The sequence below is a fragment of the Weissella uvarum genome (assembly GCF_016908785.1).
Taxonomy (GTDB): domain Bacteria; phylum Bacillota; class Bacilli; order Lactobacillales; family Lactobacillaceae; genus Weissella; species Weissella uvarum.
In genome coordinates, this window is sequence record NZ_JAFBEO010000003.1 from 173,015 (window position 1) to 230,685 (window position 57,671).

Annotated in this window: 61 protein-coding genes (2 of these 61 running past the window's edge); 5 read left to right on the top strand and 56 right to left on the bottom strand. The window is 40.0% G+C overall.

Going from position 1 to position 57,671, the window contains the following annotated elements; translation table 11 throughout:
- From JOC36_RS05220 to JOC36_RS05310, 19 genes are all read right to left on the bottom strand, one after another.
- Window positions 1-70, bottom strand: the 5' portion of a protein-coding gene (locus tag JOC36_RS05220; protein ID WP_205145457.1) for a hypothetical protein. It extends 476 nt beyond the left edge of the window; the window shows 70 of its 546 coding nt (coding positions 1-70); the start codon lies at window positions 68-70; the stop codon falls past the left edge of the window.
- 21 nt (window positions 71-91) lie between these two features.
- Window positions 92-733 (bottom strand): YtpR family tRNA-binding protein, encoded by a 642-nt coding sequence (ytpR, locus tag JOC36_RS05225; protein ID WP_205145458.1) that lies wholly within the window; start codon window positions 731-733, stop codon window positions 92-94.
- Between the two features lie 10 nt (window positions 734-743).
- Window positions 744-1,382, bottom strand: a complete 639-nt coding sequence (gene udk, locus JOC36_RS05230; RefSeq protein ID WP_205145459.1) for a uridine kinase — start codon at window positions 1,380-1,382, stop codon at window positions 744-746.
- Between the two features lie 19 nt (window positions 1,383-1,401).
- Window positions 1,402-2,808 (bottom strand): sensor histidine kinase, encoded by a 1,407-nt coding sequence (locus JOC36_RS05235; protein WP_205145460.1) that lies wholly within the window; start codon window positions 2,806-2,808, stop codon window positions 1,402-1,404.
- 2 nt (window positions 2,809-2,810) lie between these two features.
- A complete protein-coding gene (locus JOC36_RS05240; RefSeq protein ID WP_205145461.1) occupies window positions 2,811-3,524 on the bottom strand; it encodes a response regulator transcription factor in 714 nt (237 codons plus the stop codon).
- 198 nt (window positions 3,525-3,722) lie between these two features.
- Window positions 3,723-4,940 (bottom strand): MFS transporter, encoded by a 1,218-nt coding sequence (locus JOC36_RS05245; RefSeq protein WP_205145462.1) that lies wholly within the window; start codon window positions 4,938-4,940, stop codon window positions 3,723-3,725.
- A gap of 94 nt (window positions 4,941-5,034) precedes the next feature.
- Window positions 5,035-6,171: an RNA polymerase sigma factor RpoD gene (gene rpoD, locus JOC36_RS05250; protein WP_420825618.1), complete on the bottom strand. Its 1,137-nt coding sequence runs from the start codon at window positions 6,169-6,171 to the stop codon at window positions 5,035-5,037.
- Entirely contained in the window at window positions 6,168-8,039 is a 1,872-nt protein-coding gene (gene dnaG, locus JOC36_RS05255; protein WP_205145464.1) for a DNA primase, read from the bottom strand. Before dnaG ends, rpoD begins: the two co-directional genes overlap by 4 nt.
- Before the next feature lie 77 nt (window positions 8,040-8,116).
- Window positions 8,117-9,463, bottom strand: a complete 1,347-nt coding sequence (locus JOC36_RS05260) for an MFS transporter (protein WP_205145465.1) — start codon at window positions 9,461-9,463, stop codon at window positions 8,117-8,119.
- A 151-nt stretch (window positions 9,464-9,614) separates the two neighbouring features.
- Window positions 9,615-10,673 carry a SepM family pheromone-processing serine protease gene (locus JOC36_RS05265; RefSeq protein ID WP_205145466.1) on the bottom strand — a complete coding sequence of 353 codons (1,059 nt, stop codon included), beginning with the start codon at window positions 10,671-10,673 and terminating at the stop codon, window positions 9,615-9,617.
- A 4-nt stretch (window positions 10,674-10,677) separates the two neighbouring features.
- Window positions 10,678-11,154: a pantetheine-phosphate adenylyltransferase gene (gene coaD, locus JOC36_RS05270; protein ID WP_205145467.1), complete on the bottom strand. Its 477-nt coding sequence runs from the start codon at window positions 11,152-11,154 to the stop codon at window positions 10,678-10,680.
- A gap of 2 nt (window positions 11,155-11,156) precedes the next feature.
- On the bottom strand, window positions 11,157-11,708 hold the full coding sequence (gene rsmD / locus JOC36_RS05275; protein ID WP_205145468.1) for a 16S rRNA (guanine(966)-N(2))-methyltransferase RsmD: 552 nt from the start codon (window positions 11,706-11,708) through the stop codon (window positions 11,157-11,159).
- Window positions 11,708-12,022: a YlbG family protein gene (locus JOC36_RS05280; RefSeq protein ID WP_205145469.1), complete on the bottom strand. Its 315-nt coding sequence runs from the start codon at window positions 12,020-12,022 to the stop codon at window positions 11,708-11,710. The genes rsmD and JOC36_RS05280 overlap by 1 nt, the downstream gene beginning before the upstream one ends.
- A 13-nt stretch (window positions 12,023-12,035) precedes the next feature.
- Window positions 12,036-13,259, bottom strand: a complete 1,224-nt coding sequence (locus tag JOC36_RS05285; protein WP_205145470.1) for an FtsW/RodA/SpoVE family cell cycle protein — start codon at window positions 13,257-13,259, stop codon at window positions 12,036-12,038.
- A gap of 146 nt (window positions 13,260-13,405) precedes the next feature.
- Window positions 13,406-15,250 (bottom strand): translational GTPase TypA, encoded by a 1,845-nt coding sequence (typA, locus tag JOC36_RS05290; protein WP_205145471.1) that lies wholly within the window; start codon window positions 15,248-15,250, stop codon window positions 13,406-13,408.
- A 101-nt stretch (window positions 15,251-15,351) separates the two neighbouring features.
- Window positions 15,352-16,140, bottom strand: a complete 789-nt coding sequence (locus JOC36_RS05295; protein ID WP_420825619.1) for an inositol monophosphatase family protein — start codon at window positions 16,138-16,140, stop codon at window positions 15,352-15,354.
- Window positions 16,141-16,155: 15 nt separating this feature from the next.
- The gene (locus JOC36_RS05300) at window positions 16,156-16,437 is read right to left on the bottom strand and encodes a UPF0223 family protein (RefSeq protein ID WP_205145472.1); all 282 of its coding nucleotides are present in this window, start codon (window positions 16,435-16,437) and stop codon (window positions 16,156-16,158) included.
- Window positions 16,438-16,446: 9 nt separating this feature from the next.
- Window positions 16,447-17,022 carry a peptide deformylase gene (def, locus tag JOC36_RS05305; protein ID WP_205145473.1) on the bottom strand — a complete coding sequence of 192 codons (576 nt, stop codon included), beginning with the start codon at window positions 17,020-17,022 and terminating at the stop codon, window positions 16,447-16,449.
- Window positions 17,023-17,068: 46 nt separating this feature from the next.
- Window positions 17,069-17,554, bottom strand: a complete 486-nt coding sequence (locus tag JOC36_RS05310) for a hypothetical protein (protein ID WP_205145474.1) — start codon at window positions 17,552-17,554, stop codon at window positions 17,069-17,071.
- A gap of 200 nt (window positions 17,555-17,754) precedes the next feature.
- Between JOC36_RS05310 and JOC36_RS05315 the strand changes: the two genes are divergently transcribed.
- Both JOC36_RS05315 and rnjA read left to right on the top strand, forming a co-directional pair.
- Entirely contained in the window at window positions 17,755-17,967 is a 213-nt protein-coding gene (locus JOC36_RS05315) for a DNA-directed RNA polymerase subunit epsilon (protein ID WP_205145475.1), read from the top strand.
- 3 nt (window positions 17,968-17,970) lie between these two features.
- Window positions 17,971-19,653 carry a ribonuclease J1 gene (rnjA, locus tag JOC36_RS05320; protein WP_205145476.1) on the top strand — a complete coding sequence of 561 codons (1,683 nt, stop codon included), beginning with the start codon at window positions 17,971-17,973 and terminating at the stop codon, window positions 19,651-19,653.
- 47 nt (window positions 19,654-19,700) lie between these two features.
- Here rnjA and JOC36_RS05325 read toward each other — a convergent pair whose 3' ends face one another.
- The 4 genes from JOC36_RS05325 to JOC36_RS05340 all read right to left on the bottom strand — a co-directional run bounded on the left by JOC36_RS05325 (window position 19,701) and on the right by JOC36_RS05340 (window position 21,856).
- Window positions 19,701-20,393: a YjjG family noncanonical pyrimidine nucleotidase gene (locus JOC36_RS05325; protein WP_205145477.1), complete on the bottom strand. Its 693-nt coding sequence runs from the start codon at window positions 20,391-20,393 to the stop codon at window positions 19,701-19,703.
- A gap of 91 nt (window positions 20,394-20,484) precedes the next feature.
- On the bottom strand, window positions 20,485-20,634 hold the full coding sequence (locus JOC36_RS05330; RefSeq protein WP_205145478.1) for a hypothetical protein: 150 nt from the start codon (window positions 20,632-20,634) through the stop codon (window positions 20,485-20,487).
- A 92-nt stretch (window positions 20,635-20,726) separates the two neighbouring features.
- Complete coding sequence (gene pnuC, locus JOC36_RS05335; RefSeq protein ID WP_205145479.1) at window positions 20,727-21,491, bottom strand: nicotinamide riboside transporter PnuC; 765 nt, start codon at window positions 21,489-21,491, stop codon at window positions 20,727-20,729.
- 176 nt (window positions 21,492-21,667) lie between these two features.
- Window positions 21,668-21,856 (bottom strand): hypothetical protein, encoded by a 189-nt coding sequence (locus JOC36_RS05340; protein WP_205145480.1) that lies wholly within the window; start codon window positions 21,854-21,856, stop codon window positions 21,668-21,670.
- A gap of 357 nt (window positions 21,857-22,213) precedes the next feature.
- Between JOC36_RS05340 and JOC36_RS05345 the strand changes: the two genes are divergently transcribed.
- A complete protein-coding gene (locus tag JOC36_RS05345) occupies window positions 22,214-22,606 on the top strand; it encodes a hypothetical protein (RefSeq protein ID WP_205145481.1) in 393 nt (130 codons plus the stop codon).
- A 35-nt stretch (window positions 22,607-22,641) separates the two neighbouring features.
- Here the strand turns inward: JOC36_RS05345 and JOC36_RS05350 are convergent, their stop codons facing one another.
- From JOC36_RS05350 to JOC36_RS05405, 13 genes are all read right to left on the bottom strand, one after another.
- Window positions 22,642-23,277: a TetR/AcrR family transcriptional regulator gene (locus JOC36_RS05350; RefSeq protein WP_205145482.1), complete on the bottom strand. Its 636-nt coding sequence runs from the start codon at window positions 23,275-23,277 to the stop codon at window positions 22,642-22,644.
- A 3-nt stretch (window positions 23,278-23,280) separates the two neighbouring features.
- A complete protein-coding gene (locus tag JOC36_RS08880) occupies window positions 23,281-23,967 on the bottom strand; it encodes an ABC transporter permease (protein ID WP_420825620.1) in 687 nt (228 codons plus the stop codon).
- On the bottom strand, window positions 23,967-24,386 hold the full coding sequence (locus tag JOC36_RS08885) for an ABC transporter permease (protein ID WP_420825621.1): 420 nt from the start codon (window positions 24,384-24,386) through the stop codon (window positions 23,967-23,969). The genes JOC36_RS08880 and JOC36_RS08885 overlap by 1 nt, the downstream gene beginning before the upstream one ends.
- Window positions 24,379-25,107, bottom strand: a complete 729-nt coding sequence (locus JOC36_RS05360) for an ABC transporter ATP-binding protein (RefSeq protein WP_205145483.1) — start codon at window positions 25,105-25,107, stop codon at window positions 24,379-24,381. Before JOC36_RS05360 ends, JOC36_RS08885 begins: the two co-directional genes overlap by 8 nt.
- Before the next feature lie 126 nt (window positions 25,108-25,233).
- Window positions 25,234-25,947 carry a B3/B4 domain-containing protein gene (locus JOC36_RS05365; RefSeq protein ID WP_205145484.1) on the bottom strand — a complete coding sequence of 238 codons (714 nt, stop codon included), beginning with the start codon at window positions 25,945-25,947 and terminating at the stop codon, window positions 25,234-25,236.
- Between the two features lie 16 nt (window positions 25,948-25,963).
- The gene (locus JOC36_RS05370) at window positions 25,964-26,419 is read right to left on the bottom strand and encodes a MarR family winged helix-turn-helix transcriptional regulator (RefSeq protein ID WP_205145485.1); all 456 of its coding nucleotides are present in this window, start codon (window positions 26,417-26,419) and stop codon (window positions 25,964-25,966) included.
- A 285-nt stretch (window positions 26,420-26,704) separates the two neighbouring features.
- Window positions 26,705-27,361 (bottom strand): ABC transporter ATP-binding protein, encoded by a 657-nt coding sequence (locus tag JOC36_RS05375; protein ID WP_205145486.1) that lies wholly within the window; start codon window positions 27,359-27,361, stop codon window positions 26,705-26,707.
- A gap of 3 nt (window positions 27,362-27,364) precedes the next feature.
- Complete coding sequence (locus JOC36_RS05380) at window positions 27,365-29,524, bottom strand: hypothetical protein (protein WP_205145487.1); 2,160 nt, start codon at window positions 29,522-29,524, stop codon at window positions 27,365-27,367.
- Between the two features lie 11 nt (window positions 29,525-29,535).
- Window positions 29,536-29,856: a hypothetical protein gene (locus JOC36_RS05385; RefSeq protein WP_205145488.1), complete on the bottom strand. Its 321-nt coding sequence runs from the start codon at window positions 29,854-29,856 to the stop codon at window positions 29,536-29,538.
- Between the two features lie 465 nt (window positions 29,857-30,321).
- On the bottom strand, window positions 30,322-30,849 hold the full coding sequence (gene msrA / locus JOC36_RS05390; RefSeq protein WP_420825622.1) for a peptide-methionine (S)-S-oxide reductase MsrA: 528 nt from the start codon (window positions 30,847-30,849) through the stop codon (window positions 30,322-30,324).
- A 24-nt stretch (window positions 30,850-30,873) separates the two neighbouring features.
- Window positions 30,874-31,713 (bottom strand): MetQ/NlpA family ABC transporter substrate-binding protein, encoded by an 840-nt coding sequence (locus JOC36_RS05395; protein ID WP_205145490.1) that lies wholly within the window; start codon window positions 31,711-31,713, stop codon window positions 30,874-30,876.
- 410 nt (window positions 31,714-32,123) lie between these two features.
- Entirely contained in the window at window positions 32,124-33,851 is a 1,728-nt protein-coding gene (locus JOC36_RS05400; RefSeq protein ID WP_205145491.1) for an ABC transporter permease/substrate binding protein, read from the bottom strand.
- Between the two features lie 2 nt (window positions 33,852-33,853).
- Complete coding sequence (locus JOC36_RS05405) at window positions 33,854-35,044, bottom strand: quaternary amine ABC transporter ATP-binding protein (RefSeq protein WP_205145492.1); 1,191 nt, start codon at window positions 35,042-35,044, stop codon at window positions 33,854-33,856.
- Window positions 35,045-35,206: 162 nt separating this feature from the next.
- Here JOC36_RS05405 and JOC36_RS05410 point away from each other — a divergent pair, with 162 nt between their 5' ends.
- Window positions 35,207-35,833 carry a GntR family transcriptional regulator gene (locus JOC36_RS05410; RefSeq protein ID WP_205145493.1) on the top strand — a complete coding sequence of 209 codons (627 nt, stop codon included), beginning with the start codon at window positions 35,207-35,209 and terminating at the stop codon, window positions 35,831-35,833.
- Window positions 35,834-35,936: 103 nt separating this feature from the next.
- Here JOC36_RS05410 and JOC36_RS05415 read toward each other — a convergent pair whose 3' ends face one another.
- The 4 genes from JOC36_RS05415 to parE all read right to left on the bottom strand — a co-directional run bounded on the left by JOC36_RS05415 (window position 35,937) and on the right by parE (window position 42,519).
- Window positions 35,937-36,857, bottom strand: coding sequence for a manganese-dependent inorganic pyrophosphatase (locus JOC36_RS05415; RefSeq protein ID WP_205145494.1), 921 nt, complete (start codon window positions 36,855-36,857; stop codon window positions 35,937-35,939).
- A gap of 99 nt (window positions 36,858-36,956) precedes the next feature.
- Window positions 36,957-37,832 (bottom strand): ROK family protein, encoded by an 876-nt coding sequence (locus JOC36_RS05420; protein ID WP_205145495.1) that lies wholly within the window; start codon window positions 37,830-37,832, stop codon window positions 36,957-36,959.
- A 161-nt stretch (window positions 37,833-37,993) separates the two neighbouring features.
- Entirely contained in the window at window positions 37,994-40,477 is a 2,484-nt protein-coding gene (gene parC, locus JOC36_RS05425; RefSeq protein ID WP_205145496.1) for a DNA topoisomerase IV subunit A, read from the bottom strand.
- Window positions 40,478-40,482: 5 nt separating this feature from the next.
- Complete coding sequence (gene parE, locus JOC36_RS05430; protein ID WP_205145497.1) at window positions 40,483-42,519, bottom strand: DNA topoisomerase IV subunit B; 2,037 nt, start codon at window positions 42,517-42,519, stop codon at window positions 40,483-40,485.
- A gap of 211 nt (window positions 42,520-42,730) precedes the next feature.
- Between parE and plsY the strand changes: the two genes are divergently transcribed.
- On the top strand, window positions 42,731-43,354 hold the full coding sequence (gene plsY / locus JOC36_RS05435) for a glycerol-3-phosphate 1-O-acyltransferase PlsY (RefSeq protein ID WP_205145538.1): 624 nt from the start codon (window positions 42,731-42,733) through the stop codon (window positions 43,352-43,354).
- Window positions 43,355-43,424: 70 nt separating this feature from the next.
- Here plsY and JOC36_RS05440 read toward each other — a convergent pair whose 3' ends face one another.
- The 16 genes from JOC36_RS05440 to truB form a co-directional block, all read right to left on the bottom strand.
- Window positions 43,425-44,297, bottom strand: coding sequence for an aldose 1-epimerase family protein (locus JOC36_RS05440; RefSeq protein WP_205145498.1), 873 nt, complete (start codon window positions 44,295-44,297; stop codon window positions 43,425-43,427).
- An 86-nt stretch (window positions 44,298-44,383) separates the two neighbouring features.
- Window positions 44,384-45,295 carry a tyrosine recombinase XerC gene (gene xerC, locus JOC36_RS05445; RefSeq protein ID WP_205145499.1) on the bottom strand — a complete coding sequence of 304 codons (912 nt, stop codon included), beginning with the start codon at window positions 45,293-45,295 and terminating at the stop codon, window positions 44,384-44,386.
- A gap of 2 nt (window positions 45,296-45,297) precedes the next feature.
- Window positions 45,298-47,448: a type I DNA topoisomerase gene (gene topA, locus JOC36_RS05450; protein WP_205145500.1), complete on the bottom strand. Its 2,151-nt coding sequence runs from the start codon at window positions 47,446-47,448 to the stop codon at window positions 45,298-45,300.
- A gap of 383 nt (window positions 47,449-47,831) precedes the next feature.
- Window positions 47,832-48,209, bottom strand: a complete 378-nt coding sequence (locus tag JOC36_RS05455; protein ID WP_205145501.1) for a nuclear transport factor 2 family protein — start codon at window positions 48,207-48,209, stop codon at window positions 47,832-47,834.
- A 13-nt stretch (window positions 48,210-48,222) separates the two neighbouring features.
- Window positions 48,223-48,744, bottom strand: coding sequence for an SA1002 family membrane protein (locus tag JOC36_RS05460; protein ID WP_205145502.1), 522 nt, complete (start codon window positions 48,742-48,744; stop codon window positions 48,223-48,225).
- Between the two features lie 54 nt (window positions 48,745-48,798).
- Window positions 48,799-49,209 (bottom strand): phosphate-starvation-inducible PsiE family protein, encoded by a 411-nt coding sequence (locus tag JOC36_RS05465; protein ID WP_205145503.1) that lies wholly within the window; start codon window positions 49,207-49,209, stop codon window positions 48,799-48,801.
- Window positions 49,210-49,281: 72 nt separating this feature from the next.
- Window positions 49,282-50,133 (bottom strand): DNA-processing protein DprA, encoded by an 852-nt coding sequence (dprA, locus tag JOC36_RS05470; RefSeq protein WP_205145504.1) that lies wholly within the window; start codon window positions 50,131-50,133, stop codon window positions 49,282-49,284.
- Between the two features lie 46 nt (window positions 50,134-50,179).
- Window positions 50,180-50,944 carry a ribonuclease HII gene (locus JOC36_RS05475; RefSeq protein WP_205145505.1) on the bottom strand — a complete coding sequence of 255 codons (765 nt, stop codon included), beginning with the start codon at window positions 50,942-50,944 and terminating at the stop codon, window positions 50,180-50,182.
- Window positions 50,934-51,812, bottom strand: coding sequence for a ribosome biogenesis GTPase YlqF (ylqF, locus tag JOC36_RS05480; protein ID WP_205145506.1), 879 nt, complete (start codon window positions 51,810-51,812; stop codon window positions 50,934-50,936). The genes JOC36_RS05475 and ylqF overlap by 11 nt, the downstream gene beginning before the upstream one ends.
- Before the next feature lie 12 nt (window positions 51,813-51,824).
- Window positions 51,825-52,049: a YozE family protein gene (locus JOC36_RS05485; RefSeq protein WP_205145507.1), complete on the bottom strand. Its 225-nt coding sequence runs from the start codon at window positions 52,047-52,049 to the stop codon at window positions 51,825-51,827.
- Between the two features lie 119 nt (window positions 52,050-52,168).
- Window positions 52,169-53,017, bottom strand: coding sequence for a DegV family protein (locus tag JOC36_RS05490; protein WP_205145508.1), 849 nt, complete (start codon window positions 53,015-53,017; stop codon window positions 52,169-52,171).
- Between the two features lie 72 nt (window positions 53,018-53,089).
- Window positions 53,090-53,956 carry a DegV family protein gene (locus JOC36_RS05495; RefSeq protein WP_205145509.1) on the bottom strand — a complete coding sequence of 289 codons (867 nt, stop codon included), beginning with the start codon at window positions 53,954-53,956 and terminating at the stop codon, window positions 53,090-53,092.
- 202 nt (window positions 53,957-54,158) lie between these two features.
- Window positions 54,159-54,626 carry a MarR family winged helix-turn-helix transcriptional regulator gene (locus JOC36_RS05500; RefSeq protein WP_239517546.1) on the bottom strand — a complete coding sequence of 156 codons (468 nt, stop codon included), beginning with the start codon at window positions 54,624-54,626 and terminating at the stop codon, window positions 54,159-54,161.
- Window positions 54,627-54,764: 138 nt separating this feature from the next.
- Window positions 54,765-56,465, bottom strand: coding sequence for an NFACT RNA binding domain-containing protein (locus JOC36_RS05505; protein ID WP_205145510.1), 1,701 nt, complete (start codon window positions 56,463-56,465; stop codon window positions 54,765-54,767).
- Window positions 56,466-56,483: 18 nt separating this feature from the next.
- Complete coding sequence (ribF, locus tag JOC36_RS05510) at window positions 56,484-57,428, bottom strand: riboflavin biosynthesis protein RibF (RefSeq protein ID WP_205145511.1); 945 nt, start codon at window positions 57,426-57,428, stop codon at window positions 56,484-56,486.
- Window positions 57,429-57,450: 22 nt separating this feature from the next.
- Window positions 57,451-57,671, bottom strand: partial view of a tRNA pseudouridine(55) synthase TruB gene (gene truB / locus JOC36_RS05515; RefSeq protein ID WP_205145512.1) — the 3' end only. The gene runs 691 nt beyond the window's last position; 221 of the gene's 912 nt are visible here — the last part of the coding sequence; its start codon lies beyond the right edge, outside the window; it ends in the stop codon at window positions 57,451-57,453.

Here is a 57,671-nt window from a genome sequence, read left to right on the forward strand (position 1 = left end):
CAACTTGTTGATCATATCGCTTCCGACGCAGTGCTTCGTAATAAACAATCGGCCGTCGATTTAATGCCATTCCAACTCATCTCCTCTTAGCTTATTTAAATAGATTTTGAGCTGCTGGTGCTTGAGCATCGAAAGGCGTACCAACTTCAGCAAAATCATCAGGCAAAATTAATGCACCTGGTTGTTGTGGTGCATTAGGTAATCCTAATTCACGACCAGAAACAATCATGCCATCTGATTCAACCCCACGTAATGCACCTGGCCAAATAATTAACCCTGAAGGCATCATGGCGCCGACTTTAGCGACAACAACCTTAATGCCAGCTTGCATATTTGGTGATCCAGAAACAATTTGTAAAGTGTTCCCGCCATCAATCTTGGTTTGAGTCACTTGTAAATGATCAGAATCAGGATGTGGTTCAGCTGTTTCAACATATCCCACCACAAACTTTGGATCTAAGTCAATGGCTAATGCAGTCGCGAAACCAGCCTTAGCAATCACTTGATTGAGTTGATCCACTTGCTCAGCGCTTAAGACCACAGGACCATTAACACCTGTCAAATCAACATATTGACTAGCATTTAAAATATTGTAACCAATCGTTTCATTGTCAGCATTCATAATATGAACGACGTCACCGTTTTGCTCATATTGATTTGCACCAGACTGTGGTCCGGTAATAACAACCAACACGTCTTGCATGCCAGCTGGATTATAACTTGAAATTAACATTTTGGTCTCCTTAATTTTCTTTTTTACTGTCTAGAATCATCCGTAGTTGCGCTTCAATCATGTTAATCCCCACTAGGTTTTCACCACCCTCAGGCAAAATCATATCCGCATAGCGCTTGGTTGGTTCAATGAATTGATGATACATTGGCTTAGCCGATTCCAAATATTGGTTGACGATGGAATCAATACTACGTCCCCGCTCCTCAACATCGCGTTGCATGCGACGAATAAAACGAATATCGTCATCAGTATCTACATAAATCTTAATGTCGAGTAAATCGCGCAATTCTTTATCAGTAAACAACAAAATTCCTTCAACAATAATTACATCAGCTGGTTCAATCGTAATTGTCTCCGCCGCACGGTTATATTGTGTGTAATCATACGTTGGACGCTCAATTGCTTCACCAGCAATCAACTGCTTGAGTTGCTTTACGAGTAAAGGTGTATCAAAAGCATCAGGGTGGTCATAGTTTACGCGCTTACGTTCCTCCATGGTCATATCTGATTGATCATTATAGTATGCATCTTGCGGAATCATGGCCATTGATTCACCAGCTAATCGATTAAAAATTTCATTGCTGACCGTGGTCTTTCCAGAACCAGATCCGCCAGTAACACCAATAATAACAGGTCGTTTAATATCCATCATATTTCTCTCTTATCTTCTATTTATTATTCAAATTATCCCGGCGTGTTTCATTTGGTAGTGCAACGGTAATTTGCGTACCTACGCCCACTTGGCTCTCGACTTGGATAGTTCCATGCATGCTTTCAATTAAGTCATGCACAATGGCCAAGCCCAAGCCAGTTCCGGGAATCTTTTTATTATGTGATTTATCTAACCGATAAAATCGTTCAAAAATACGATCTTGTTGATCACTGGGAATGCCTAAACCAGTATCGCTTACCGTGATAAAGCATTGACGTTGATCAACATGTGCAGTCACAGTCACTTGGCCCTGCGGCTTATTATATTTAATCGCATTTGCAATTAAATTATTTAAAATCGTTTGCACGTCATCCTTACACTGCTGAACCACTGTTGTAGCACTCACCTGATTAAGCAACTGAATCTGCTGTACCTGGGCAGCTGGTTCTTGCGCACGATAAATTGAGGCGACTAACGGATTAAGTTCAATCGACTCAATCTGCTTTTCAGCACGTGGGGTCTTGGCTAGCGTTAGAATATCATTCGTTAAATCAAGCAAGTGTTCCGCTTCATCATGAATAATTTTGATAAATTCCGGTCGCACTTCAGGATCATCTTGGGCTCCATCCAGAAGCGTATCTGAAAAACCAATAATTGATGCTAAAGGTGTTCGTAATTCGTGGGAAGCATTCGCTGCAAAATCAGCTTGCATCGCTTGCAAACGATTGATTTCCGTCATGTCATATAACAAAATTAATGCTTCGTTTTCGTTTTCGCCTAATTGATAATAGGTTACAAACACATCAACTTCAAGTTGATCTAACGTCACCTGCCCCCGCACATCTTGCTGTGTTGCAAAGGCCTCGTTCACCAACATCAGTAATTGATGATTTTTGAAAACATTCTCATAAGACTTGCCCAAAACATCATCAGGCAATCGTAACATATGCCTAGCCTGATCATTCGTTTGTACAATCTCATGATTTGGCTTAATTCTGAGCACACCTAGTGGCATATTCTCCAACAAAGCATTCAAAATACTGGCCTGTTGTTGTAGCAAATGCATCCGCCTTTGATTGAGACTTTGCACATCATTCACCGCATTAGCTAAAGGCGCTAACGGATCATCCGGGCGCAATAAAACCTTGCCCCCAGTATCACTCTCTTCAGCTTGCATGGCACGCATTTTTTCAATGAATAAATTGATATGATTGCGTTCACGTCGTCGGGTCACTTCTAAAACAATCGAAACGATTAACGCCAGCCCCACCGATACTAATAACAATATTTCCCAGAGTTTACCAAAATTTGGTGTCTTCGGATTAAAGGCATCGCTTATAAATAGTGCGCCACTTGTCGCTGCAAAGAACAACAAAGCAAATAACAAAAATGACTTCCAAAAAGTCGATAACTTTTTTTGCAACACTAATCCTCCGCTTTTTCTGGGTTTTCAAAACGATAACCCATCCCACGGACCGTCTTGAGCATTACTGGATGCTTAGGATCATTTTCCACTTTATCACGCAAATGCGAGAGATGCATATCCACCATGCGTGTATCCGGACCACCATAATCGTAACCCCAAACCCCATGCAGAATCGTTTCACGATCCAAAACACGTCCTTCGCGTTGCGCCATATATGTTAACAATTCGTATTCTTTCGGTGTTAACTTAACATTTTCACCATTCAATTGGACTGCCATCTTGTCGTAATCAATCGCCAGGTTCCCATACGTTTGGATGTTATCACTTTCTTCTTGCCGTTTTTGCCCATGTTCAAAGCGCCGTAAAACCGCCTTAATCCGCGCAATCACTTCTCGGGGACTGAAAGGCTTTGTAATATAATCATCGGCCCCAATTTCAAGTCCAACAATTTTATCAACTTCCTCATCCAAAGCGGTCACCATAATAATTGGGACATCTATTTTAGCCGCCCGAATATCACGCGTAATTTCAACTCCATTTTGGTCGGGTAACATGACATCTAACAAAATCAAATCAATTTGTTTATCTTTAATTGTTTCAATAATGTTGTGCCCATCATTTTGTGAATATACCTCATATCCAGACTTTTTCAAATTATAAGTCAATAAGGTTACCAGTGATGGTTCATCATCAACAATCAATATTCGTGCCATATCTACACCTCAAGCTTGTTTTATAAGAAAACGATTCTTTTTTTATTTTACCACAAATGCGCACAACGCATAGCGCGACCTGGCTTATAATCTAAGAATTAATCCTTGCATTTTAGATAGCCTTGCATGCTCAATTTAAATATATTGCATCAAAAAACGATAAACATTATTAATATGTTTATCGTTAGTATTTGTTATTTAATTTTGAATTCGCTTTTGCATTAAAAACTTAATGCATAGCATACCAACAATCAGCATTACGCCAATTACTAGCATTGACCATACACCAAGGTATGAAACGCTATATCCAAAAGTTACACTCACTATCGGTGCAAATAAATCGGTTGCAAAGAACGAGATGCCAAAGACCCGACCAAGATAAGCAGATGAACTTTCTTCTTGTCGAACCGTATTGACCTTGATAACAAATGAAGAACGTACAAATCCATTCAAAATAATTACAAAGACCAGGGCCCATAAATTGTTAATGAATGTCGCAACAATCAAGGCCACTCCCAATACAAAGAAATCAACATACAACGTCTTTAAATTGTTGTATTGAGTATAGCGTGCCAAGATAAATCCTGCCAAAATTCCAGAAATTGCAGCGGCTGTTAACGCCAAAGAATATTCATTGGCAGTACCTTGATACGTCCGTTGAACCAAAAAAGGCATCGATATAATAAAAGCTTCAAAACAAAAGTTTGACCAAAGCGTAATCAACATCGACTCAAATAGTTTTGGCATCTGCCAAACATATTTAAAGCCATTTTTCATACTTGAAATAAATGATTCTGAGCTTTGCTCAATTTGCTCAGGATATGTACGAATGGCAAAATTAATGCCTGCTGTCACTAACAATAACATGCCGTACATAAACATGAAACTACGTAGATCAATCCAATCTAAGCGTAGTAAAATACCACCAATCAGTGGTCCTAGAGCTTGGCCGGCTGAGAATGCAGCACTCACATAGGCATTAAATCGTGCTAATGCTGACTTTTTTATAACGTCCGGTAAAATTGACCGGGCAGCTGGATAGGCATACGAAATATCAACATACATCACAAATGTAATGGCGAATAATAACCACGTTTGTGGATGGGCTGGATTCAGCATCAGCGATAGAATCAACATGCCAATTGCTCCAAATAAATCTGAAAATACCAAGACCCATTTTCGACTGAATCGATCCAATACTGCTCCAACATACATATCATTTAAGAGATACACAATAAAGCCAAATCCAGTTAACCAACCAAGCAATTTAGCATTTCCATATGTCGAAACTAAAAACCAATTTAACCCAAACCGGTAGACCCCTTCACCAAACACAGATGCGAAATTCGATGATAAGAGCGGAAAACTGAACTTTGCCAATTTATCTTGACGCTTTTGCTCAATCGTACTATCCATATAACCTCCCTTTCTAATCACATAAAAAAGTCGGAGAACAATGTGAATTATCCTCCGACTTTTCGTCATCTTTTCAATTTAAGCGATATTAGGCTTAATCCATGAAATCACGCAATTGCTTTGAACGTGATGGATGGCGCAACTTACGCAAAGCCTTTGCTTCAATTTGACGAATTCGCTCACGCGTTACGCCAAATTCCTTACCAACTTCTTCCAATGTACGAGTACGACCATCATCAAGTCCGAACCGCAAACGCAGAACCTGTTCTTCACGGTCAGTTAGCGTATCCAAAACTGATTCAAGTTGAACCTTAAGCATTTCGTAGGCAGCGGAATCTGCAGGCGAAACCGCCTCATTGTCTTCGATGAAGTCACCCAAGTGTGAATCATCCTCTTCACCAATTGGTGTTTCTAGTGAAACTGGTTCTTGAGCAATCTTTAGTATATCACGCACCTTATCAGTGTTGATATCCATTTCAGCACCAATTTCTTCAGGCGTTGGTTCACGGCCTAAATCTTGTAACAAGTTACGTTGAATACGTATCAACTTGTTAATTGTTTCAACCATGTGAACTGGAATACGAATTGTACGAGCTTGATCCGCAATCGCACGTGTAATCGCTTGACGAATCCACCAAGTGGCATACGTTGAAAACTTGAACCCTTTACGGTAATCAAACTTTTCAACGGCCTTCATCAAGCCCATGTTACCTTCTTGAATCAAGTCCAAGAATTGCATACCACGACCAACATAACGCTTCGCAATTGACACAACCAAACGTAGGTTAGCTTCAGCTAATTCTTGTTTAGCTTCTTCATCACCTTGCTCAATCCGTTCGGCCAATTCAACTTCTTGGTCTCCCGTCAACAATGGTACTCGACCAATTTCCTTTAGATACATCCGAACAGGATCATTAATTTTCATACCTGTTGGTGCATCAGCAGCTTGCTTCAATTCTTTTTCAGTCAAAGCTGTCTTACGGTTCTTAAGCGCGCGCTCGGTTGGTTCCCCATCTTCATCAACAATTGAAATACCAGCTGATTCAATTTCATCATAGGCTTCATCAATTTGTTCTGAATTTAAGGCCAATGGCTTAATGAGTTCGTCTTGCAACTTATCTTCTTGAATTTGCTTTTCAGCCTTGTGGTTCTTGATAACCTTTTTGATAGCTTTGTCTAAATCTGCTTGTGACAAATCTTTTGCCGTTGTCTTGGTTTCTTTTGCCATCATTGGCCTCCTTTATTTCTCATCGCTTGTTGCGCTTTTAAAGCATTAATTAATTCCACACTTAGCTGAGCGACTTGCGCATCATTATGCATCTCTTTTGCCTGGGCTAGTTGTTGTTTTAAACTTGCAATCTTAGCTTCTAACGGCTCAACTTCCATAATGACCTGTACATAATCCTGCACCGCTTGACGATCTTCGAATAAATCATCTGATATGTTTTCAATATCAGTTAAAATTCTAATCAATTCTGGCTTTTGGACATAATCCATAAAAGCACTCAAATCATCAATCTCCGTCAAATTGTGCATCTGACGATACCCCGCTGCCAACATATATAACGTCTCATACGGAACATCCGAAAATGCAAAGTCAGGTTGTTGGGTCACCTCCAACCAAACATCATTATCACGTAACATCCAAGCTAATAAAATTTGCTCAGCTTTTTCAACGCGTCCTACCGCTTGAACCCCATTCTGGGTCGGTGGTAAATCTTGAAGCGGCGCTGATTTTGCTGGCACATCTTGCGCCTGTTGCGGCGTCTGACGTCGCGCTGCACGTTGCATTAGTAATGGTCGAATTTGATCATTCAAAGCATCTAAACTAATCTGGTATTCTTCAGATAAACGTCGTAAATAGCTGTCTCGAACAACTGGCTCATCAACCGTTGCAATTAATGCCAAAGCCTGTTCAATATAAGCAAACACATCATTTTGATTTGAAAAATCCCGACCTTGCTTTAAGAATCTTAAATTAAAGGTAATTGGATTTTCGTTATGATGTTCTAAGACATCTGTAAGTGCTGCAGCATCATGACTTCGCAAATATTCATCAGGATCCTGATTATCCGGAATGTGGGCAACCAAGACCTTTAATTGACTATTTTGCTGGATTAAATCCAAAGCACGCTTGGTCGCATTTTGCCCGGCTGAATCAGCATCGTATGCGATGATAACTGTGTCAGCATAACGATTTAACTGATGAACTTGATCAACCGTTAATGAAGTTCCCATGGAAGCAACCCCATTTTTAATGCCCGCTTGAAAAGCCGCAATAACATCCATAAATCCTTCAAACAAAATCACTTGTTTTGATTTTTTTATACTGTCACGGGCCAAATCTAAATTAAATAATTCATTAGACTTATCAAATAATGGGCTTTCAGGGCTGTTCACATATTTAGGTTGACTATCATCAGGTACTAGTCGCCGACCGGAAAAGGCAATTGGATGCCCGTTTTGATCACGAATCGTGAACAAAACCCGCTGCGAAAAACGATCATGCAGACTACCGTCATCATAGGCGACAAATAGTTCTGATGCACGTAATAATTGATAATCTACTTGCTTATTTTTAAAATAATCAAGCAAAAAATCATCACCAGGGGCATATCCTAACATAAACGCATCAATCGTGGCATCATCTAAACCACGTTCGTGTAAATAGGCCAAAGCCATCTCACCCTCTTGGGTATTCACCAAAATATGATGATATAACTTCGTCGCTTCTTGGTACAAATCACGTAACGCTTGGGTCTTTTCATCGACGACCTGCGATTTTTCATCACTCAAGTAACGATCATCTAAATCGACACCAGCCAATGGTGCCACCTTAGCCACAGCCTGTGGAAATGGAACCTGATCAATATCCATAATAAAACTATAGACGTTACCCCCGCGTCCGCAAGAAAAGCAATGAAAAATTTGTTTATCTTCATTTACAGAAAAAGAAGGCGTCCGTTCCTCATGGAATGGACACACTCCAAATAAATTTCGACCTTGCTTTTTCAATTGAACATAGGGTGAAATGACGTCAACAATATTGACACGTTCTCTAATCTCAGTAACCACTTCTTCTGGGATTCGTGTTGGCATCAAAATCACCTCCATTCCCGAGTGGGTAAACTTCACTCCATATTATTATACTGCCTTTTGACCAGATTGCAAATCAATTAAGCACGTTGTTGCATCCCCTTTTTTGCAATTACAAATAGGACTAATGAAATTAACATCAAGGTCGCCAACAAGATAACTCCGTAACGTGATCCTAACATGACCCCATTATTTGGTGCGGTCTTAACTGTAGTAGCAAAAATCTGCGCAACAATTGCCGTCGCACTAGCTCCAATAAACTGTTGCAAAGTATTTAGAATACTATTTCCATCAGCAGATTCGTGTTCTGGCAATGTTCCCAATGTCACTGTCATTAGGTTACTATAGGCCAACCCATTACCAATCATTAGTAGCACGTGAGTTGCCATTAAGAACCAAAAGTTTAATACTGGGAAGAACAATGCCATCAAGAGTAGCCCCGTAGCTGAAGCGACAATTCCAGTTAGAATTGGCTTCACAGCCCCGATTCGATCAAAGAGGCGGCCTGAGATCGGTGCCAAGATAGCACCAATCACGGCCCCAGGAAACATAAACAAACCGGCTTCAGTAGCACTCGTATGCATGCCAATTTGGAGATAATTAGGTAGGATAAACGAAAGCCCCAACAGCATTGCTTGATAAATCAAAAAGCTATACGTCAACATATCAAATTCCATGTTCTTGAAAACATGTAAATTAAGTAATGGTAAGCGACGATTAAAGAAATAAAAACCAATTAGGAAAATAACACTAATGACGAATAGTGGTAATGATAACTTTTCAACAGCAATCAATAATGTACTCAAACCAACCATTAAGGTTAAGAAAGCCCCCCAATTAAACCGGTCTTCTCGTACGACAGTTTCACTTGGAATGCTACGCAACCCAAGCACTAATGATAGCAGTAAGAGTGGAACTAGGAACCAAAAAATACTTCGCCATCCTAGCGTACTAAGTAAAAGACCACCATAGGTAGGTCCAATGGCTGGTGCAATGGCTGTTGTCATCGTACCAATCCCCATCATCGCACCACGCTTTTCCATTGGTGACTTCATTAAAATAATTTGAAACATCAGTGGCAAGGCAATCCCTGTTCCAATCCCCTGTAAGACACGACCAAATAACAAGATTGTTAAGTTCATGGCGATCGAGTCTAAGCCGACTCCAGCCAAGAAAAACAAATTTGCGATAATAAATAATTTTTTAATCGAGAAATTTTTTAACAAATAGGCTGAAATGGGTACAATCACCGCAATCGCCAAGAGATAACCCGTGGTTACCCATTGAATCCCACTTGCATTCGTATTAAATTCCGACATTAAATGTGGAAAAGTAACATTCATTGAAGTTTCAATCAATACCCCACTGAAACTCATTAAACCAGCCGCAATTACGGCCGTTAGCACATGCCATTCCTTCGTTTTCATGTTAAATACCTCGCTTTATTTTTTGACATAAGAAAAGACGAAATACTACAAAAGTAGTATTTCGCCTCTATTATCGGTATGTGTTACCACATACTATCTGTACGAATTTACTGAATAAATGTTAGCAAAAAAGTGAACCCTAGTCAATCCCCTATTTCTGTAACTTGTCAATGGCTTCATTAAATGTAGAGACCGGAATTACCTTCATATCAGGAGCATACTTTTTAGCTGTTTTCTTAGCTAATTGATAGTTGGTTTGTCCATCCTCTTCATATTTCAAATTTTCTTTAGTAGGTTTCACGTATGGCGCTAAGAAAATTTTAACACCGGCTTCGTGGGCGGCAATTACTTTCTTATCAATACCACCTATTTCACCAACCCGACCATTTTTATCAATTGATCCCGTTCCTGCAATTTGGCGTCCATTCGCCAAATCAACTGGTGACAAAGCATCATACATTTCCAAAGCAAACATTAAGCCACCCGAAGGACCACCAATATCTCCTAAGTCAGCCGATACAGGCCGCTTAGATTTAACATCAACATCATCAGTTAAAATAATACCAATTCCTGAGACATCTTTAGTACCAGCAAGTGCAACTGTTTTAGCCGTTGCTTCTTTTTGCTTTTGATTATGCCGATAGCCAACTGTCAGATTTGTACCCACTTTTTGCTTACGAATCGTTTTCTGGAAAGCTTGCGCGCTCTGATAATGTTTTTGATTAATGCTTTCAATCGTATCCCCCACCTGTAACTTCTTCTTAAAGTGTGAATTAGGTTGGATGGCCATGACATAGATACCATGAAAATCACGTTGATAAGGCACCTTAGCAGCTTTATAAGCGTTAGCCTTGGCTTCATTAATCGAGGTTTTCATATATATTTTATTGATTTTCTGATCATCTTGCTCAGATGCACTGCCACCCAAGGCCGCTGATTTGGTTTCAATCGTTGCATGCGGATCAAATAAATTCCAAATCAGTGTTACTCCGTTCAAAGGCATAATTGCCACTGAAGTTAGCATGAAATCACCATTCAATTTTGGCTTCTTCTTATCAACTTTAATATAGTTAGCTAAATCGGCTGCGGTTCCAGGCCGCTCAGCATAAAGCGGTAGTGGCCATACCATCCCAACGACAAATAGCACCACGGCCATTGAAATTACAACGACCCGATGTCGCTTTATAAAAGACCAAAAACGTTTCAGCATGGAGCTACTCCTTAATTTTTTGTATCAATAACTCATTCACATTTGTTGGCACAAAAGCACTAACATCGCCCCCAGCATGGGCGATTTCTTTAATCACTGAACTAGAAATCATGACATCATCTGGATCTGCCAGCATGAACAATGTTTCGATTTGTCCAATCTTTGCATTCATTGCTGCAATGGGTTGTTCATAATTGAAGTCTTGCGCATTTCGTAAACCACGAATAATAGCGGTAACTGAATTTTTGTGCGCGAAATCTACAGTCAATCCATCAATCGTCGCCACATGTACATTAGGTACCGCTTGAACGGCTTCTTGTGCTAACTGTGTCCGTTCATCTAATGTGAACAAACCATTTTTCCCTGTATTTTGAGCTACGCCAACAATAACTTCATCAAACAAATTGGTTGCTCGTTGAATTAGATGGAGATGTCCGTTCGTAATTGGATCAAAGCTCCCTGGAAATAATGCTTTTTTCATGATTAACCTTCGTATTCATAAATAGTGATTACCGTGATCCCATAATCACGCTGTTTAACTTGTTTAAAATTCCCAATTTGCTCAGGCAATTGTGCATTTTGATCAGTTTCAGCCATCACAAGCGCGTGTGGTGCCACTAATTCACGTGATACTAGACGCTCAAGATCTTTGATAATGGTTTGCTTTGCATATGGTGGATCAAAATACAAAATATCAAATGGTGCTGAGCCAGCTAATTTATCAATTGCTGATTCGGCATTACTTTTCATAACTTTGAAGGCTTCCGGCTTCTTAGTTACCTCAATATTACTCTTAATTGTCTTGATAGCTGCAAATTGACGGTCTACTAGCACCGCTTCATCGATACCTCGTGACACCCCTTCAATTGAAAGACCGCCAGAACCTGCGTATAAGTCTAATGAACGACCGCCATCAAAATAAGGGCCGAGCATATTGAAAACTGCTTCCTTGACTTTATCTGTAGTTGGCCGTGTTGCATCACCTGGGACCGCTTTTAGCGGCCGGCCACCAAATTCACCACTAACAATTCGCATTATAATTCCTTTTCTTGCGCTTCATCATCAAACACATCATCGTTATCTAATGTGAAGTCAATTTCTTCATTTTGTTGTCCGCCCACAGTTGTATCAACCTCCGGCCAATGTGACTCTTCCACATGATCAACAAACCCTAGCCGTTCAATTAACCGCTTCTTTTCATCCACGTCGGCTTCATCAACATAAACTGATGCATATTTTAGTTTATTTGAAATATAATTAACAATTCCAAACCGTCGTAGCTGACGAGCTTGGCGCATGTTCTTCATATAAACAATTAATGCACGCCTTTTTTTTATTTCAAAGCTCATCTTCTAAGCCACCTCACTTTTGTTTTTCATTTTGTAGCCTTAAGCGTCCAATAATATTGAGCACAAAGCCCATCATGATTCCCCATGCAAGCAATGACGAACCACCGTATGAAATCCATGGGAATGTCACCCCAGTAATTGGCAAAACTCCTGTAACCCCACCGAGGTTAACAAGCACTTGTACCATAATAAACATGGCCGTAGCATAAAGAATCAAACGGAATTCCATATTTTTGGTGCGTGTACCATATAGCATAATTCGCCAAACAATAATACCAATCACAATTAATACTAGAATAATTGAAATGGCACCAAGTTCTTCACCGACAACTGCCATAATAAAATCAGTATTTGGTTCCGGCAAATATCCAAGTTTTTGAATACTATTTCCGAGTCCGCGACCAAAGAAACCACCATTACTAATCGCATAATATGAATTTATCAATTGGTGCCCAGCATAGCCCACGTTCCAAGGATCTATATAAGCTTCAAAACGTTGCAATTGATAATGCATAAAACCGACTTTTTCCAATAATGGAATCAAAATTGGCATACAGAATAAGAGCAAAGCAATTACTACAATAAATGATAGCAACCAGATTGCTGGTACCCCTGCCGTTAATAACATTACTCCGGCAATTGCTAGTAAAATACCAAAACCTCCGAAATCAGGCATTGAGAAATCAAGTAGCATCCCGATTGCAGGTAACGCCGTCGTTTTATAGTTTAATAACATTGGCAAATATTGCTTACCAGGCGCCATCTTATTTCTAAAAACATCAGAGAAACGCATCGCTAACCACAAAATCATCGCAATTTTAAAATACTCAACTGGCTGAAAACCAAAGCCAAACAAATATAGCCAGCCATGCGCGCCACTTGTTACCGGGCCGAAGAATCTCGTAATGGCGAGCAAACCAACTAAAATAATCATCGCCCATTTCAAAAATTGTTTGTAAGCTTTACTTTGCCAACGAATTCCAATCGTAAAAAGGAATAACATAATGCCAGTTGATAGAATGGCAAAAAAGACTTGTTTAATAAAAAAACTTGTTGCAGAACCAGTCGCCATGTTTGTACTTGAGGTGAATACCATTAACGTCCCAAATACCATTAAGGCCATGATTGATCCGAAAATCCAACCATCCAAATAACGAAATTTTAATTTTAACGCTTGCCAGAATGCTTTAAATCCAGCCGCGATTTGAGGTTGACGCTTTGAATTATTTGCTTGCATAAAAGCATCACTCCTTTTCTTGTAATCATAACTTCTATTTTAGCATATTTAGAGCCTACCACCCCAATTATCGTGCGACATTTTTAATGCAAACAAAAAGGCATGTCCTTATTTCTAAGAACATACCTTAAATGGATAAATTAATATTAGCCTTGCGTTGAAATCTTACGACGCTTAGCAGCCTTTTCACGTTCACTTGTATTCAAAATTTGCTTACGGATACGAACGTGTTCTGGTGTTACTTCGGCAAGTTCATCTTCAGCCAAGAACTCCAATGATTCTTCAAGCGTCATATCACGTGGCGTCTTGATTGATGCAGTTTGGTCCTTGTTAGAAGTACGCACGTTAGTTTGGTTCTTTGCCTTTGTCACGTTAACTGAAATATCGTTATCACGTGAGTTTTGTCCAACAACCATACCTTCATAGACTTCATCACCAGGATGCACGAACATTGTTCCACGATCTTCAACACCCATCATGGCATATGTTGTAACAGGTCCTTGGTTAATTGAAACCAAAGTACCGTTATGGCGACCTGGGTTCCAGTTCTTAACAATTGGCTTGTATTCTGAGAATGTGTGGTTATAGATACCATATCCACGTGTCAATGACATGAATTCAGTTGCGTATCCAATCAATCCACGTGAAGGCACTGAGAATTCCAAACGAGTTGTACCAGTTCCGGTTTGTTCCATGTTCAACATGTCACCCTTACGGTTTGACAATGATTCGATAACTGAACCAGAGTACTCGTCAGGAGTATCAATTTGCACGTTTTCGTATGGTTCTGAATCAACACCATCAACGTTCTTGAAGATAACTTCAGGACGAGAAACTTGTAGTTCGTAACCTTCACGACGCATTGTTTCAATCAAGATTGACAAGTGCAATTCACCACGACCTGAAACTAACCATGCACCAGCTTCATCTGTGTCTTCAACACGCAATGAAACGTCAGTGTGTAGTTCACGATGCAAACGATCTTCAACTTGACGCGCAGTAACAAACTTACCTTCGCGACCAGCAAATGGTGAATCATTCGTACGGAATGTCATTTGCAAAGTTGGTTCGTCGATACGTAGCACTGGCAAAGCTTCTTGATGCTCTGGGCTAACAACAGTTTCACCAACAGAAATTTCTTCCATACCTGAAACGGCAATCAAATCACCAGCCTTGGCTGTTTCAATTTCAACACGGTCCAAACCGTTGAAACCAAACAACTTCGTAACGCGGAAGTTACTCTTTGAGCCATCAAGTTTCATAACCGTAACGTTGTCACCCAATGAAATTGTTCCATTGAAGACACGTCCAATACCGATACGACCCAAGAAGTCGTTATAGTCAAGCAAAGCCACTTGGAATTGTAATGGCTTATCTGAAGTATCTTCAGGGGCTGGAACATATTCAAAGACATCTTCAAAGATAGGATCCATTGTATGCTCTTGTGTTGACAAGTCAGGATCCTTTGATGATGTTCCGTTCATAGCTGAAGCGTAAACTACAGGGAAATCAAGTTGGTCTTCGTTGGCACCCAATTCGATAAACAAATCAAGCACTTCATCAACAACTTCTTCAGGACGAGCACCTGGACGGTCAACCTTGTTAACCACCACGATTGGTGTCAAGTTTTGTTCAAAGGCCTTCTTCAACACGAAACGTGTTTGTGGCATAGTACCTTCGAAGGCATCCACAACCAAAAGTACACCGTCAACCATTCCCATGATACGCTCAACTTCGCCACCGAAGTCCGCGTGTCCTGGTGTATCCAAGATATTAATCTTCTTGTCACCCACTTCAACAGCGGTATTCTTTGACAAGATTGTGATTCCACGTTCCTTTTCAATATCGTTGGTGTCCATTGCACGGTCACCCAACTCAGTACGTGCATCAAGTGTATCTGATTGCTTCAACATCTCATTAACCAAAGTTGTCTTACCATGGTCAACGTGGGCGATGATCGCAATATTACGTAAGTTTTCACGTTTTGCCAAAATTCTAATCTCCTTAACTCTGTTCCAACATATAAATTGTTGTGTATCTAACTCTCAACGGTCCTAGTATTTATATGTAAATACAAGACCTCCAATTTCACTTAGAGGCCCTTTGCTTGCTTTTCAATTCCCATGATATCAGCATGGGCACGCGGAGTTGAAACGACTACTGCCCCTGATAATAACATATTTAGTGGTTGGCCGTCAACATCACTAACTTTTAACCCTAAGCCTTGTCCTAAAGCAGCACCTGCTGCAAAGTCCCATGGCTTCATTTCACTAACATACGCCACAGCTTTACCTAAGAGCACATGCATATAGGCAATCCCAGCTGAGCCATAGATTCGAAAACCAATTGAACTCTTAGCAATTTCTTGAAAAGCATGTTGATCAAGTAACAAACGTACCCCTGAAAGGACAACTAATCCATCAGTTAATCCGTAATCAGGCCCCATTGTTAATCGAGTTTGGTTACAGTACACCCCATAATCAGGACCACCATGTACAACTTGATCGTTCATAACATCCATAATCCAAGCGAGCACCGGTTGCCCATCACGATATAACGCTAACATAGACGCAAATTCATCATGCTGTTTGACAAAATTAAGGGTGCCGTCAATCGGATCCACAAACCAAACATCCCCATCCATAGTTTGGACGTCATCGCCATAACCTTCTTCACTAATAATCCGGGCTTGTGGCATTAAGGCATGAATTTGTTGGACGTAATATTGTTCAATTTCTTTATCGACATTAGTTACTAAATCACGCTGACTTGATTTTTCATCAACGTCAAGTGGTTGCTTAATACTCTCCAAAATTTGTTGTCGCGCATTGGCTAACCATCCTAATACCGTTTGATCGATTTGTTCAATTGTCATTTCCATAGGTATGTCTTTCTTTTAGTCTGGCATTTTCACACGTGCACTTTGACTGGATTGAGCTTGTTTCATCGTTTGGTAAATTGAATAGCCACTTTCTGCTTGAAAACTACGGTCAAGTTGCTTTTCTTCAGCTTTGCTTGGCACAACCTCTTTAAAACCACGATAAGCATCTAATAAATCTTGCCGCTCAATCCCCGTTTCATAGGCAGTTGCAACCGCATCATACAAACGACTCACGGCCACGATATCTTGTGTTGACCAGCCATCTAAAAAAGGCAATGTAAAATTCTTATCCGCCATATGCGCTCCTTAAATGTAACGTGTCCGATCATGCTCTTCCCATGGATTTGCTTCGTTAATGTGATCATAGTAAAGCGTACCATGTAAATGATCAATTTCATGTTGGAAAACGTCAGCAGGATAACCTTGCAACTTTAATTCTTGTTCGGCACCAGTTTCATCTTGGTAGCGCACTGTAATCCGGTAAGAACGCTCAACAAATCCTGGTTGATCAGCATCAACTGATAGGCAGCCTTCTCCACCAGCTAAAGCTTGTTGCTTAACAGATTGGCGAGTAATGACTGGATTATAAATGGTCCCCTTGAAGTAGTATGGCTCATCTTGATCTTCTTGTCCGTCAACATCGGCATTTGGAATTAAAATTGATGCATATTGCTTTGATACACCAACTTGTGGTGCTGCCAAACCAACGCCTGGTCGAAGGCCATATTTTTCATTAGCTTTTTCATCTTGACTAATAATCAAGTATTCCATCATATCCTTTGACACTTGTTGGTCTTCATCAGATAGCGGAAAAGCCACTTTTTCTGCTTGTTTTCTTAGTACTGGATCCCCATCCCGTACAACTTGGTCCATTCGATACATAATTGTAAATACCCTCCAATATAAAATCTTTATTACAAGTATAGCATTAAACTGATTGATTGAGCCGTCTTAAATCATGTAGATAAGCTAATGTTTCTTCATTATCCACATGTGCCACGTCAACATGTAACACCGTTTGCTCTTGATTAAACCATAAATCCGTCACTAATAATGCTGGCTCATCATCTGAAATTTTTGAAACAGCATGTGCCTGCGCGTAATTCTCTAATGCAGCATTTAACTGTGTGCGAATCAATTCACGATTCATCACGCGTTCAATCGGCAAGATAAATTCAAATGCCATCACTTCATGGCCCCAGATGTTCGCCACTAGTGTTGAACGCAATTGACTTTGCGGTTGCTTAATTCCAATCGAATCATTGAGTTGGTTACAAGCCTGCGTCATGGCAGCATTAACAATTTGTTGTGATTGAATAATTTGACGTTCCGTTAAACGTCGCCCTGTGCGTCGAAAAATTGTCAAAAAACAAAGAATGGCGATTAGGGTTCCAATTAAAATTACAATTTTCATAAAGTCACCTTTACCGAGATTTAGTGGACTCACTTTGTGTGTTTAAGTATGCCATAAATAAGGCATCATTTGGATAATTTTCGTATAAAATCGTGACTTTAGCAGACGCAAAACCATAACACTAGTTTTTTAGCCAAATTTCTGGTAATATAACCAATAAGACTATACGGAAAAATTGAATTATTTAAAGGAGTTTAGACATGGTTTTTAAAGTATATTATCAAGAGTCAAAGAAGCGGAATCCAAAGCGTGAAGATACACATTCACTTTATATGGATGTTCCAGATCTTCCAACTGCTCGTAAGTTGGTTGAATCAAACACAGAATACAATGTTGAACAAATCGAAGAGCTCTCAGAAAAAGCCCTTGCTTATGAACAACAAAGTCCTGATTTCAAATTGACGGAGTTTTAATTTATGAGCAATATGGAGCTAAATATTAACCCCGAAGAAGTGGCGGTATATGCTCTAGGTGGTCTTGGTGAAATTGGAAAAAACACATATGGTATTCAATATGGTGATGAAATCATTATTATCGATGCTGGTGTGAAGTTCCCTGAAGATGATTTGCTCGGGATTGACTATGTCATTCCTGATTACACTTATCTAAAAGAAAATCGTGACAAGATTAAAGCCCTAGTGATTACCCATGGTCACGAAGACCATATTGGTGCCATTCACTTCTTTTTGGATGCCGTCAACGTGCCAGTTTATGCTGGTCCGCTTGCGATGGCCCTCATCAAGAACAAATTGGAAGAACACAATCAACTTGATACAACTGAGTTGCATGAAATTGACGAAGATACCGTGCTAACGTATGACAACATGAGTGTCGAATTCTTCCGGACAACCCATTCAATTCCTGACACCTATGGGGTCGCCGTACACACCCCTGTTGGAACAATTGTTGAAACTGGTGACTTTAAGTTTGACTTCACCCCAACAACCAAGCAACCACCTAATCTACAAAAGATGGCCCGCATTGGTTCTGAAGGTGTGCTGCTATTGATGTCAGATTCAACTAACGCGGAACGAGATGAATTTACTAAGTCAGAACGCTGGGTCGGTAAAACCATCCACAAGTTATTTGACGAGATTGAAGGTCGCATTATCTTTGCAACTTTCGCATCAAATATGTCACGTGTCCAAATGGCAACTGAAGCAGCGCTGGAACATGGTCGTAAGATTGCTGTGTTTGGCCGTTCGATGGAAAGTGCCGTCAAAAACGGGCTTGAACTTGGTTACTTAGATATTCCAGAGGATATGCTTGTTGATGCCCATGAAGCAAATAAGCTTCCCCCTGAAAAAGTATTAATTCTATGTACTGGATCACAGGGTGAACCAATGGCGGCCCTAGCCCGCATTGCAAATGGAACACATAAGCAAATTAAGATTCAACCTAATGACACTGTCATTTTCTCTAGTTCACCAATCCCCGGAAACAGCGCTTCTGTTGACCGTGTCATTAACGAACTAGAAGAAGCTGGGGCTCGCGTGATTCATGGTAAGGTCAATAATATTCACGCTTCCGGTCACGGTGGTCAAGAAGAACAAAAATTGATGTTATCATTGATTAAGCCAAAGTACTTCATGCCTGTCCACGGTGAGTATCGCATGTTGAAGGTGCACGAAGGCCTTGCACATGATGTTGGCGTTCCAGAAGATAACACCTTTATCTTGGATAATGGTGATGTATTAGCTTTGACGGCTGATTCAGCTCGCTTAGCTGATCACTTCCCTGCTGAAGACACTTATGTCGATGGTAATGGTATTGGTGATGTTGGTGCTGCTGTGCTACGCGATCGTAAATTACTTTCAGAGGACGGACTTGTCGTTGTCGTTGCGACGATTGACTTAGCCAACAAAGAAATTACCGCTGGACCAGATATTCTATCACGTGGCTTTATCTACATGCGTGAATCAGAAGATCTCATCAATGAAGGTCGTAAGGAAATCTTCCACACGATTCTAATGGCAATGCGCGAACCAAATGCAAGCGAACATAGTATTCGAAATGCTGTCGTTTCTCATTTGCAACGTTTCTTATATGATAAGACAAAGCGTCGCCCATTGATTCTACCAATTTTCATTATGGTATAAATTAAAAGGACTAACCCATTTAGGTTAGTCCTTTTTTTGTTGCTTAATTATTGCACAGCCTGTTTCAATTCATCATAGTCAGTCACAACCTGAGTGGGATGTATAGTTTCAGGCAACTCGTTTTGGTTAAGATTGACCCAAATCGTGTCTAACCCAGCTGCCGCTCCCCCACGAATATCTGAAGCTAAACCATCACCAATCATGACCGCATTCTCATGTGTCATATCTGGAAAGTCAGCGAAAATTCGTGTATAAAAGGCTGGATTAGGCTTAGCCACGCCCATTTCATCAGAAATATAAACACCTTCAAAATATGGTAATAAGCCTGTATGTTCTAAGCGTAGATGTTGCGTTTGGGCTTCACCATTCGTTCCAGCTATTAAATGGTAACCAGCTGCCTGCAATTCCACCAATAATTCTTTAGCACCAGGCAATAAACGATAATTGGTGTTTAACTGTTGTCGATAAGCCCGTTCCAATGCTTGTCCGTCTCCAGAGATGCCTAGTACTTCGAGTAACTTATCAAAACGCGTTTGATGAATGGTTGCTTTCTCAATCTCTCCATTTTCAAAAGCTGCCCAAAGCCCCCGGTTAATTTTGAGGTAAGTTTTAATTGCTTGTTCTAAGTGTTCACCTGACAAACCAACATCATGCAACACTTGACGTAACCCAGCCATCTCACCACCTTTAAAATCAAACAAGGTATCATCTAAATCAAAAATCAAATACTTATATTTCATGATTGCATCACCATCTTCTTCATTCTCTTAATGGTTGATATTAGCACAAAAAAACAGGCTAAACTAGCCTGTTTACGTCTGATTATTTAAATTACTTAAGACCTAAACGAAAGATCTCGCTATATAAGGCTTGTGCTTTGGCATTCGCTAGACGAACCGGGCGCTTATTAATCATAATTTGCTTGTGTCCGTTTTCCTTTAGGAGCTGCTTTGCCCATGCTTTAGTTCCAATAAGACTCATTGTCGTTACCTCCTCAGATTCCATCTTCAACTAATAAACATTTCAGCAATTTCAATCATTGCTTACAAGCATTATAACACACTAATTTAAAACTAACTGTTTTGATTATGGCGATTGAACAAACGCCAAGGACTAAAGAATAATCCTAGAATATCATTCCCAATATATAGCATGTACGTGGCAAAGAGCACCCAATTAGCATCCCCTTGTTGCGCCGTCATAAACCACAAGATCAATGATGTTACTCCTTGAATTGTCCAAAGTACGTACTGGGTTGAATACTTTCCCAACATTAAAGCGGCTCCGGTAAACCCAACGGCAGCTGAGAAAGCATCAATCCATGGTCGTGGTGAAATAAAGACATGCGTATCAATCCAGAAAAGAAATCCAAACATCACGACAAAGGTTCCAATCAGGATCAACCAACCCATTTTATCCATATCATGAATTTTTCGTTCATTCCAAGCATTACCGAACAAAATCACGGGAATATCCAAAGCTAGCACATAACCCATTTGCATAAAGATATCCGCATTATTATTGGCATGCCAAGCCACATAAGAAATTAAAAACGCTGAAACAAATCCTAAAACACCATTCAACCGTTTGGCATTAGTAATAGCCAGGGTACAAGTGAAACCAATCGCACCCCCAAGAACTGAAATTAAGGTCATGGTTGAAAAACCATGCATAAATCCAGTCCCAATAATCACAGTTAAGCCAACCGCCAACCAAATATATGATTGAGTTGACCAGCCTGAAAAACCTTCTTTATAATATTGCCAAGTAAATACGTCATGAATATTTTGTTTAATGTTCTTCCAACTTAACCAATGTTCTTGTGATGATGTCGTCATCCTAAAGCCCCCACTTATTGCATAAAATTTTCAAACAATGTCCTTCATTCTACATGTTTTAAAACGTTTTAACATGATGATTTTTCTCATTCTTGTCCAAAAATTCTAACAAAAAAGACCGAAGCCTAAATCTTTAGGCATTCGATCTTTTTATTTAAAAACTAACTTGATTGCTGTTAAAAACCACTCGCTTGATAAGTTAAACCAACGGCGATGATAATGCCGCATATCAACAAAGCATAGCATAACGTTGAATACAGATTTTTCTCTTTGGCACCTTGGTAAACGCCAATGCCACAAATCACTAAAAAGAGCAGGTTAAAAACAATGACAGCTTTATAAATCGTATAAATATCGATACTCACTGGTTTAGCCTCTCTTCTTGCACTAGTCAAAATGCATTGCTAATAGTATTGTACCATTTTTAACCCCATTTACCAATGTCGATTTAAAAAAATCCACTCCCCGTTAACAATGACACTTGAAAATATGACATCAATCCGTAGATTAGTAATAAAATCAGCCCCACTGGCAAGACAACGTGAAATAAAAAGCGAAAGCTAAAGCGAATCACTGTGAAAATCAAAAACAACACCAGCAAGGACAACAAAATAAATACTAGCATTAAGAGTCCCCTTCCCCCAGCCAAAAGCTGACTTATAGTATAATAATTGAAAATACCATACCTCACTTATAACAGTTCAAGCTTAGGAGAAAGATAAATGACACAATCAATCACGCAGAACTCTGTCATTTCGAATATGCTCACGATGTTAACGACTTGGGATACAGTCACTAGCATTGACTTCAACACACAACAAGCCAATATCCGTATTCATATGGCTCCAGACGCCAATTATCGTTTCGTTAAAGAAATTGGTGGTCGTCCACAAACCAGTCAATTAACTGAAGCAGGCCTAATGGAACAACTAAACACGTTACTCCCCACGACAAACTTCATCACGCTCACCTATCAAGGTCTCCCAATTGCCCGTTTCTCAAAAGATACGCAAAATTCTACATGGCGCTGTGTGCTAGAAAAGAATAAACAAGGTGATCCAATTACTTTAGCTGAAGCTAAGACCCTATTAAATTCGGCCAAAGGTCATTGCTAAAAAAAAGGCACCACGCATAGTGGTGTCTTTTTCTTTTATACTTTTTTGATTGCCCGCAATGAACTCTGCACAATTTCATCTAGATCATGTTCAACATCAAATTTAGCCTCGGGCATCAATTTAAATTGTTGCATCAAATACATCACCAATTGTCCACCAACAATTCGAATAACTTCAACTGGTGTAACAGCTAGCTCATCGCCACCAATTTTTTCAACTTGTGCTAGCAAATTCTCAAAATATGGACTAATCTTTGTTTTCGCTTTCTCAACAAAATCTTTGTTGGTCAAGAATTCTGTCAATAGAATCATAATCACATGCTGATTTTCAGCAAAGAAAGCATAGCGATCATGCACAATGAAATTAATAAAATCATCGAGTGACATTTGGTGCGCTTGGACTGAACTAACAAAATCTTGAGCAATTGATGGCACAAGGTGCTCAACCATTGGTTCCAGAATGCTCTCGAGTAATTCATGTTTTGTTTTAAAATACTTAAAAACCGTCGCTTCACTCATGCCGGATAGCTTAGCAATTTCAGAGGTACTCGTTCCTGCGTAGCCCTTTTCAGAAAAAAGTTCAACGGCAGCTTGGAGTACTTTCCGCTTACCATTCGGCATGTCGGTTGTATTCACCCAATCAGTAAAGTTATTAAAAATTTTATCCGCCATTTTTTAGACCTTTCGATAACGCTTCAACCCAAATATGTTTAACCCTAATAATACTACCAAGAATACACCCAGAATCAAAACATTACCCATAATCCCTGACCAACCAGAGCCATAAAATACAATATCATTCATCGCATTGGCCGCATATTTCATTGGCAAAATATCACTTAACCATTGTGCCCATGTCGCCATATTTGCTAATGGAATAATCCCAGAGAAGAAAATCTGTGGAATCACAATGACTGGAATAAACTGCATCATCTGGAATTCTGACTTGGCAAAAGTTGACATCAATAAGCCAAAGGCTAATGCAACCATGGCTAATAGCACACTCACTGCAATTAACAGCATCACTGATCCCGTTACTTCAATATTTAAGACATATACACTAAACAACACAATAATCGTTGATTGAATAAGAGCCAATACCCCATATCCAATTGTATAACCAAAAACAATTTCAGAACGTCGTACTGGGGTTGCTAGCAGACGTGTTAAGGTTCCTGATGTCCGCTCTTTAAGCAACGCCATTCCAGAAATTAGGAAAACGAAGAAGAAGACGAAGAATCCCATCATCGTTGGCATCATGTTCGTAAAGAACGTTGTTGAGCCATCCCCATATACATAACTATTTTTAATCGTTGGCGTCTTAGTCTGCTCAGTTCTTTGCTGTCCAGGCATATTTGCCATTAATTGTTAAATGAGCCTTGTAACTTTTGCGCACTCATCTGACTAATTGTACCTGGTAGTAATTGTTTTAACATCCCCGTCTTATTTGCATCGGTATTGGCATAAGTCACATCATATTGATTCTTATCTTCGTTATACACCACCACAGCATCAGTATCATGCTGCTTGAGCACTTGCTTTGCTTTTTGCTTTGAATCACTTTGCTTAACAGTGACATTATCCTTTTTATCGAGCGTTTTAACCATTTGACTAGGTAGATTAACGCCTGTTACTTGTACATCTGGCGTCATGTTGACCCCAAACACATAGCTTACCAAAGCTAAGACTACCATTGGTGCGATAAAAATCAATGCTAACGTGCGCTTGTCACGAAATAGTTCTTTTAAGACTCGTGTTGCAATTGCAAAAGTTTTAGTCATCTTGTTCACCTTCTGCTTTCAAAAATACTTGTTCAACCGTATCAACACCATAACTTGCCTCAAGATTCTTTGGTGTATCATTGGCAATTAACTTTCCATCTAGTAATAATGAAACGCGATCAACTAGCTCGGCTTCATCCATCACATGAGTCGTTACTAAAATGGCATGCCCATCATCCCGCATAGCATGAAGCACATGCCAAATTTTCTTACGTAATGCCGGATCAATTCCCACTGTGGGCTCATCCAAAATCAAAAGCTTGGGATTCCCTAATAATGAAATTGCCAACGACAGACGCCGCTTCATCCCACCTGAATAACCAGAAACATTTGCATCTAGGCTATCGGTTAATTCAACGACTTTTGCCACCCGTTCAATTTCAGTAGCTAAGTCATTATTTGGAATATCTTTCATGGCTGCGAAAAACTTCAAATTTTCGCGACCACTTAATTGATCATATAAAGCATCCGATTGAGCCATATACCCCATCTCTTTTAAAACAAGCCGGTTTGGCATCTGACGATCAAAAACTGTCGCTTCACCACCATCGGTTTTTTCCATCCCAAGCGCCAGTTTAATTAAAGTGGATTTTCCAGCTCCAGATGGTCCAATCAAACCGACAATTTCACCAGTGGTCACTGTAAATGAAATATTATTCAAAATTGTTTTTTTACCAAAAGACTTTGATACACCGTTAAGTTGAATCACATTATCTACCATAATGATTACCTCTTTCAATTCGGTGAGTGATTACTCACTCACTTGATGTTTTATATATTATGCTTGGTCCTAATCAATGTCAATATGTATTTCGATTTTTCTCAAAAAAAAAGCAGCCTCATTCGGCTACTTTTCATCAAATGTGATTATTGGCGCATTTTGTACCACTTGGTACATTGTCCCTTCAACTCCCATTTCTGTGTTAATTAATGTCTTTAACGCTTGCGTTGCATCATCTAAACGCTCTTTTTGAATATCATTCGTTGCTTCCATAAACATAATGACATCTGAACTATCTTCAGTTAACATCGTTCGCTTACCATCACGCCAATTAAGACAACGACAAATGGCTCCTTCATCATCATAATAAATAATTTCTTCAGGAAGAGCTGGCTCATTTTCATCATCCCCCAAAGGATAGAACGCTTCGCCACCTTTAGCCTTACCTAAATGAATATCACCTTTAATCGTTGATAAATCTTCAGCGCCAACGGGCACGCCATATTGGAGTGAAATACTATTATATAAATCGACAAGTGGGTTAATAGCACCAACGCCCTTGCCCTGATCAACCCGCTTTAGCAATGCTTCAATCGAAGCACGTGCTCCCTTTTTCTTTTTAAATTGTTGATAGGTTTGGCGCCAACTTTGAACTATAGGATTGTCACTAAAATTATCTTCAGTTAAAAACTGCGCTGCTTTAGTCTCAGCTTGCTTCAATACTGCTTCGGAATGTTGCGTATTCTTAATATGGTTATCCACGTCATGTAAAACTAAAACATTTACTTGCGCTTCAGGGAATAGCTCCCAAAAGCTTTGATCAATTTGAAATTTTTTCATTTTCAAAGTCCTCCTACTATCGATACGGTCTAATGTAGCCTTGCTTTACTTTTTTCCATTCTTCGTCACTATTTTTATCAACAACCGCCAATAATTTTTTCAAAGTCCCAATTTCCTCTTCAGATAATCCTGCTAATAATTGACGCTCGGAATAGATATGTTCAGCATTAACCACTCGGTAACTTGCTTGCCCCTGCTCAGTGACATATAAGTGCTTTCGTTTTTTGTCATTTTCTTCATAAACGGTATAAACCAGGCCCCGTTCAACCAACTTTTTAATACCACGTGAAACCGTTGTTTTATCTGTCCGTAACTCTCTTGCTAAATCATCGGCAATAATCCCAGGATTTTCATCAATTCTAACTAAGTATGCGTACAAATTATTCGCAAGCCCCATTGTTTTAAATTCTTGGTTACTAATAGACTCCAAACTTCGATAGATATGCCCAATCGCTTTCGTTATTTCTTCCATGAACATATCTTACTTCATAATAGTTGCAAATGCAACAATTATGAAGCAACAAAATTGCTTGCCCATGTTATAGCTTTGCTTCAATCTATTTAAAATTAGGCCATAACACTCTGGATATTCACGATTCGCTATGCGTAACGCTTGATTATCCTTAACCCACCTCATAAATTCACAATTTTATGAACTTCGTCGACTATAATCGAAATAAAAAACCTTATGTGTCATTTTTAACGACAAATAAGGTTTTTATTCATACATAATTAAATGTCTATTCTTTTAATAAATCTACCGAATAACTGATAAATCAAGCATTTTCAATACTCGGTCTGTCCTACGGGCTTGTTCCATATTATGTGTCACCATTACCACTGTTTTATGATGTCTTTTTTGAATCAACTTTAACAATTCAAACGATTGTTCAGCTAAGACTGGATCTAAGGCACCGGTTGGTTCGTCAGCTAAAATAATATCGCCTGGTTTTAATAGTGTCCGCGCCAAGGCAATGCGCTGTTGCTCACCCCCTGATAAGTTTCCAACCACATCATTTAACTTGTCTTGCAGCTCTAATAGGTTTAGTACCTGCTTAATTTGCTTGACTTTATTAGAGCTAGCCATGAAATGCATCGCCAAAAGCAAATTATCTTTGACCGTTCGATCTTCTATTAGTGCAAACGATTGAAATAAGTAATTAATATGCTTACGCCGCATCCTTGTCGCGTGGCTACTATTAATAGCTGGCGCTAACCGACCATTCAACCAGACTTTACCGCAATTATATTGTTCCAGTAAGCCCATGATATTCAAGATAGTTGACTTCCCAGTCCCTGAGGCCCCAACAATCGACACGAACTCTCCTTCAAAGATGGACAAATTAATATCATTCAACACGATTTGGTTTTCATAACTTTTGCCAACATGTTCGAATCTGATAACCTCTCGCATCACTCACTTTCCTTTCAACTTTTCGATACCTTTTACCTTAATAAAACCAACCATCAATAGCATTTGCAGCACAAAACTGACTAAACACAGTTTAAGCCCAATGTCTAAATGTAAATACAACACACTAATAACTTGCAATCCGGTTACACCACAAACGAGGCTTACGAGCCAGGCATATATTTTTAAATTCGAATAACCCATCAAGCGTTTCACGAAAATTATTTTCTCATTTGCAACTGAATAAATTAGCATCAGCGCAATTAAAGTTAATGCCAAGATCAGTAGAACAAAACCAATGACTCCCATAAATAAGTAAATTGTAAATCGCAGGTCATTTCGAAGACCATTAATATATTGTTGAACTGGCACAAACTTCATCTTATTGTCAGCAAGCTGATATTGTTTGAGCACCTTCCCCCGCGTGTACATCTTTAAGATACGTTCATTTTTAAATTTCAAAGGCCCTTCCAATGTGTTTACATGTAAATTGACATAATCATTCACGCTCATATTTTGACTTGTTTCAATTAACATGATAGGGCTTTTCGTTAATACCGATTGATCCGCATGATTTGTCCACGTAAAAATTGGCTGCCGCTCGGGATATTTAATGAATTCAAATTGGCGCTGTCGCGCGAAGGTGTTCTTAACCTGTTCGAGGTCCGCTGTATCATTTTCAATTAACCAATTTTTGATGGCTTTCAATTGTTTATTAGAAATACTTTCTGGGATTAAGTAAATGCGCTTGCCCGCTTTGGCACGGTTGATAACTGCTTGGTTATTATAAATGCCATGATCTTTCAAATAATTTGGTGAGAAGCTTGCTAAAGTAAATGGCTCTGCTGGTACCGTGGTTTCATAGGCATCCATCCTTTTTAACTCTTGTAATTGCTTTTTTGAGTAGTATTCACCGGTCGCTAAATATACACCGGTTGCTCCTTCCATTGCCTGATACCACTTATAGATTTCCTCCGAAAAAGCATGTGTCGTACCTGCCAATGTTCCGGGATTTTGGCCTTCCTCAAATTTCTTCAGAGTTTGATAATCTAAGACCGGTTGCCATGCCGTTAATAAACGGGTATTTTCTTTAATTTGGCGCACTGGTCCTTCGAGTCCAGTAGATGTAATTACTAAGCCAACTGCTAACAATCCATACACACTAAATCCCAATCCATAAAGCATTTTTTTAGGTAAGAAACCCTTGATTAACTTTAAATCACTGACAAAACAAAGCATGGTACTGACCAATAATATGGCTAGCAAGACTAAGATAACGCTCATAATACCAGAAATTAGATAGGTCCATATGCCATTAAATTGCAGACCCGAAATGAAAATTCCCAGAAGTATGTTGATTGGAACTATAACGACACCAAATTCAATATATCCGCCAAAGGTTACTTTTAAAATATCGTATTTAGCCCAACCATTTAAGGTAAGAATGCCAATTTCCTTAAATCGACTAATCAAATAGATCGTCAATAAAATAACTAGCACGATAAATGTTACTCCTAGGCCGATACTTAATGTTAAGCCGATTGACGAGCTATCGATATGTGCACCTGAACGCTGTTGCCTTAATCGTGCTTCGCTTTGCCCTGTTATCTTTGCAATCTGTTTAATAAAATATGCCTGCTGCTTACCATTTAATCCTACAACCGTATAGTTTCCTAAAATGGCTTTAGCATCATCAACTGGAATTTGCGATACAAAAATATTACTTGCAAACAGCGGCCGTGGAATTGATTTTAATGAACTTAATGTTCCCTGTCCTCGTCCAATAATCTTATCAGTTGGTTGATTAGCCAATTGTTGTAAATCTGTTTTTTCAAAAAGATTCAAATGACCGAATGACAGGCCAATAGCCTGATTAAAATTACCACCAACCGAAATTTTTATATTTGTGACCTGATGTTTTTGTTGAATTTCTTTCTTAATCAAAAAGGCTTTACTAGATAATAGAAAGTCTGATAGCGGCTCTAACTTATCATCCGCCACTTGATCGATGTAGAGATTGAATGCACCTGCCTCTTCTTTGCCGTAGTCTTTAACAGTATTTTCATAATGCTGCGATAAAAGAAACAAAGCGAGCAATAAACACAGCCCTGATTGCATCGCAATGATTCCTTGAATGAGATATGTTAATAGTTTTCTTCTAGTCATCGTTCCTTACATTACTGACAGTGCCAATAAGCAGTTGCACGCCCCCATCCGACATATTGTTGTGCAACTGCCCGAACCCCTTTCCTTTTTAGGCCCGAATATGTTTGATTTGCTGTTGCTGAGTGTTTAAATCGACCAGTCTGGACCGCTGAATAGCTATAAAGAGCTGGCTTTCTTCCATATGCCCATGAAATCCGATACCCTTTAAACTTTGGTGAGGCTTGCCTTAGACGCGCTTCAATCTTTACTGGTACAATCGCTTCAGCCCCCAGGCTTAGTCCCGTCATCATTGCCGTAAGTAGCATCGCTTTTTTTATCATTTGACTGCTCATTCATGCCTCCTTATGGTTCGCATTCAACAGCACATCCATCGATTCATTCATAAAGTGCTTTTACCATGAATTACCTGCCATCAACAAACGCACCTCCTTTCCTTAACTTATATCGCTAGCGACTTTGTTAGCATACCGATATCCAAATCGATTTTGAAGCGCATCATGGTCCAGCTGAATGACTTACTTTCAATCACTCTATACATTTCCTCAAATTTCTTACCGCTCAACAACCTTTTTGATGCATTTCAGCGTCATCTTTATATAGATAATTCATCAAAAAATTTCCCGAAAACTTTTTTGTCGCGTTAATTTTATTGAAATAAAGTCAAACTTTTTTAGCAATCATTCTTTCATGGGTTTTTGCTTTTTCCGTCCACAAGATTTTCCAACTTCCAGTTACTCTACCTCATAAAAAACACAAAAAAAGAGCTTCCAACGAGTGGAAGCTCTAGCACAATCTTTCTAATCTTTATCAGACCAGTGTTCTTTAATGAATTGCTTACGGGGTGCCTCTTGAATGGCATCCCGAAGTGGATTCTTCTTGTAAAAATCTTGATGATAATCTTCAGCAGGCCAGAATGGCTTAGCATCTTCAATCTGTGTCACAATCTTCTTACCATTGAAACGATCTGATGCTTGAAGCTTAGCCTTTGAATCTTCAGCAACTTCACGTTGTTCAGGCGAATTAACAAAAATTACTGGACGATATGAATCACCACGATCTTGGAATTGACCACCCGCGTCGGTTGGATCGGTCACTTGCCAATAAATATCAACCAAGTCCCGATAACTAATTACTTCAGGGTCAAAGGTAATTTCGACTGCTTCAGTATGCCCAGTTGTGTGTGAGCAAACTTCTTCATAGGTTGGGTTTTCGGTATGTCCACCAGTATAACCAGATACGACCTTCTTAATACCTGGAAGAGTATCAAATGGTTGTACCATACACCAAAAACATCCACCTGCGAAAATTGCTGTATCTTCTGCCATAATCTGCATTACCTCCATGTAAGCTTACTTCACATAATTACCCCAGGCTGGCTGTTCAGCCGAAACATAGAGTTTATGCATGTTTTTGACTGTTTTTTCGCTCTGATAAGCTTTCACAACATCCCGGTAAACTTTTCGATTTTCCGTTCCCTTGCGCGCCGCAATCAAATTGAAATACCCCTCATGTGCTTGATCAACAGGTTCAACATATAATGCTTTATTTACGTCGAGCTTAGCATCCAAAGCATAGTTAGTATTAATCACTGCCGCGTCAGCACTTTTCAAAGTTCCAATTGATTGATCAGAACTAACCTCTTTAATTTTGAGGTGCTTAGGATTACTTGTGACATCCTTTGCACTAGGTAGCTTAGCACTATGATTGTACTTTAACAAGCCCGCCTTTTCTAGTAAGTCCATCGCACGTTGCCCATTTGAAGCATCATTAGGAATTGTAATGACACCATTCTTAGGGATTTGGCTCAGCTTTTGATGCTTTTCTGAATATAAACGAATTGGCGTAACATAAGTTTTTCCAATATCCACCATTTGATGATTTAAGTCATCTTGCTGTTGATTAAAATAATTCACCGTTTGAAAAGCATTCAAATCAATATTTCCAGTTACCAAAGCACGGTTAGGTTGCACATAATCCGTAAAAGTTTTAATTTTCACGTTAACGTCATAATCTTTTTTGGCATCTTGCTTAACTTTCTCCCACAACTGCCGGTCTGAATCACCCACAACACCAACTGTAACCGTTCTAGAATTCGTTGGGTTATTCATATAACGTAAGCCAGCAATTCCGGCCGCAAATACTGCGACAACACTCCCAATGCCTAAGGTCCATCGTAATCCTTTTCTCATGCACACATCTCCTTATTTTTTTAATTAAAAAAACCGCTCCCATAGTCTAATCAACTATAGAAGCGGCGTTTATTTACCGTGTTACCATTCTAGCTTTGCCTAATTAATCACTTAACTGGGCCTTTACCTGTCCGAGCCTAAGCGAAATGATGCCGTACTCTTACAACTTGTCAGATAACGTTGACGACTCCGTCACTAACTCATAGTCTTGCTACTCATTAATGCCAATCACGAACCATCTTCAATCTAAATCAATGGATGCTTCACACCAAACAGCACCTCTCTAAACATGTCATTAAATTTACTCTTTCGATCATATTGTTTAATTATTATAGTACATTCTATGTGAGGTACTGAAAAAAGTCAATAAAAAAGGACAGAAACACATTTCTGTCCTTTCATTAAGCTAATTACTTAAACCAAGCATCTACCTTCTTTGGATTATCCTTAATCCACTTATCAGCAGCTTGTTGTGGTGAATCACCACTTTGGATATAAAGCATAACTTGTTCCATATCATCCTTAGTCCAGTGGAAGTTCTTTAAGACCTTATAAACCTTTGGCTTATCTTGCTTAAGTCCCTTACGAGCCATCGTGGTGATATTTTCTGAACTACCCATGGTTCCCTTAGGATCCTTTAGGTACTTCAAATCATACTTTTGGAACATCCAGTGTGGAGACCAACCGGTAATGATAATTGGCTTCTTAGCATTGTAAGCCTTTTGCAAAGCTGAAGTCATCGCACCAGTTGATGATGTTTGGACCTTCCAGCCATTCAAATTGCTATAACCCTTAACCGTCTTTTCAGCCGCTGCCGTAACACCAGCACCTGGTTCAATACCAGTGATAGTCTTATTAGCTTGGCTATTTAGATCACTAATGCTATTCACATTCTTCATGTACTTTGGTACAACCAAACCAAGCTTAGCACCCTTCAAGTTAGGACCTAAGAAATCAATGTCCTTATGATACTTATCATATTGAGCCTTGTGAGTATTTGGTAACCAAGCAGAGATAGAAGCATCTGCTTGACCTTGGGCAATTGATTGCCACATCACCGCATTATCCAAAGGCGTAATCTTAACATTGTAACCGTGGTCACGCATTGCTTCAGCCAATACGTTAGTTGAGGCAACTTCTGAGTCCCATTCAACATAAACAATGTTTACGCTAGCTTTAGCCTTCTCTTGCGCTTGATAAGCAGCAAATCCAGTTCCACCTAGCAAAACCAAAGTTGTCAACCAACCAACCCACTTCTTCCAGTTCTTGAACTTTCCAGTTGGCTTGTTAGCCTTCTTTTGAATTGGGTCGACATTGAGGTATTCAGTGAAGCGATCAATGATGATGGCCAAAATAACCAAACCAAGACCGTTAACGAATCCATTACCAACGTCAGCGTGTTGCAAAGCAGATAGCACACCTTGTCCAAGACCAGGTGCCCCAACCATGGAAGCAATCACAACCATTGACAAAGCCAACATAATGGTCTGGTTAACACCAGCTAAAATACTTGGCGTTGCCACTGGCAATTCAACCTTGTACAACTTTTGCCATGCCGTTGATCCATATGAATCAGCAGCTTCTTCAAGCTCTGTTGGCACTTGGCGAATTCCTAAGTTAGTAAAACGTACTGTTGGTGGCAATGAGAAAATCAATGATGCAAATACACCAGGGACAACTCCGATACCAAAGAACGCAACCGCTGGAATCAAGTAAACGAAACCAGGCATTGTTTGCATGAAGTCCAAAACTGGTTGAATGACTTTCGCCACTCGATCAGACTTTGACATCCAAATACCAAGTGGAACCCCAATCACGATTGAGATGACACTTGAAACAATCACCAATGACGTCGTTTGCATTAAGTCATTCCACAATCCTTGATTCCACAATAACATCAAGCCAAGGAAGGTAATGACTGGGAAGCCCCACTTCTTACCGCTGACCAAAATCGCATAAATAGTCAACGCAATAATAAGGAGCAAAGGTGGTACAGCTGTGAAGATACCAGTTAAAGCATCCATAAAGTGTTGACCACCAGTTTGGATGGCTGTAAAGAAGGCCGCCCAATTTTTAGTCATCCAATCAACAATATCTTGTACCCATTGAGCTAGGGGCATTTTCGCGAATAATAACATGCTTACTCCACCTCCATGTCTGTTGTATCAGCTAATGCTTCCAATACACGACCACGGATGATGACACCAACTAGCTTGTTATCATCGTCAACCACTGCCAATGGCGCTGGTGAATCGTAAATAACCGAAACAATATCATTCAACATGGTATCTTTGTGAACGGTTACCATTTCAACCAAAACATCTTCAAGTGGCTTGCCTGATTCACGCGCCTTAAGTGCATTTTCACCAGTCAAGAAACCTTTAAGATGACGTTCACGGTCAACGGCAACCAAACCACCAACTTCTTCAGAACGCATCTTCTTCAAAGCTACATTCGGACCATCATTTTCAATGTTTGTGGTAATTGGTGGTACCATGATATTTTCAGCCGTCAAAACCTTTGAACGGTCGATATCCTCAGTGAAGGCCCGAACATAATCATTTGCTGGGTGCGTCAAGATTTCTTCACCCGTACCGATTTGTACGATTTCCCCATCCTTCATAATGGCAATGCGATCACCAATTCGAAGCGCTTCATTCAAATCGTGGGAAATAAAGATAATTGTTTGACCTTGCTTTGCTTGCAATTCAATCAATTCATCTTGCATATCACGACGAATCAAGGGATCCAAAGCTGAGAAAGCTTCGTCCATCAACAAAATCTCAGGGTTATTCGCAAGCGCACGTGCTAAACCAACACGTTGTTGCATACCACCTGATAGTTGACTAGGATATTGATCCTTAAAGGCCCAAAGGTTAGCGTTTTTCAAAGCCTTTTCAGCTTTTTCACGCCGTTCTTCCTTTGGCATCCCTTGTACTTCCAAACCATACTCTGTGTTTTCAAGCACTGTGCATTGTGGGAAGAGTCCAAAACTTTGGAACACCATGCTCATCTTCTTACGACGAACATCCCGCAACTCCTTCTTGTCCATCTTTGAAATATCTTCTCCATCGAGAAAGATTGAACCAGACGTTGGCTCAATCAAGCGATTTAGAAGACGAATCAATGTTGACTTACCAGAACCTGAAAGTCCCATGATAACGAAGATTTCTCCTTCGTTAACTTCTAAGTTGGCATCATAAACACCAACTGTCGCACCTGTCTTATCCAAGATTTCAGTCTTTGATGCATGCTCATCCATCATGTCTAATGCCTGTTTAACATGCTTACCGAAAATCTTGGTCAAGTGCTCTAGCTTAACCTTAGCCATACGTTCCTCCTACCTTCTACTTTTGACACACGTATAGTGACAACCTACATTAAAACATAAAGTTGGCAGTAAGTCAAATGCTGGTATAACAGGCTTTCTGAGTTTACTTTTAGAAAAATTAACTCTATAATTTAATCTAAATGACATGACGGGAGAAAAAGAATGGCGAGTACCAAACAACCACGCTATCGGCAAATTGCTTTAGATATTGCAGAAAAAATTACAGCCAATCAAATTAAAATTGGAGACAAAATTCATGCTCGCTCTAAGATTGCAACGACCTACGGCGTCTCATCAGAAACAGCACGTCGAGCCATTAATGTCCTAGCCGATATGGATATTGTTCAAGCCCAGCATGGAACTGGTGCTATCGTTACATCACGTGACAAAGCCGTTGAGTTTATCAAAATTGAACAAGCCAGTTCCGACTTAAAAGCAATTAAAACTGATTTAGCAAATAGTATTGCTGAACAACAAACTGAATTAGATCATATGGCTGAGCTATTGAAGACTTTTTTACAAGAATCACAAAGCTTTCAGCAGTTAAGTCCGATGCATCCCTTTGAACTAAAACTTGAAGCCCCCTCAGATAAGTATGGTATGAACTTGACTGAGTTAAACTTTTGGCACCAAACTGGCGCAACTTTAGTTGGCATTGAACAAGATGGTAAGTTAACCGTTTCGCCAGGCCCTTATGTCACATTTGAACAAGGTGATACGATTTATTTTGTCGGTAATGAAGACTCTGTTGCTAAAGTTAACTACTTTTTATTCAACACTGATAACTAATCCCACTCCATTCCGAAGTTTGTTCACACCAACCCGTTCCCTCAATTTACAATCAAGACACTAAAAAAGACCAGATGTTAACATCCGGTCTTTTTTATTATTATTAGAATGCTTCTGTCAAAGGAGGCACAACTTGCTTCTTACGAGAAACAACGCCTGGTAATGAGCCACGTCCATCTTTCAACTCAATGTTGAAAGCTTTAGCAACAGTATCTTGGTTCTTACCCAATACAAGAATGTCTGAGTCTGAATCCAAAATGTTTGTGACAACTAAGATGAATGTATCATAACCTTCGTTAGCAATTTCATCATTAATTGCCTTTTCAATTTCATCACGACGAGCAAATACATCGTCAACATCAACTGTGTTAACTTGGCCAATGCGAATCGTGTTACCACCCATTTCAAATGACTTAGCATCACCATCAATTAGGTCTTGTGCTGAACGTGATGACAAATCAGTTCCAGCTTTCAAAAGTTCCATTCCATAAGCATTGATATCATCAATACCAGCAATTTTAGCTAAAGCTTCCAAAGCTGGTTGATCTTGCTTAGTTGTGGTTGGGCTCTTCAAAAGCAATGTGTCAGAAATAATAGCTGAAGCCATCATTCCAGCTAAAGCGCTTGGAATTTCAACATTAGCTTGTTGGAATTCATAATACAAAATAGTTGAAACTGAGCCAAGTGGCTTATTGATAAACCACAAAGGTGCATTTGACTTAAAGTCAATCTTGTGATGATCGTAAACCCCAGCAACAGTAACATCAGCCAAATTATCAATCGATTGGCCAGCTTCATTGTGGTCAACCAGAACAACTGTATCAGAATCAGCAGCTGTAGCAATTGGCAAAGCATCCAAACCAAAGTGATCTAAAGCATACTTTGTTTCAGCATTAGGCTCTCCTTGAGCCATTGCCTTAGTATCAACCCCGTATGCCTTGTTAAGCAAGTATGCTGCTCCCATTGCAGATGCAACTGTGTCAGTATCTGGATTTTTGTGTCCAAAAACAAGTGTTTGTGCCATGAAATGTATCTCCTATTCAACGAATTCTTTTCAATAACAATAATACCCCATTCCGCTTAAGATTGCACGGTGCAGTCCACGGTTTGAGGTATCAAATGTCTATTTAACTAATGTCTTTGCAAGGTAGAAGCAACCCAAAATTCCGGCATTGTCCCCATTCTGCACAGTTTGGATATATTGATCCATTGGTGGGACTGCCAAGTAGTTGTTCATTTGCTCTTCAAATGACTTACGAATCATTGGAATCAAGATTTCACGGTGTGGAACACCACCACCAAAAATAATCATGTTGGGACGCAAAGTTGCTGTATAAGTCATAGCAGCTTGCGCAAGATAAAAGGCTTCCATCTCCCACGCTGGATGATCGTCAGGCAAATCCTTAGCTGATTGTCCCCAACGTGCTTCCATAGCTGGTCCGGCTGTCAATCCTTCCAAGCAACGATCACCATGGAAAGGACATAAGCCTTCGTATTGATCATCTGGGTGCTTTTGCATCATAATATGTCCTGCTTCAGGATGTGAATACCCTGTCAACAATTCACCATTCACAATAATTCCGGCACCAACACCAGTACCAACAGTTAAGTAAACAACATTTTCAACGTCCTTAGCCGCTCCTGAAACATATTCAGCCCAACCAGCTCCGTTAACATCAGTTGTCCAGTAGTATGGAATATCACGCCAAGCTTTCATTGTACCTAGGAAATCAAATCCAGACCAACCGCGCTTTGGTGTATCTAAGACATAACCATAAGTAGCACTCTCTGGCTTTACATCAATTGGTCCGAATGAAGCAATCCCAATCGCATCAATATCTTCATATTGATCAAAGAAGGCAATGACCTTCTTTAAAGTCTGTTCACCATCTTCAGTTGGAAAACTTTCACGTGCGACAATCTTTTCAGGATTATCCGTTTCTGAAACAGCAACAACAAATTTTGTTCCACCAGCTTCAATTGCACCTAATAATGACATAATTTTCTTCCTCTAACTTTCTAATTCAACAATTACTTTTAGAAAACGCTTTCTTTATATTTCTATTGTAGATGAAACCGATTTCATAATCAAGAAAAATCATAAAAAAAAGAGCATGAATTTTATTCATGCCCTCTTTGGGTCTATTGAATTTTAACTAACTATACCCCAGTTGGCACAGTTTCGCTTTCCGTTTCAGCAGGTTTAGCCTGCATATCAAGGGGAACACCATCTGTTTGAGCATCTAAGACAAAGCTACCATTACTATAACGCTGTCCCATTGGATGGTCAGCTGGGTTAATTTCAATCGTTTGATCGGTACTTGTTAAGATTGTTAGCAAATCAGGGTTTTCTTGATTAAGCCCCACACTTTTAACAATCCGATGTGGTTCTTTCTTAAGCTCACGCATGATTGCTACACCTTTCCGGGCCCGACTGGTCACTGGAATTTCATCGATATCCATCCACTTAAAGGCGCCCCGATTAGAAATAATCGCAAGTGCTTGTTTAGCATCCTGATGGTGAATCATCATCCCGGTAATCCAATCATCTTCATCAGCCAACGCCATCGCCTTAACGCCTGCTGTGCGAGCTCCTGAAGTTGGTACTTCATCCAAACTATACCGTAACCCATTAGCTTGATGTGAAGTTAAGATAACTTCATCGTTTGCTTGCTTAACATCATCAACCCACACTGTGTTAACCACAAATGCCGCCTCATTTTTCAACTTGATATAAGGGGTTGGCTTTTTACGATAGGTCGACTTAGGCGCTAGGTCACTAAACTTGGTTCTTTTAATTAGCCCATCCGAAGTTACCGTTACCCAGTCGCCTGATAGTTTATTAACATCATCCACAATCTTGGCTGCAATCACATACTCTTCAGGCGCTAGCCCCGTGATCGTTTGTGATAGGTGTTCGCCAGCTTCCTTCCAACGGACATCCACAATTTCATGTACTGGTCGATAAACAACATTTCCACGATCTGTCAGCATGAACAAATGCTGCAATGTATTTACACGGTCCATGTAGACAATTTCATCATCATCACGCAGACCATTATCATCCCCAGAAGCATTGAATGAACGGATTGATGAACGCTTAACGTAACCACTCTTAGAAACCAATAGCATCACATCTTCATCAACCACCGTTACAGTTTGATCAATCTTCAATTCTTGGACTTGATCTTCGATTGATGTCAAACGGTCCGTAGCATATTCCTTACGCATCGCTTTCAATTCGTTGCGTAGAACCTTACGTAATTCCTTAGGTTCAGACAAAATCAAATTGTATTCAGCGATTTTAGCATTAAGTTCATCGAATTCAGCCTTAAGTTGTGTCACGTCAGTGTTGGTCAAGCGATACAATTGCATGGTCACAATCGCTTCAGCTTGTGGTTCTGAAAAATCATATTGCGCCATTAAATTAGCCTTGGCATCTTTACGATTTTCAGAGGCCCGGATTGTGGCAATAACTTCATCCAAAATAGACATGGCCTTGATTAAACCAGAAACAATATGCTGACGATCTTGGGCCTTCTTCAAATCAAACTCAGTCCGCTTGGTAATGACTTCAACTTGATGATCCAAGAAAGCTTGTAGCGCTTGTTTAAGGCCTACTCGCTCTGGACGTTGGTTGTGAATCGCCACCATATTAAAGTTGTACGTAATTTGTAAATCCGTTTTCTTAAACAAGTAATCCAAAATACCTTGAGCATTGGCGTCCTTGCCTAACTCAATCACAATTGACAAACCATCTCGATCAGATTCATCACGCACTTCAGTAATACCAGCGACATCCTTATTCAAACGGATTTCATCAATCTTCTTAACTAAGGCTGCTTTGTTGACTTCATATGGAATCTCTGAAATTTCAATTTGTGCTTTATTCGCTTTCAGTGGCTTAATTTCAGTTCGAGCACGCACAATAATGCGACCTCGACCTGTTTCATAAGCAGAACGAATCCCATCAATCCCCTGCACAATGCCGCCAGTAGGAAAATCTGGTCCTTGAACAAATTGCATTAACTCATCTAATTTAGCATTTGGATGTGCTAATAAGTAGACTAATGCATCAATCACTTCACCTAAATTATGTGGTGGAATTTCCGTTGCATATCCAGCTGAAATTCCAGTTGCCCCATTCACCAACAAGTTTGGAAAATGCGCCGGCAAAACCGTGGGCTCATATTCAGTATCATCGAAATTTAAGACCATTTCCACAGTGTCTTTGTCCAAATCGCGTAGTAGTTCTCCCGCTAATTTAGATAGACGTGCTTCGGTATAACGCATTGCTGCAGGTGGATCATTATCAATTGACCCATTGTTTCCATGCATTTCCACCAATGGAGCGCGCAATTTCCAGTCCTGCGACATCCGCACTAATGCCTCATAAATTGATGAATCACCATGCGGGTGAAAATTACCCATGACATTTCCAACTGACTTGGCCGACTTACGGAAAGCCTTGTCATACGTATTACCATCTTTATACATTGAAAAAAGAATGCGTCGTTGCACTGGCTTCAAACCATCTCGGATGTCAGGCAAGGCACGTTCTTGAATAATTGATTTTGAATAACGACCAAATCGATCGCCCATGACCGTTTCAAGACTTAGTTCTTGAATATGTCCTTCAGTCATCTATGCTACCCCTCTCCATCTTGCCAGGTTTCAATTACCGGTGGTACAAAATCTAATTCTGTTTGCTCGCTAGCAGCCTCATTTTCGTCATTGGCTTCATCAAGCAATGTATCATTTTCGTCACTTAGGTTAAAGGCAACGTTGGCTTCAATCCACTTACGACGTGGCTCAACCTTATCCCCCATCAACGTTGTGACACGCTTTTCTGCCGTCATGGCATCATCGATTTTTACTCGAACAAGCGTCCGTTCACTCGGATTCATTGTGGTTGCCCATAATTGTTCCGCATTCATTTCACCAAGCCCCTTAAAACGCTGTAGTGTATAACCACGGCCAAGAGATTCTTGTAATTCTTCTAATTCCGCATCAGTCCAAGCATAATGTAAATCACCATTTTGCTTACCACCGGCCTTACGCATCATATACAACGGTGGCAAAGCAATGTACACTTTACCGGCCTCAATTAGTGGACGCATGTACTTATAAAAGAATGTTAGGAGCAAAATCTGAATGTGCGCACCATCATCGTCCGCGTCGGTCATGATAATGACTTTATCATAATTGATATCGTCAATATTAAATTCAGGCCCAACCCCGGCACCAATGGTATAAATGATGGTCGAGATTTCTTCATTCTTCATAATGTCAGCAAGCTTAGCTTTTTCAGTATTCAACACCTTACCACGTAAAGGCAAGATTGCCTGAAACTTACGATCACGTCCTTGCTTGGCTGAACCCCCGGCTGAATCACCCTCAACCAAAAAGAGTTCATTCTTTTGGGCATTCTTTGATTGGGCAGGTGTTAGCTTACCTGACAAAAGTTGTTCTTTCTTACCACGCTTTTTACCATTACGTGACTCTTCTCGTGCCTTTCGAGCTGCTTCACGCGCATCACGGGCCCGAATGGCTTTACGAATTAGGTTTTGTGAAAACTCCCCATTTTCCATGAGATAAAAGCCTAATTGTTCTGAAACCACATTATCAACAATTGATCGGGCTTCTGGCGTTCCTAGTTTATCCTTAGTTTGACCTTCAAATTGTAGTAAATCTTCTGGTACACGTAGTGAAATAACTGCTGATAATCCTTCTCGAACATCAGAACCTTCTAGATTCTTATCCTTGTCCTTCAACAGATTAACCTTGCGGGCATAATCGTTGAAAGCCTTCGTCCAAGCTGCGCGAAGTCCGGCTTCGTGGGTTCCACCGCCAGGCGTTCGGACATTGTTAACAAACGACATCATTGATTCTGAATAGCCGTCATTATATTGGGCCGCCACTTCAACTTCAACCCCTTGTTCGGTTCCGTCAAAATACATGACATCCCCAAGAACGTCCTTGTCCTCATTTAAGTAACGCACAAAAGCACGAATACCATCTGGATAATGATAAACTTCTTCGCGCTCCTGACCTTTCCGCTCATCCGTTAGCGTAACTTTAACGTCTGGTAACAAAAAGGCTGATTCGCGTAAACGTTCAGCTAGGGTATCAAAATGATAAACTGTCGTTGAAAAGATTTTAGGATCAGGCTTAAAATAGACCGTTGTTCCATTCCCCGCCTTGGTCTTACCTAAGTCATTTAGCGTGCCTTGTGGATGTCCGCCATCAGTAAAAGTTTCTTGGTATTGCTCACCATCACGATTAATGGTTACCACTAACTTTTCAGACAAAGCATTCACAACTGATGAACCAACCCCGTGCAAACCACCAGATGTCTTATAGCCACCTTGACCAAATTTTCCACCAGCATGTAGCACGGTCAAAATAACTTCTGGAGTTGGCTTACCTGAAGAATGGGTTCCCACAGGCATACCACGACCATGGTCAACCACTGTAATCGCGTTGTCTGCATGAATCGTCACATTAATTTCATCGCCGTAGCCTGCTAGTGCTTCGTCGACCGCATTGTCAAAAATTTCATAGACCAGATGATGTAATCCTTTTGAATCTGTTGATCCGATATACATTCCTGGGCGTTTACGAACTGCCTCAAGTCCCTCAAGGACTGTGATGGAATCATCCGAATAGGTATTCTTATTAGCCATGGATGTTGCCCCTTTATCGTAAAATTAAATATATAAATATTAATGTCTTTAAAAGCATTCGCTATCCATATTAGCCCAACTACTTTAAATTAAGCAAGTAAATTAGTAAATTCTAAAATAAAAATATCACGCTATCTGCTTTTGCGTGCTAAAATATTCCTTACGCGCAATTATTTCCATTTTAATTATTAAGAGGTATCGCATGACAGTAATGCATTTCATTGTTAGTTTTGGCTTAGCCTACTTGATTGGGTCAATCCCTTTTGGCTATGTTATTGGAAAGGTCTTTTATAAGAAAGATCTATTAAAACTTGGTTCTGGTAGTATTGGTACGACTAATACCATTCGTAACTTAGGCCTTCCCACAGGCTTGCTAGTTTTCGCTCTAGACGTTTTGAAAGGTGCCGTGGGAGCCGAAATGGCCAGCATTTGGGGCCCCGTTACAAGTAGTCAAAGTTGGTTGTATTTCACCATTGGTTTAGGTGCCATCCTGGGTCACACATACTCAATCTGGATTGGATTCAAGGGTGGTAAAGCTGTTGCAACATCTTTGGGAGTCTTACTTGTTTACAGTATCCCAATGGTTGTCGTTGGCTTATCTTTCTTTGGTTTAGGAGTCTTACTCACAAGCATGGTTTCAGTTGGTTCAATGGCTGGCTTTATCGCCGTCACAATTGCCGCCTTGCTGACCAAGGATTGGCCGCTCTTCTTCGTTGCCTTTGCCCTAACCATTTTCGTGATTTACCGGCATCGAACAAATATTCAACGAATCAAAAATGGTACCGAAAATACTGTTCATTTTGGATTCCCATATTGGTTTGGCAAAAAAAAATAGAAAATTTTTCAACCAATAAATAAAGCTGACACCTCTTGGTGCCAGCTTTATTTTATTTATACAATTGTATTTAAAAGAATGAAATTGAATACGAACCCGTGAAGGTCTGTGCTGGTGATAATTGATTGATTGCGTATTTGTGTGCAATATCACCATCAGCATTAACAGTATCGGCAATACCCCACCATGGTTCGATACATACAAATGGCGCTTCCTTGGCGTATGGCGTCCAAATACCAACAAATTTAGCATCTTGTACCGTCATCGTGATGCCATGTGATTGCGTTTCTTTAGAAAGCACAAATGATGTCGGATTTCCTTCCGTCCGGATAATAATGGCGTCATCTCGGAAATCTTCCCGATTCAACGGCATCGCTTGAGTCGAATCAAAATAATCTTCTAAGTTATTATCAAGATATGGTCCAACTAGCTTGGCACGAGGGTACTTACGTCGTGGGTCGACGTTAATGTAGTAATCATTGAATGACTCCAATGGCACCTTGAAAGCAGGATGTCCACCAACTGAGAAGAAAATGTCATGTGTATCTGTATTCGTGACCACATACACAATTCCCAATGTATCTTGTGAAGTTAGACGATATACAACATCGAATTGGAAATGGAACGGATAAATCGCAGCTGTTTCAGGTTGATCATTCAGACGTAACCGCGCTACTGTGTCAGAATGCTCAATGACTTCAAATTCACTATCACGTGCAAAGCCATGTTGCGCCATGTAATAAGTCTTATCCCGATATTGATAACGATCGCCCTTAAGGCGACCCACAATGGGAAACAAGTTTGGCGCATGACGACCCCAAATTTCAGGATCACCCTCCCACATGTACTCGTAACCAGTTTCTTTATTTTTTACACTCGTTAATTCAGCGCCATGCTCTGAAATTTCAACGACTAAACTTCCATTATCCAATACCACTGCCATAGTCGTACCCTCCTAAAAGCTTGTTTTAATATCATTCGCTTCAATTTTTATTTTATCAACATTCCACGAATTGTCTAGTCCAATTTTTATTGGTTCGCACGTGGGAAAAACTTTCGATAATTTTCTTGAAGCGCTTGCGTGGTCACATGGGTATAAATTTGAGTCGTACTCAAACTACTGTGCCCCAGTAATTGCTGCACCGTTCTTAAATCAGCCCCATTGTTTAGCATATCCGTCGCAAAGGTATGGCGAAACATGTGCGCCGTAACTTTTTGGGTCAACCCAGCTTTTTTGCCCAATTGCTTTAACAGATACTCAATGCCCCCTGGTGCTAAGGGTTTCCCATGTTGATTAAACAATAAATGGTTCGGCTGACTATCCGGCTTCATGAGTTGCGGCCGTCCATCACTGAGATACTGGTCTAAGGCGCGTTTGGCATAGCGACCATAGGGAACAATTCTTGTTTTATTTCCTTTACCAGTCACCGTAATTACCTGAGCTGCTTGATCAAACATATCTAATTCAAGTGAAGCCAACTCAGATACACGCATTCCCGTGCCATATAACAATTCCAAAACTAATTGATTTCGCTGACCTAAGGGACTATTGTCCTCTTGAGCCGTATCAAATAGTTGTGTCAATTCTTTTTCATAAAAATAGCGCGGCAAATGTTGCCCCGCTTTTTTTAATTGAATCCCAGCAAATGGATTATGGGAAACGGCATCATTTCGTTCCATAAATTCATAAAAAGAACGTAATGAACTTACCTTACGCGCAATCGTCCGTGTGCTATCACCACGCTCATAGAGTTCTGATAAGAACACCCGTACATCTAACGCAGAAACTTGCGTTAAATCGACGGTTTGTGCATTCGGATCCGTCGCAGCTAAAAAGCGTACAAATTCATGAATATCAGAACGATAGGCTTTTTGTGTATCTTCAGAGTATTGACGTTCCACCCTTAAATAATCTAAAAATCGTTCAACATAATCCGTCATGATTAAGCCTCGTCTGTCGTTGACTGGTCCGCTGAATCAGTTTTATCACTTGTTTCAGCTACTTTATCATCATCCTTCTTGGCATCTTCCGTTGCCTTTTTTGGCGTTGTACCATCAGGCAACGTATCCTTAGTTGGCTTGTCCCAGGTTACGAAATCACAATCTGGATAACGTGAACAGCCATAGAACGTCCGTCCACGACGTGTCTTCCGTTCAACAACTTGTCCCGTCTTACACTTAGGACATGGCAAACCAATCTTTTCAACAATCGTTTCTGTATAACGACAATCAGGGAAACGTGAACATGCCTTAAACTTTCCGTAGCGACCGAGTTTAATTAAAATTGGGGCTCCACAGACTGGACAGTTTTCACCAGCTAATTCGTCCTTTAGAACGACTTTATCCATTTCGTTTTCAGCTGTTTCAAGCTCCTTTGAGAATGGTTGATAGAAATCATCTACAACCTTAACCCAATTTTTGTCGCCTTCTTCAACTTCATCCAGTTCATTTTCAACTTGCGCGGTAAACTTCACATTAGTGATGTCTGGGAAATATTCTTCCATCGTCCCTTGGACTAGTTCACCAATTTCTGTTGGCACAAATTTCTTTGCGTCACGTTTGACATAAGCACGCTTTTGAATGGTTTCAATCGTTGCCGCATATGTTGATGGACGTCCAACCCCATTTTCTTCCAAAGCTTTGACTAAGGCCGCTTCAGTATAACGAGCAGGTGGTTGCGTAAAGTGCTGCTCTGGTGAAAGTTGCTCCATCGAAACAACATCGCCCACTGCTAATTCTGGTAACTTATTATCTTTTTCTTTAGCAGCTGGATAAGCTTTCGTGAATCCTTGGAACTTTGTCTTTGAACCATTAGCTCTAAATTGAACCTGATTCTGTTCAATGGTTACTGCCATAGTGTCCAAAACTTCAGGTGTCATTTGTGAGGCCACAAAGCGCGACCAAATTAATTGATACAGCTTAAATTGATCATTCGTTAGCTTATCTTTAATTGAAGCTGGTGTCCGGAACACAGATGTTGGGCGAACTGCTTCGTGGGCATCTTGCGCCCCTTCTTGCGGCTTACCTTGGACCGGCTTACTAGCTGCATATTCTTCACCATATTCAGCATGAATAAAATGAGCAGCATCATTTTTAGCTACACTTGAAATTCGAGTTGAATCAGTACGCATATACGTAATTAACCCAACCGATCCCTCTTTACCACCTAAATTAATACCTTCATACAACTGTTGCGCTGCCATCATTGTCTTTCGGGCACGGAAATTTAATTGATTATTGGCAGCCTGCTGTAGCGTGGAAGTTGTAAATGGTGGTTGTGGATTACGACGACGCTCTTTAGCTTCAACTTTCACAACATCAAAGTCGCCTTTCTGATCAAGGCGTCCAATCACATCCCTCACAGCAGGTTGGTCAGGCAAATTCGTCTTTTTGCCATCAATTCCCCAGAATTCAGCCTTGAATTTAGACCGGTTCTTTTTAAATTGTGTATCCAAAGTCCAATATTCTTCTGGTTGGAATTCTTGGATTTCGCGTTCACGATCAATAACTAAACCAAGCGCAATGGTTTGTACACGACCGGCTGATAGACCAGGTTTAACCTTTTTCCACAAAATTGGTGAAATTGAATAACCCACTAATCGATCTAACACACGGCGAGCTTGTTGAGCATCAACCAAATTCATATCGATTTGACGTGGAGATTTAAAGGCTTCTTTCACAGCATCTTTGGTAATTTCATTAAAGACAACCCGGTTTTCACCTGATTCAACATCTAAATCTAAAATATTAGATAGATGCCAAGCAATTGCCTCTCCTTCACGGTCCGGGTCGGATGCCAGGTAAACATGTTTAGCTGCCTTAGCTTCTTTTTTTAGACCCTTAATAATATCGCCTTTCCCGCGAATATTAATGTACTTGGGGGCATAATTATTTTCAATATCGACTCCCATTTGAGATTTTGGTAAATCACGAATGTGTCCGATACTTGCAACTACCTTATAATTACTTCCTAAATATTTCTCAATCGTCTTGGCCTTTGAAGGTGACTCCACGATGACTAAGTTCTTTTTACGTTTAGTGGTCTTTTTTGTAGTTGCACGCTTGGTTTTGGTCTTTTTTGTAGTTTCAGGCATGTTGAGCGTGCTCACTTTCTTTCTATATTAATAACTTTTTTCTGTCCAGATAAACTATACACTAGTTTTCTGAATAATGAGGCTTAAATTCCATTTTTTAATGAATGGTCAATAATTTATGCAAGCCTCTTATTTCATTTTTCTTTGTATAAAATTGTAAAACCAGCTGGTTTAATGCAGATATGTCGCTTGAATTAACCTAACTACAGCTCATCTTAAAAACAACAGCTGAAAATTTGTATCTTACAGACTTTATATGATTGAATTGTACCACGTAATTGACTGATGTAAATCTTTACGGCAAAAACTCTCAGACTAAAAGGTTAATTTAGGGTATAGAAAAAGGTATTCATTTTACCTGAATACCTTTATTGTATACATTTTTATAAATCTTGATATGGTCGAGTATGCTCATGCTTAGAAGCGTACTCGGCTACGCGTTTGATTTTTCCATCACGAAAGTTAATGGCTGATAACCCATCAAAAGCGATACGATCTTCATTTGTATGCGCTTCAAAATACCAAGTTACCATATATTCATCAGATGATACTTGCTGAATTTTTTCAATCTCCCACAAATCAACGACTTGAACGCTAACCTGATGTGCTACCCAATGTTGTAATTCTTCTAAGCCTTGATACATTGGCCCATACGACTCGATGTAACAGACATTCTCTGTAAAATAAACCGATAAGGGTCCAAAACAACGTGTCCGCCATGCATTGAACCACGCTTTAATTAACTGAATATCGCCTTGCATAAAATGTACCAAATTAATCAATATGATGATCAGCTAAATAAATCTTCATCATCGCGATTGAAATCCAACTCACCAGCAAGATTGGCAAAATCACAATGTTTAAATCTCTGACACTAATCACTTCAGACGAAATTCCAACACTGGTCGCTAAATGCATATTAGACTTTGAACTAATAAAGAATTGATAAATCGTAACAAACAATGTCATCCACTGAATATAATATTCAACTTGTGTGATTGCTGGATCATGTGCACCCTTAAACATCTTTAGTGCACGCACCAAATAAAAATTTAAAATGCCGCCCATTGCCGTCACAATCACACCAAAACTGAAAACAGTCATTGGAGTATGAAAAAGTTTAATCAAAAGCCCATAGCCTAATCCAATCGCAATTGCCAAAGAAATGGTTCCTAGCGTGCATAGAATTAAAAAGTAAAAACTAGCTTTAATAAATAAGAAACGATCATTGTTACGACCACTGACAAACCCAATTAGTAAGTACAATAACATAATCAAAATGATATCAATCAACATGACATATACCTCACACCCTACCTACTCATTTGAAATTTAGCAAAATTTCATTGCTTAATGTTCTTGAACGGAAGTATTGCTCTTCTTAAACAAAATAATGGCAATCACCAGAATTAAAATTGCGCCCGTCAAAATCAATGTCTTCATCGCATCATCATGGTAAACCAAGATGGCACGGATAATTGCTGTAACAGCAACATATAAATAATCTTCAAAATGAATGTTTGCATTGTTGGAGAAGAAATCTTTAATAATCACCAGAAATTCTAAACATAGAAATGCTGACAAAATGTTCTCTGAAACATCGGTGAATTCCGTCTGTGCCCCACTTTGAAATAATGGCACAATTAATTCATATAAACTCAATGCAAAATATCCAGCAATCACTAAACCAAATACCAACATAAAGAGTGTGATTAACCAATCGAACACCTTCGAAATACTTTTAAAACCTTTTGAATTCATGTTTCCTGCCTTTCAACTGACTAAATCTATTACTAAAGTATACTGGAATTAGTTAACTTAAACAAATGGCGCTCACTTGCGTCCATTCAAAATATTCTGGGCAGCTGACAAATAATTTGCTCCATCATCCAATAGCACCTGGTTACCAGCAAAAGCTTCACCGGATTTTAAAGGTGGCACGACCCAAACTTCACGATTTTCATCCACTGCAATTTGTGCCGAAACCATCGAGCCTGATTTCACACTGGCCTGACTTATCACCACATCAGACGAAAGTCCCACAATAATCCGATTCCGTTCGGGAAAATGCCATTTTTTCGGTCCAACCCAAGGGATATACTCCGTCAGGACCAAACCATTTAGACCAATGGCCTCTTGCAACCAAGCATTTTCTTTTGGATAGGCAAAGTTTAACCCTGTTCCTAAGACGGCAATCGTCTGTCCATGATGCTCCAAAGTCAATTCGTGGATTAGAGCATCGACGCCGCGGGCATTGCCTGAAACAAGCACGTAGTTTGATCGACACCACTCTGGAACCCATGCCTGTAATAATTCCTTCGTTTCCTGACAAATTTGGCGACTGCCCACAACAGCTAATTTTGGAGATGCTAACAGTGCTATATTGCCTCGATAAAACAGCACTAACGGTGGCTGAGCCAACTGTTTTAATGCATTTGGATACACTACATCCAGAATCGTTATTACAGAGCAATTTTTCAACGCTTCTAAGCGTTGCTGCCAAATAAGCTCCTGGTACCAACAACTAATTTGTTGTTTTAAATAGACGGGCCAAGACATTTCATACAAAAAAGCTAAATTACAAGTAAACATTTGCTTGGCAACAGCCCATTGCCACACCGCCCAACGCTTCTGGCAATTTAAATGCGGTATTAACATTAACCATAATAAAAAAATACGTTGCATCACGAAGTCCCCTTTCATGAAAGAGACGGTGAAACCACGTATTTTTTTATTTTTGATATTTTTTCACAGGCGCAAAGCTTTTTCGGTGAATTGGACTAGGGCCTAGTTTTTCCAAGCCCGCCAAATGGGCTTTCGTTCCATAACCCGCATTCTGAGCAAAACCATATCCTGGATATTGTTCATCATACTGCTGCATCAATTCATCACGATAATTTTTGGCTAAAATCGATGCCGCACCAATGCTAATACTGCGATCATCACCTTTAATTAATTTTTCTTGTGGTAAATCTAAATCAACTGTCATCGCATCAATCAAAAGCTCGTCGACTGGCTCTTTTAATTGCAACACCGCTTGTTTCATCGCCATGCGGCTAGCCTCATAAATATTAACGCGATCAATTTCCGCCGCATCCACTACACCAAATGCGTAGTCGACCACCTCAGCCTTAATTTGTGCATCTAAAGCTTGCCGCTTCTTTTCAGATAATTGTTTCGAATCGTGTACTGCTAGCAAATCAAAATTTTCATCAATCACAACTGCTCCAGCAACCACAGGTCCAGCTAATGGGCCACGACCCACTTCGTCTAGACCTGCGACGACCAGTCCTTGTTGCCAAGCAGCTTGTTCAAATTGTAATCTTGCTTGAAAAGCTGCTTGCTGAGCAACTAATTTGTCCTGCTTACGCTGATACTGGGCCATTAATTTTTGTACTCCAACTCGTTGATCAGCTTGCCATCGCGTTAATTGCTCTGAACTAGGTTGATTAGCTAAAGCTACTTTAATCGCACTTATGGATTCATCATTCGCCATCACTAACGACTTCTCCAATGTGATCTGCTGGCGTTTCAAGGGTATAGTTACCCAATTTGCCCCGTCGTAAATCTAACAACATCCGTTCAGCAGCTCGGTCATAATCATCCTTGAAACCGAGCTTTTGTGTAATCGCTAATAAGACATCCACATCGCTCATTGTTTCAAAACTATCTTCTGCAAGATGATAACGCTCAATAATTGCTTGTGGGTTATAATCACGCATAAAACTCAACAAACTTAAAGCAATATCATCATTATTAATCAATTGATCTTTAATCGCACCGGTCAGGGCCAAATGGGTCCCAACCCGCTGATCTTCAAACTTTGGCCAAAGTACCCCAGGTGTATCTAGTAATTCCAGATTCGTTGGTGTTTTTAACCACTGCAATTTCTTCGTTACACCAGGCCGGTCACCAGTCACCGCCACGTTTTTGGTCACCAAATGATTCAACAAAGTTGATTTCCCCACATTTGGAATGCCAGCAACTAAAGCACGAATTGCTTTATCTTTAACCCCTTTTTCGGCCAAATTTGCCCATTTGTCCGCTAAAACATCCCGAGCAGCTTTAGTAATCAGCTGGGGGGTTTTATGATTCCGAGTATCTAGCGCAATGACTGCCAAGCCTTGATCTTTAAAATATTGCACCCATTCCTTTGTCCGAGCGGGGTCCGCCAAATCAGTCTTAGTTAAGACGAATAAGCGTGGTTTGTCACCCAAAACCTCATCCAATTCCGGATTTCGAGATGATGCGGGAATACGTGCGTCAACCAACTCAAAAACAATATCTACATATTTCAGATTCTCGCGCATTAAGCGAAAAGCTTTTGCCATATGGCCTGGGTACCATTGAATAATTTGTGCCATTAAGCGCCTCCTTTAGCCTGCATCTGCTGCAAGGTACATTTCCCATGCTTCATCAAAGGTAGTCACCGTATGCAGATAGTTGGCGTTTTCTTCTAAGTATCGTGAAATTTCATCGAAGTCTTCACTTTGCTTTGGAAATTGTTGATCGTGAAAAGCTCCGTTAGCAAAGGTCTGGACATCATTGGCCGCACCGGGATTCCGTTGTGTCATCAGCCAATTATAAAATGAACGTCGCATCCGTCAGTCCTCTTCTTTCCTAGTTCTTTTAATATTGGTCTATTCTACCATAAATTAGCTTGTTTTCATGAATAACTCGCATGCAAAAAAGCAACCAATTCAATTGGTTGCTTTGTCGCTTAATTATATTCGATACTAATTCCCATCGCATTTGGACCAGTATGTGTAGCCACAGTTGGTGACGTTTCATAGATATGGTATTCTGCATCCGGGAAAATTTCTTTAATTTCATCTGATAGCGCTTGGGTCTTTTCTGGAATCCCAACATGCGCAATATCGACACGCTTCACACCATTTGGTGCTTGCTTCATTTTTTCAATAATGCTGTCAATATACTTACGGATTGCCTTTGATCCGCGGCCCTTAACTTCAACTTCAATATCACCCTTAACGACGTGCGCACCAACTTGAATATTCATCAACCCAGCCACAAAGCCTGCCGTCTTTGACAAACGGCCGCCTTTAACCAAATTATCTAGCTCTGCCACAGTCAAATACAAGTCAGTCTTATCATGTGTTTCTTGAACCTTTTGTAAGACTTCTTCCTTGCTGGCACCAGCTTGAGCTGCCTCAGCTGCCGCCAAAACTTGGAATGCCTCAGAACGATCAATAAAATCAGAATCAATCACTGTTACATCCGCATTAACCATCATAGCAGCTTGCTTAGCCGCATCAACAGTCCCAGATAGTCCTGATGTCAAATGAATTGAAATAATTGATGTTGCACCTTCATTTGCCAACTTCTCATATGCTTCAGTGAAAACACCCAAAGCAGGTTGTGATGTCGTTGGTAAGTTTTCAGCATCCGCCATCTTTTGAACAAATTCATCACGTCCAATTGTCACACCATCTTGATAAACTGTACCGTCAACCATTACCGTTAACGGAATAATTGTAATATCATACTTTTCAGCTTCTTCAGGGCTAATTAGCGCTGTTGAATCTGTAACAATTTTAACTTGTGCCATGTTTAATTCCTCTCAAAATTCAATGCGATAGTTTTATTATTGCACGTCAATCACTGACAAGCAACAGGTAGGCTATACTGATGCTGGATCACGCATCCAACCAAGTGCAAGTGCCCCCGCTCCTAAATGCGTACCAATTACGGGACCAAAATAGCTCAATTCAAAGTCAACATTGGGGAACTTCTCAGCCAGTTCTTCAAGCCACTTTTGTCCATCAGCTTCATTATTTGAATAAATAACCAACGCCTTGATTGGATAGTCAGCTTGCTCGACTGCATCAGCAAACAGACTTTCCGTCCGAGCCAAGGCCTTCTTCATTGACCGAACCTTCTCAAAAGGCACAATGTAATTTGTTTGATTATCAAATGTCAAAATTGGTTTAACCTTCAACATTGACCCTAAAAAGGCCGAAGCATTTGATAAGCGTCCACCACGTGCCAAATTTTGCAAATCATCGACAACAAAATATTCATCGATGGTTGCGCTTAACTCGTCCAAGACATGGGTAATTTCATCCACTGAAGCCCCTGATCGTGCCATTTGAGCCGCTTTAAGAACTAAAAGCCCCATAATGCGTACGGTTAACTTTGAGTCATATGCGTGGACGGTAAAACCATCAACAGCATCCTTCAGTCCAGCGACTGTTTTTACAGCGCCCGAGATTGTCTCTGATAAATTAATCACTAGAGCTTCATCGTAACCGGCTGCCTTTAAACGTTCAAATGTCGTAATCCATTCGCCCACAGCTGGTTGCGAAGTCGTCGGAAACGTTTCAGCAGCTGCCAATTGTTCATAAAAGCCTTCCGGATGAATATCCACCCCTTCTTGGTATTCACGACCATCCATAATGACGGGAATTGGTACCACTGTAATTTGATTTTCTTCAGCCTCTTCTGGGCTAAGATAAGCAGTCGAATCTGTAACAATTGCTAATGTCATTCATTTCCTCCTTCACCTTGTAATTTGAATAATTGCTAATAAATAGAAAGTCATAAAATAAAGACTTACACATTTTAGCATACCCCCGTACAAGAATCAGGTCTTAAATCAATAATCGTGTGATTTCGCACCAAATCTGAACTTTGTCCAATGGTAAGACAAAAAAACTCTGACAAAGCATACCGCCCGCCAGAGTTTTTTCTTATGCTGATTTAGTTAGCGATTTTTCAAGACGATTTAGCAGGATTTCAATCATCCGCTTTTCTTCATCTGACCAAACCGAAAAAACACGTGTATTAAACGCCATTTTTTGATTATCTAACTCATCTAAAGCAGTTTTACCAGCATCGGTCAACATATAACGTAGTTGACGATTGTCATGGTTCGTTGCTTCACTTGCTACCATTTCTTTTTTTAATAAAGACTTCAATTGCCGCGATAACGTTGAATTATCCAAGTGCATTTCTGTAGATAGTTGATCTTGCGTATCAAATCCGTCAGCTAAAACTGCCAGCAAGGTCCATTCTGCCACAGTTAAATTCACTTTTTTCGCCATTTTCACCAGCTCAGCTCGATATTGCTTCTCTGCAATTTCTAATGCATCCAAGATTTCTTTCATATCGACTCCCATCCGATACCGATTATTACGCTCGCGCGCGATTATGCTCATGGTTTAGTCGTCCTCCCAAAATGACAAAACTAAACACTTAACATTAATACAATAGCATATATCGGAGAAAAATGAGCATTTTTATGAAACCCTAATATTTTTTTAACAAAACAGAAACAATAACCGACCTACACCAGCTTATCCTTCACTTGGTTTTTGACGCAGTTTTTGTACCGCAGCATAAGTTGGTGTCACCGTCATCGTTGTTTGTCCTTCAAAAATGACAAAACCTGGCTTAGCACCATTAGGCTTCCGTAGACGACGCACCGGCAAATAATCAACAGGAACATTGGCTGAATCACGAGCTTTTGAGAAATAAGCTGCCAACGTTGCTCCTTCAGTCAAGGTTTGTTCACTTGGATCGTCATCATGAATAATCACGTGCGACCCAGGAATATCTTTTGTATGCATCCAAATGTCAGAACGACGGGCTGTCTTCATTGAAAGGCGTTCATTTTGCAAATTATTTTTACCAACTTCAATTAACGTACCATCACTCGCATAGAACTTTTCCGGTTGACTAATTTGTGGCTTTTGCTTTTTCTTTTGGACTCGGAGATACCCTTCTTGAATTAATTCTTGCTTGATTTCTTCAATATCCTTTGGACTTGCTAAGTCAACTTGTGCTTGCAAATTCTCAAAATAGTCTACTTCAGCCTGAGCTAATGCAATTTGTTCATTCAAATACTTTACAGAAGCCTTCAATTTATTATACTTCGTGAAATACCGTTGGGCATTTTGCGAAGGACTCAATTGATTTGATAGCTGAATTTTGAGTGGCTTATTGTCATCGTAATAGTTTGGTAATTCAACTTCCGTCATTCCCCGCTCAACATCATGCATATAGGTTGTTAAGAGTTCGCCCTTAATTTTATATTCATCGGCATGATCAGCTGCGGCTAATTCTGCTTGTTGCTTCTTAATCTTGGTTCGATTCTTCTTCAATTCATTATGAATTACTCTTAAGACCACGCTTGCCTGCTGTTGAACCCGGTCACGTTCAGACTTACCTTCATAGTAAGCATCCAACAATTCACTCAAAGTCGTGAATGTGGTTACTTCTCCCGTCACAGTTAGCCAAGGAAATGGTACATATGCCAATCCTTTCTCAGTATCAACCAATTCTGGTTCTGTTTGATTGAAGTACTCAAGCCAATTTTGTGCATGATCCATTGCATCGCCTGGTTGTTGCACAACAGCAGCTAATTCATTCGCTGAATCGCGTGAAAATCCTTGAAAACGCTGCTGAATAGCTTTAGCCAAATCGTTTTGATCTGGATTGTCCAAAATATCATTCGCTAAACCTTGTAGGCTGTCATAAGGATTTGTGACATCTTGCTTCGGTGGTTGCACGTATTTAGCACCCGGCATTAATGTACGCACTCGATTTTGATCAGCCGGTACATGCTTAATCAAATCAATAATTTTTTGACTTGCTTCATCTACCAAAAATAGATTTGAATGGCGCCCCATCATTTCCAAAATCAATACTGTTCGATCTTCATCCCCAACTTCGTTGCGACCTGAAACGACGAAACGTAAAATACGATCATTTTCGACTTGTTCCACCCGCAATAATTGCGCTCCTTCAAGATGCTTACGCAACATCATTGCAAAATTTGGCGCGGTTTGTGGATTTTTATACTTAATTTGTGAGATTTGCGCGCGTGCAAACATAGGGTGTGCACTAAGTAAGACGGGATAGTTTTTACGATTGTTCCGAACAACCAGGAAAACTTCATTCGCATATGGTTGATGAATCTTCATAATTCGCCCACCCGCCAATGTGTCATTTAATTCTTTTGCCATCGCATGTGTAAATAATCCATCAAATGCCATTGCGTTACTCCTTTCTCTTTATAAAACTTCTGAAAAATAAGCCCGAATATCAGCTTCATCTTGTTGTAGTTGTTTTTTCAAATCATCCATGCCATTGAACTTTTCTTCACCACGTAGATAATGATGCCAACGTACCTTCACTTGTTCACCATAGATATTGTGAGCAAAATCAAAGAGATAGATTTCAACTGTTTTGGGCCGGTCAGATCCAAACGTCACATTATAGCCAATCGAAGCCATACCTGGATACCAAGTTTCGCCGATTTTCATTTCAACCGCATAAACACCAACCCCAGGTAAGCGCTCATCAGCAGGCGTTTCAATATTAGCGGTTGGAAAGCCCATTTGCCGTCCACGTGCTTCACCATGCACAACGACTCCAGTTGTCTCATATGGAATGGTTAAGAAAGCCCTTAATTCATCGACATCGCCTGCATCCAGCAACGCCCGGCTATAACGTGAAGCACTCTCATGCCCTAAAACTTCTTGTTTTGGAATTTCCACAATTTCAAAACGACCATGCGCATAATCCTTCAGATGTGCCATATCCGCATTAGCATCCTTAGACCCATAGGTATGGTCAAAACCAGCTACAGCGACTTGACTATGTAGACCAACAATGTAGTTGTCAACAAACTCTTGTGGCGTCTGTTGAGCATATTGAGCCGTAAAATTCACAACGTATGTTTGGTCAACCCCTAGTGAACTAAGCAATTCTAGCTTACGTGGTAAGGTTGTGAGATATTTCATTCGCTCAGTATGTTGTTCAAAAACAATCGATGGATGATGATCATATGTTAAAACGGCCAATTTTAAACCGCGTGATTCAGCAAGCGCTTTAGCTTTCGCAATCACCTCACGATGCCCGACATGCAACCCATCAAAAAAGCCCATCGCCAACACTTTGGGGCTTGGATCAATTTTTTGTGCATCAAATGGATGGTGCAAATAATATACTTCCATAATAATTCCTGCGTCTCTATTTTTATTCGTTCTTGAAAGTCCGATATGGTCGGTACTGTTCCTTTTCAGACGACCAAGCAAATACTGATTTCACTTCTCCGTCATGTTTGACGACAATTTTCTCATCCTTCTGAGGATATTGATCAGCAGGCAAACCAATCCCATGCTTAATCCGTTCCCAAACAGCATCTGGTACATCAACAGCTGAATACTGTGCGACTGCCCGATCAATTGGGAATAACC

Coding starts and splice junctions, on each gene's coding strand:
- JOC36_RS05370 (WP_205145485.1), bottom strand. CDS start 26,419: ATGGAAGAAATAACGAAAGCGATTGGGCATATCTATCGAAGTTTGGAG.
- JOC36_RS05465 (WP_205145503.1), bottom strand. CDS start 49,209: ATGAATTCAAAAGGTTTTAAAAGTATTTCGAAGGTGTTCGATTGGTTA.
- JOC36_RS05350 (WP_205145482.1), bottom strand. CDS start 23,277: ATGGCGGATAAAATTTTTAATAACTTTACTGATTGGGTGAATACAACC.
- xerC (WP_205145499.1), bottom strand. CDS start 45,295: ATGACGGATTATGTTGAACGATTTTTAGATTATTTAAGGGTGGAACGT.
- JOC36_RS05455 (WP_205145501.1), bottom strand. CDS start 48,209: ATGCAAGGCGATATTCAGTTAATTAAAGCGTGGTTCAATGCATGGCGG.
- JOC36_RS05295 (WP_420825619.1), bottom strand. CDS start 16,140: ATGGAAATGACAATTGAACAAATCGATCAAACGGTATTAGGATGGTTA.
- rsmD (WP_205145468.1), bottom strand. CDS start 11,708: ATGCGAATTGTTAGTGGTGAATTTGGTGGCCGGCCGCTAAAAGCGGTC.
- JOC36_RS05265 (WP_205145466.1), bottom strand. CDS start 10,673: ATGCTGAAACGTTTTTGGTCTTTTATAAAGCGACATCGGGTCGTTGTA.
- JOC36_RS05375 (WP_205145486.1), bottom strand. CDS start 27,361: ATGCGAGAGGTTATCAGATTCGAACATGTTGGCAAAAGTTATGAAAAC.
- udk (WP_205145459.1), bottom strand. CDS start 1,382: ATGGATATTAAACGACCTGTTATTATTGGTGTTACTGGCGGATCTGGT.
- pnuC (WP_205145479.1), bottom strand. CDS start 21,491: ATGACGACATCATCACAAGAACATTGGTTAAGTTGGAAGAACATTAAA.
- JOC36_RS05285 (WP_205145470.1), bottom strand. CDS start 13,259: ATGCAAGCAAATAATTCAAAGCGTCAACCTCAAATCGCGGCTGGATTT.
- ylqF (WP_205145506.1), bottom strand. CDS start 51,812: ATGGCACAAATTATTCAATGGTACCCAGGCCATATGGCAAAAGCTTTT.
- dprA (WP_205145504.1), bottom strand. CDS start 50,133: ATGCAACGTATTTTTTTATTATGGTTAATGTTAATACCGCATTTAAAT.
- rpoD (WP_420825618.1), bottom strand. CDS start 6,171: ATGATGGCAAAAGAAACCAAGACAACGGCAAAAGATTTGTCACAAGCA.
- JOC36_RS05345 (WP_205145481.1), top strand. CDS start 22,214: ATGACACAATCAATCACGCAGAACTCTGTCATTTCGAATATGCTCACG.
- JOC36_RS05315 (WP_205145475.1), top strand. CDS start 17,755: ATGGTTTTTAAAGTATATTATCAAGAGTCAAAGAAGCGGAATCCAAAG.
- JOC36_RS05300 (WP_205145472.1), bottom strand. CDS start 16,437: ATGGCGGATAAGAATTTTACATTGCCTTTTTTAGATGGCTGGTCAACA.
- JOC36_RS08880 (WP_420825620.1), bottom strand. CDS start 23,967: ATGGCAAATATGCCTGGACAGCAAAGAACTGAGCAGACTAAGACGCCA.
- JOC36_RS05400 (WP_205145491.1), bottom strand. CDS start 33,851: ATGTTATTATTCGCGAAAATGCCCCTAGCTCAATGGGTACAAGATATT.
- topA (WP_205145500.1), bottom strand. CDS start 47,448: ATGCCTGAAACTACAAAAAAGACCAAAACCAAGCGTGCAACTACAAAA.
- JOC36_RS05385 (WP_205145488.1), bottom strand. CDS start 29,856: ATGAGCAGTCAAATGATAAAAAAAGCGATGCTACTTACGGCAATGATG.
- JOC36_RS05325 (WP_205145477.1), bottom strand. CDS start 20,393: ATGAAATATAAGTATTTGATTTTTGATTTAGATGATACCTTGTTTGAT.
- JOC36_RS05505 (WP_205145510.1), bottom strand. CDS start 56,465: ATGGCATTTGATGGATTATTTACACATGCGATGGCAAAAGAATTAAAT.
- JOC36_RS05410 (WP_205145493.1), top strand. CDS start 35,207: ATGGCGAGTACCAAACAACCACGCTATCGGCAAATTGCTTTAGATATT.
- JOC36_RS05405 (WP_205145492.1), bottom strand. CDS start 35,044: ATGGCTAAGGTTAAGCTAGAGCACTTGACCAAGATTTTCGGTAAGCAT.
- JOC36_RS05245 (WP_205145462.1), bottom strand. CDS start 4,940: ATGGATAGTACGATTGAGCAAAAGCGTCAAGATAAATTGGCAAAGTTC.
- JOC36_RS05360 (WP_205145483.1), bottom strand. CDS start 25,107: ATGGTAGATAATGTGATTCAACTTAACGGTGTATCAAAGTCTTTTGGT.
- coaD (WP_205145467.1), bottom strand. CDS start 11,154: ATGAAAAAAGCATTATTTCCAGGGAGCTTTGATCCAATTACGAACGGA.
- JOC36_RS05395 (WP_205145490.1), bottom strand. CDS start 31,713: ATGAGAAAAGGATTACGATGGACCTTAGGCATTGGGAGTGTTGTCGCA.
- JOC36_RS05440 (WP_205145498.1), bottom strand. CDS start 44,297: ATGGCAGTGGTATTGGATAATGGAAGTTTAGTCGTTGAAATTTCAGAG.
- plsY (WP_205145538.1), top strand. CDS start 42,731: ATGCATTTCATTGTTAGTTTTGGCTTAGCCTACTTGATTGGGTCAATC.
- JOC36_RS05310 (WP_205145474.1), bottom strand. CDS start 17,554: ATGAAAATTGTAATTTTAATTGGAACCCTAATCGCCATTCTTTGTTTT.
- parE (WP_205145497.1), bottom strand. CDS start 42,519: ATGGCTAATAAGAATACCTATTCGGATGATTCCATCACAGTCCTTGAG.
- JOC36_RS05475 (WP_205145505.1), bottom strand. CDS start 50,944: ATGGCGAATGATGAATCCATAAGTGCGATTAAAGTAGCTTTAGCTAAT.
- JOC36_RS05415 (WP_205145494.1), bottom strand. CDS start 36,857: ATGGCACAAACACTTGTTTTTGGACACAAAAATCCAGATACTGACACA.
- dnaG (WP_205145464.1), bottom strand. CDS start 8,039: ATGCCAACACGAATCCCAGAAGAAGTGGTTACTGAGATTAGAGAACGT.
- JOC36_RS05490 (WP_205145508.1), bottom strand. CDS start 53,017: ATGGCACAAGTTAAAATTGTTACAGATTCAACAGCGCTAATTAGCCCT.
- JOC36_RS05365 (WP_205145484.1), bottom strand. CDS start 25,947: ATGAAAAAATTTCAAATTGATCAAAGCTTTTGGGAGCTATTCCCTGAA.
- JOC36_RS05330 (WP_205145478.1), bottom strand. CDS start 20,634: ATGAGTCTTATTGGAACTAAAGCATGGGCAAAGCAGCTCCTAAAGGAA.
- ytpR (WP_205145458.1), bottom strand. CDS start 733: ATGTTAATTTCAAGTTATAATCCAGCTGGCATGCAAGACGTGTTGGTT.
- JOC36_RS05280 (WP_205145469.1), bottom strand. CDS start 12,022: ATGAGCTTTGAAATAAAAAAAAGGCGTGCATTAATTGTTTATATGAAG.
- JOC36_RS08885 (WP_420825621.1), bottom strand. CDS start 24,386: ATGACTAAAACTTTTGCAATTGCAACACGAGTCTTAAAAGAACTATTT.
- JOC36_RS05495 (WP_205145509.1), bottom strand. CDS start 53,956: ATGACATTAGCAATTGTTACAGATTCGACTGCTTATCTTAGCCCAGAA.
- JOC36_RS05240 (WP_205145461.1), bottom strand. CDS start 3,524: ATGGCACGAATATTGATTGTTGATGATGAACCATCACTGGTAACCTTA.
- JOC36_RS05260 (WP_205145465.1), bottom strand. CDS start 9,463: ATGAAAACGAAGGAATGGCATGTGCTAACGGCCGTAATTGCGGCTGGT.
- JOC36_RS05460 (WP_205145502.1), bottom strand. CDS start 48,744: ATGTTGATTGATATCATTTTGATTATGTTATTGTACTTACTAATTGGG.
- rnjA (WP_205145476.1), top strand. CDS start 17,971: ATGAGCAATATGGAGCTAAATATTAACCCCGAAGAAGTGGCGGTATAT.
- JOC36_RS05500 (WP_239517546.1), bottom strand. CDS start 54,626: ATGAGCATAATCGCGCGCGAGCGTAATAATCGGTATCGGATGGGAGTC.
- JOC36_RS05420 (WP_205145495.1), bottom strand. CDS start 37,832: ATGTCATTATTAGGTGCAATTGAAGCTGGTGGAACAAAATTTGTTGTT.
- ribF (WP_205145511.1), bottom strand. CDS start 57,428: ATGGAAGTATATTATTTGCACCATCCATTTGATGCACAAAAAATTGAT.
- msrA (WP_420825622.1), bottom strand. CDS start 30,849: ATGGCAGAAGATACAGCAATTTTCGCAGGTGGATGTTTTTGGTGTATG.
- JOC36_RS05380 (WP_205145487.1), bottom strand. CDS start 29,524: ATGACTAGAAGAAAACTATTAACATATCTCATTCAAGGAATCATTGCG.
- JOC36_RS05485 (WP_205145507.1), bottom strand. CDS start 52,049: ATGCGACGTTCATTTTATAATTGGCTGATGACACAACGGAATCCCGGT.
- parC (WP_205145496.1), bottom strand. CDS start 40,477: ATGACTGAAGGACATATTCAAGAACTAAGTCTTGAAACGGTCATGGGC.
- def (WP_205145473.1), bottom strand. CDS start 17,022: ATGTATCGAATGGACCAAGTTGTACGGGATGGGGATCCAGTACTAAGA.